Raw genomic sequence first — 44,917 nt, forward strand, 5'->3', positions numbered from 1 at the left:
GTGCACAGGACGTCGACCTCGCCGACCGCCTCGATCTTGGCGGCGTACTCCTCGTCGCCGATCTCGTAGGGCGTCCGCATCGGGGTGCGCAGGCCGCCGCCGACGAAGCCGAAGACGCGACCGCCGATCTCGATCCGCTCGCCGTCCAGGACGGTGGTGCCCGGACCCGCGTATTCGGGCCAGAGGGCCGGCATGTCGACGTTCCCGTACGTGGCGTACGTCGGTGTGGGGAAGGCGGCGAACAGCTCGGCGTACTGCTTGCGGACCGCGCGCTCGATCGCCGGGCGGTGGTCGACGCCCGCCCAGAGCCGCCTGCCCAGCTCCTTGGCCTCGTCGAAGCGGCGGGCGGTGCGCAGCTCCACGAGCCGGGAGGCGTTCTCCGCGCCGAAGAGGTCGGGGAAGATGCCGCGCGAGTGATCGGCGTAGTCGAGGAAGAGGACGAGGTCGCCGAGGCAGACCAGCGCGTCGGCGCCCTCGCCCGCGCGGGCGAGGGCCTCCGCGTTGCCGTGCACGTCACTGACCACGTTGACCCGGAAAGCTGGCATGCCGATCACCCTAAGTCCGCCGCGCCGTGGCCGATAGAGGCCCCGGTCACACGGCCGGACCTGCGGTTACTTCCGAGTCGGGAAGACGGTGGCGTACTGTGCGACGCAGACCACGACGGCGTGTGACGCACCGAACATCTGGGCCCGCCCCCCTACCGGACAAGCCATACCCATGGGTAACATCCGGGCAGTCCAGTAGTGCTCGGCCCCCCCACTTCGACTGAGCACCTGCCCGATCTTGGACCGCACCGTCGCAGCACGACGTCGTGGCGCCGGTGCCCTATGTAGGAGCAGCAGTCTTGCGCGAGTTCAGCCTTCCGGCCCTGTACGAGGTCCCTGCGGACGGCAATCTGACCGATATCGTCCGCAGAAACGCCGCGCAGCATCCGGATGTCGCCGTCATCGGCCGCAAGGTCGACGGACGCTGGCAGGACGTCGACGCCAAGACCTTCCTCGCCGAGGTGCGCGCCACCGCCAAGGGCCTCATCGCCTCCGGGGTGCGCGCGGGCGACCGCGTCGGCCTGATGTCCCGCACCCGGTACGAGTGGACCCTCCTCGACTTCGCCATCTGGAGCGCGGGCGCGGTGACCGTGCCGGTCTACGAGACCAGCTCGGCCGAGCAGATCCAGTGGATTCTCGGTGACTCGGGCGCCGTGGCCTGTGTCGTCGAGCTGGACGCGCACGCCGCCGCCGTGGAGTCCGTGCGCGAGGCGCTGCCGGCCCTCGACAGCGTCTGGCAGATCGACGCGGGCGGTGTGGAGGAGCTGCGGCGCGCGGGCGCCGACGTGACGGACGCGACCGTCGACGAGCGCTGTGCCGCCGCCGGGGCCGACGACCCGGCGACCATCGTCTACACCTCGGGCACCACCGGCCGCCCCAAGGGCTGCGTGCTGACCCACCGCAGCTTCTTCGCGGAGTGCGGCAACGTGGTGGAGCGCCTGAAGCCGCTGTTCCGCACGGGCGAGTGCTCGGTCCTGCTCTTCCTGCCGGTGGCGCACGTCTTCGGGCGCCTGGTCGAGGTCGCCGCGCTGATGGCGCCGATCAAGCTGGGCCACGCGCCCGACGTCAAGAACCTCACGGACGAGCTGGCCTCCTTCCGGCCGACCATGATCCTCGGCGTCCCGCGCGTCTTCGAGAAGGTCTACAACTCGGCGCGCGCCAAGGCGCAGGCCGACGGCAAGGGCAAGATCTTCGACAAGGCCGCGGACACGGCCATCGCGTACAGCCGGGCGCTCGACACCGCCGCGGGCCCGTCCATCGGTCTGAAGATCAAGCACCTGGTCTTCGACAAGCTGGTCTTCAGCAAGCTGCGCGCGGTCCTCGGCGGGCGCGGCGAGTACGCGATCTCCGGCGGGGCCCCGCTCGGCGAGCGGCTCGGCCATTTCTTCCGCGGCATCGGCTTCACCGTCCTGGAGGGCTACGGCCTCACCGAGTCCTGCGCGGCCACCGCCTTCAACCCGTGGGACCGGCAGAAGATCGGCACGGTCGGGCAGCCGCTGCCGGGCTCCGTCGTGCGGATCGCGGACGACGGCGAGGTCCTGCTCCACGGCGAGCACCTGTTCGCGCGGTACTGGAACAACGAGGGCGCCACGGAGGAGGCGCTCGCCGACGGCTGGTTCCACACGGGGGACATCGGCACGCTCGACGAGGACGGGTATCTGCGGATCACCGGGCGCAAGAAGGAGATCATCGTGACGGCGGGCGGCAAGAACGTCGCCCCCGCGGTGATCGAGGACCGCATCCGCGCGCACGCGCTCGTCGCCGAGTGCATGGTCTTGGGCGACGGGCGGCCCTTCGTGGGCGCGCTCGTCACCGTCGACGACGAGTTCCTCGGCCGGTGGGCCGCGGAGCACGGGAAGCCCGCGGGGTCCTCCGCGGCCTCTCTCCGTGACGACGCGGATCTCCTCGCGGCGATCCAGAGCGCGGTGGACGACGGCAACGCGGCGGTCTCCAAGGCGGAGTCCGTACGGAAGTTCCGGGTCCTCTCCTCGCAGTTCACGGAGGAGTCGGGGCATCTGACGCCGTCCCTGAAGCTGAAGCGGAACGTGGTGGCGAAGGACTACGCGGACGAGATCGAGGCGATCTACCGCGGCTAGCGTGGGCGGTCCCTGCGCCCACTCGCCCACCGGGCGTGGGGTCGTGCCTCTTCGCGACTTCCCGTCTCGTCGTGGCCGCTCGCGCAGTTCCCCGCGCCCCTGACCAGGCCCTGGGCGGCGCCCCGTCAGGGGCGCGGGGAACTGCGCGCCGAGCCCACGACGGCAGGCAGCCGCCAACAAGCTCCGGTGGCAGGCCAGTAGGCGCCTACCCGCTCAAGGCCCCCCGGCCGGCAGACGCCTACCCGCTCAGGCCCCCGGCCGGCAGACGCCTACCCGCTCAGGCCCCCGGCCGGCAGACGTTACAGAAGGTCCCGCAGCCTCTCCGCCAGGAGGTCCCAGCGCCAGCGTTCCTCCACCCAGGCGCGCCCCCGCGAGCCCATGCGGGAGCGGAGTTCGGGGTCGGCCAGGAGCGTGGAGATGCGGTCCGCCGCCTCCTCGGGGGCGCCGCCCCGGACGACCCAGCCCGTCTCCCCGTCGAGGACGGCATCGGGGGCGCCGCCGGAGTCGCCGGCGACCACCGGCAGACCCGTGGCCGAAGCCTCCAGGTAGACGATCCCCAGGCCCTCCACGTCCAGGCCCCCGCGCCGCGTCCTGCACGGCATGGCGAAGACGTCGCCCGCGCCGTAGTGCGCGGGGAGTTCCGACCACGGGACCGCCCCGGTGAAGCGGACGGAGCCGGCGACCCCCGTGTCGGCCGCGAGCTTGCGGAGGTCCGCCTCGTAGGGGCCGCCCCCGACGATCAGCAGGACGGCGTCCGGCGACCGCCTCAGGATCGAGGGCATGGCGGAGATCAGGGTGTCCTGGCCCTTGCGCGGCACCAGCCGGGAGACGCAGACGACCACGGGGCGGTCGGTCAGGCCGAGCCTGGCCCGCACCTCGTCGCCGCCCGAACCGGGGTGGAAGGTCTTCTCGTCGACGCCGGGCGGCAGTTGCACCATCCGCCCCGCCGCGGCGGGCGTCAGCGCGGCGGCGACGCGGGACCGGGTGTACTCGCCGAGATAGGTGACCGTGTCCGTCGACTCGCCGATCCGCCGCAGCAGTTGCCGCGAGGCGGGAAGCTGCGCCCAGCCCGCCTCGTGGCCGTGCGTGGTGGCGACCAGCCGCGTGGCGCCCGCCTTGCGCAGCGCAAAGCCCATGAGCCCCAGCGGCGCCGCCGCCCCGAACCACACCGACGTGCACCCGTGTTCCCGGAGCAGCGAGACCGCGCGCCGGGTGACCCGCGGGGTCGGGAGCAGCATCGTCGTGGGGTCGCGTACGACCTGGAAGGGCTGTTCGGCGTCGAAGGCGGCGGTGGCCTCCGCGCCCTCGCGGCCGCGCTTCCACGTGGAGGCGTAGACGACGATCCGCTCGGGGTCCAGGCGCAGCGCCATGTTGTGCAGGAACGCCTGGATGCCACCGGGCCTGGGCGGGAAGTCGTTCGTGACGATCAGGGTCTTGTGCATCGCGGTCGACAGTACCGAAGGGGCGCACGGCCCCGCCTCTTCGCCCTCCCCCCGGCCCACCCGGCATCATGACCCCGGCGGATAGATATGCAAAACAGTCAAAAGGGACGGGGCGCACGCATGGCGCGCATCATGGTCTTCTGGGTCCTCACCAGGGCCGTGCTGCTGCTCTGCGTCTTCCATGTGGTCACCGCCCCCGGGCCCGACGTGACCAGTGACGTCTCGGTCATCTACCAGGGCTGGTACGAGATCCTGCGCACCGGCACCTTCCCCCTCGACGACGTCACCTGGCAGTACCCGCCCGGCGCCGCCCTCGCGGTCCTCTCCCCCGCCCTGCTGCCCTTCCTCGGCTACGCCCCGGCCTTCTTCGCCCTGGCCCTCCTCGCCGACGCCGCCGTCCTCGCGCTCCTTTGGTACGCGGCGCGGCGGCCCGGCAGGTCACCGCGCGGCCTCGTGGTGTGGACGGCGGGAGTGCCGCTGCTCGGGCCGACCGCGTACGCCCGCTACGACATCCTCGTGACCGCCGTCGCGGTCGCCGCGCTGCTCGCCGGGGCCCGGCGCCCGCGCGCCCTGGGAGCGCTCGCGGGGCTCGGCGCGCTCCTGAAGGTCTGGCCCCTGCTGCTGCTCGTGGGCACCCCGCGCGGGCGGGCCACCCTGCGGTCGTGGACGGCGGCCGCGGTCACGGTCCTCGGCGTCACGCTGGTCGCCGTGGTGGCGATGCCGGGGGCGCTCGCGTTCCTGACGTTCCAGCGCGACCGGGGCACGGAGGTGGAGTCGCTCGGCGCCCTCGCCTTCCACGTGGGGCGCCACCTCGGCTGGCGGGGCGAGGTCCGGCTCAACTACGGCTCGGTGGAGTTCCTCGGCCCCTACGTCCCGCTGGTCAGCACGGCGGCGCAGGCGCTGACCCTGGCCGCGCTCGGCTGGCTCCTGCTCTGGCGCCTGCGGTCCCACGCCCGGTCGGCGGACACGCTCGCGGACGCGGCCTTCGTGGCCGTGCTGCTGTTCACCGCCACGAGCCGGGTGATCAGCCCGCAGTACATGCTCTGGCTGGTCGGCGCCGGCGCCGTCTGCCTGGCGTTCCGCACGAGCGGCATGGAGCTCCCCGTCCGGCTCGTCCTCGTCGCCACGTTCGTGACGTTCCTGGAGTTCCCCGTCTGGTTCTCGCACGTGGTGGCCGGTGATCCGCTGGGCGTGGCCCTGCTCCTCGTACGCAACGGCCTGCTGGTCGCGGCGGCCCTGCTCGCCTGCCGGAACCTGTGGCGCCGGTGCGCCGGCGAGCCGGTGCGGAACACGGTCAGCCCAGCTCGGAGCGGAGATACGTGCGCCAGCGCGCCGTGAACTCCCCGGGAGTGGTGTCCAGCACGTCCCGCAGCGCGTCCTCGACCGCCCCGGCCCGGTCGTCATGGCCGCCCACCGCCCGGTAGAACGCGCCCAGTTCCCGCTCGCCCCACTGCTCCGCGATCATCCGGCAGGCCAGCCACGCGCCCTCGTAGGCCGCGGCGAGCCGTTCGGCACGGCCGCCGAAGCCGAAGTCCGCGTCGTCGGGCAGCCGGGCGGGCAGCCGTCCGCCCCGGACCGCGCGCCGCAGTTCGGGCGCGGCCCGCTCCGCCGTGCGTCCCGTGCCGCGGTAGGCCACCCAGTCCGCGAAGCCCTCGGAGAGCCAGAGCGGGGTGGCCCGCGAGGTGCGGGAGCGGGTCGCCACGTGGACCGTCTCGTGGGTCATGACGACCTGCTTGCCGAAGTCGCCGAGGACGCCGTACGCCTCGGGGTTGACGATGACGCGGTCGGCGGGGGCCCGCCCCGAGCCGCCCGCCTCGCCGGTGGTGACCGCCGCGATCCCCCGGTACCCGGCGGCGGGCGCCCCCAGGAGGCCCGCCATGCCGTCCAGCGTGCGCGGTACGAGGACGACGACCTTGCCCGGCCACTTCCCCCGCCACGCCGCGTCCACCGCGGGCACCGCCCGCTCGGCGAGGTCGCGGTAGGCGCGCCGGTCCGCCGCGCTCTGCCCGACCCCGAGCACGAGGCTGTGCCTGCCCCGCTCGGCCCGCACCGGGCCCTGGTCCCAGAGCTGCTGGCCCGCCTTCCGCGCGGGCCGCTCCGACGTGACGTACCACCGCCCGCCGTGCCGCTCCAGGGCGAGCGTGCGCTCCGCGGTGCGCGGGGCGCGGTCGTAGCCCTTGACGCGGTAGCTGAGTTCGGCACGCGCGGTGGCCCTCGCGCCCGAGCGGTCGAGGCCGGTCAGGCGGTACTCCCACGCGTCGAGCGGCACGTCGCGGACGTGGGCGAAGAGGTCGGTGGGGGCGCGCCCGCCCGCCGTGCTCCGCTCGGTGCGCTCGTACGCCTTCGCGTCCCGTTCCAGGACGGCGTGTGCCCGGCGCTCCAGGAGCCTGCGCACCTCGCCCGCGGCGGAGTCGGGGACCGGGTCGCCGCCGCATCCGGCGAGCAGGGCGAGGCAGAGCGCGACGCACAGCGCCACCGCTCCCGACCCACGCCTGTGACCAGCCACCTTCCCGATCGTACGGGGCCGGTCCGGCGGGTGGGCGGTCAGATACGGGTCACGGAGGAGACCGGCATCATGCCGACCGGGTCGTAGCGGACGGGCGCTCCGGGGTAGGGGGCGTGCACCACCTGGCCGTCGCCGGCGTACATCCCGATGTGGCTCGCGTCGTCGCGGTAGGCGACGAGGTCACCGGGCCGCACATCGGAGAGGGAGACCTGCCGTCCGGCGTACCGCTGCGCCTGCGAGGTGCGCGGCAGTCCGACCCCGGCCTGGGCGTACGACCACTGCGTGAGGCCCGAGCAGTCGAAGCCGGAGGGCCCGTTGGCCCCCCACACGTACGGGCGGCCGACCGCGGACCTGGCGGCGGCGAGGGCCGCCGCGGCGCGCGAGGACACGGTCCCCGCGGGCTCGGGGAGGTCCCCGCGCCCGCCGCCGCGCGAGGCCCTGTCGTAGGCCCGGCGCTCCTTGCCGGTGAGCGAGTCGAGCAGCCGTCTCGCCGTGGCGAGCTTGTGCTCGACGGCGCGCTTGTGGCGGGCGACGGTGGCGCGGCTCTTCTCCAGCTCTGCCAGCTTGCGCCCGGCCTCGGCGCGCTCGCGGGCGAGGCCGCGCTGGGCCTTCTGGAGGTCGGTGAGTTCACCGGCCTGCCGGACGGTGACGCGGTCGAGGACGGCGGCCCGGTCGAGGTAGCCGTCCGGGTCGGAGGAGAGCATGAGCAGCAGTGCGGGGGCGATGCCGCCCTCGCGGTACTGCGCCTGGGCCAGCGCGCCGAGTTCGCCGCGCATGCCGTTGATCCGCTCCTGGCCGCGGGCGACGCTGTCCTTGGCCCGCTTCGCCTGGGCGCGCAGCTCGTCCGTGCGCTCGTCGGCTTCGTTGTACGCCTCGGTGGCCCGCTCGGCCTCCTCGTAGAGCCGGTCGACCGCGGCCCGGGTGTCGGCGGGCCTGTCGGGCCGGTCGGGCCTTGCCTGGGGGGCCGCGCCCGCGGGTGCGGCGGCCAGGGCGGCTGCGGCGGTGGCCGCTGCCGCCGAGAGGACGGTGACGCGCGTGCTCCGGTCGGTGCCGGGCTGTGCGGGACGACGGTGGGACCCCACTGGGCGCCGCTCTCCCTTCCGCTGGAGGACCCCCGGCTCTGGCGGGGGAATGCGCGCCGACAGTAGCCGTGCGGCCGGCGCGGGACCAACGCCCCGGATGGGTGCGCGAACGCCCGCGCCCCGCTTCAGACGCAGGTCATCAGCGGGGCGCGGGGTCAGCGGAAGGTGCCGGAATTCGCCCGTTCGGGCGGTACCGGCGGGCTCCGTGGTTCAGACGCGGACGCCGAACTGGAAGGTGCCGAGGTAGGACATCGACTCGTAGCGGACGTTGGCGCCCGGCTTCGGGGCGTGCAGGACCTGGCCGTTGCCCGCGTAGAAGCCGACGTGCGCGAGGTTGTTGAAGAAGACCAGGTCGCCGGGCTTCAGCTCGCCGCGGCCGATCCTCGTGCCGTCGTTCTGCTGGGTGTAGGTGGTCCGCGTGATGGAGACACCGGCCTGCGCGAACGCCCACTGGGTGAGCCCGGAGCAGTCGTAGGAGTTGGGGCCGGTGCCGCCGGAGACGTACGGCTTGCCGAGCTGCGTGGCGGCGGCGTTCAGGGCGGCGGCGCCGCGGCCGGACGCGGGGGCCTCGTCGCCGAGGTCGGCGCGCTGGTCGGCGGCGCGGCTCGCGCGCTTCTGCTCCTTCTCGGCCAGGTCCGCCTTCTCCTTGGCGGTCAGCGTGTTGAGGAGCTTCTGCGCCTCGCCGAGCTTGCCCTGGACTTCCTGCTTCTTCTTGCCCAGCTCCTCGCGGGTGTCCGCGAGGTCGTCGAGCTTGCCCGCGGCCTCCTTGCGCTTCTGCGCGAGGTCCCGCTGCTTCTTCTGGATCTTCTTGAGCGAGTCGACCTGCTGGCTGCTGAGCTGGTCGAGGGTGGACGCCTTGTCGAGGTAGTCGTCCGGGTCGGAGGAGAGGAAGAGCTGAAGGGAGGGGTCGATGCCACCGGAGCGGTACTGCGCGCTGGCCATCGAACCGAGGCCGTCGCGCAGCTCGTTGAGCTCCTCCTGGCCGTCGGCGACCTTGTCCTGGAGAGCGTCGATCTGCTTCTCCAGCTTCTCCTGCTTCTCCTTGGCCCCGTTGTACTTGTCGGTGGCCCGCCCCGCGTCCTCGTAGAGCTTGTCGACCTTGGACTTGACCTCGTCCTTGCTCGGCTTCGGTGCGGCCTGGGCGGCGCCCTGCGAGGTGAGGGCCACGGCAGCGGCGGCGGTCGCGGTGAGCACGGTCACGCGGGTGCGGCTCGGCTGCTTGGGACGACGGTGGGACGCCACGCGGGCGGCTCCTTCTTCCTCCAGCCGCCTACCGAGACCCGGTGGGCGGGCACCATCGCCGCCACCCCGTATGGGTGATCAACTAAGCGAGGGTTCGAGGCGAGACCCTAGTGACCTTCTTGTGATCAGTTCAAATTACCGGGGCAGAAAATCGCTTGCGGGGCGCATATTTTACCGATGCCGCACAGCCCGTGATGATCTTCTGACGCTACGTCGCGCCCACGAGCCGTCAATTCGGGCATAGGGCCCAGGAGTTGCGGGAAGCCCCTTTAGCCCCGCGAAAGCCGCTTCAGGAGCACCGCCGAAGCCACCGGCCGCGCACCGGCCTTGGCGATCCCGTCGGCCACCTCGCGGTCGGTCGAGACGACGACCACGGGCCTGCCGGGCGGCTCCGCGCGCACGAGCTGGCGGATCAGCTCGTCGGCGGTCACACCCGGCTTGGAGAAGAGCACCCTGACCCCGCGCGGCGGCGCGAGCAGCACGGGAGCGGCCAGTTCCGCCCCGTCGAAGACGCAGGTGACCTCGGCGCCCGACTGCAGGGCGAGCTGCGAGAGCGAGCCGAGGAGGCGCAGCCGCTGCTTCTCCAGCGGCATGGTCGGATAGCCGGTCTTGGTGACGTTGTAGCCGTCGACGACCAGGTGCGCCTGCGGCAGCGCGAGGAGCTGGTCGAGGATCGCCGGGTCGCTCTCGGAGAGGGCGCGGGCGGCGATGTCCTTGGGCGACATCCGGCCCGGCTCGACGGCGTCCACGGTCTCCGCGGGGCGCACGGAGACGGGCGGCAGGGCCAGTTCGCGGCGGAGCCCCTGGGCCGCGTCGAGGACCGTGTCCAGCAGCAGCCGCACCCGCATGTCCTCGACGCTGCGCCCCTCGCGCGCCGCCCTGCGGCTGGCCTCAAGGGCGGCCTCGGTCTCGCCGAGCCTCGCCTTGAGCCGCCGGGTCTCGCTCTCGGCGGCGGACACCTGGGCCTGGCCCTCGGCGCGGACGGCCTCCGTCCGAGCGGCGGCCTTGCGCAGCGCGGCCTCGCCGCGCTTGACGTCGCTGAGCGCCCCGCGCAGCTTGCGGTGCAGGGACTCGGCCTCCCTGCGCGCCGCGTCGAGCTCGGCGCGCAGCCGCTCGGTCTCGGCCTTGGTCTGGCCGCGGGCGGCGGCCAGCTCCTCGCGGAGCCGCTCAAGCTCGGCCCTGGTCTCGTCGTCCGCGCGCTCGGCGTCGGCCCGCTGGGCCTCCTCGCCCGCGGCGGTCACCAGCTTCACCCAGCCCGCGGGGCGCAGCACGTAGGCCGCCGCCGCCACGTCCAGGGGGTCGGCGGCCGGCGGCGGGGTGCCCGCGTCCAGGGCGCCCGTCAGCTCGGCCTGGGACTCCCTGAGCCGTTCGCCGATGCGCTGGCGGAACAGGGTGTCGCTCTCCAGGGCTGCCGCCATGGCGTTGCCCGCGAACTTCGCGCGCCGGGTCGGCGTGAAGCGGGCGTACTGCCTGAGCTGGGCGGGCAGCTCGGCCAGGGTCAGGCCGCCGAAGGCGTCGGAGACGAGTCGGACGACGCGTCGGCGCACGCCGTCCGGCAGCGGACGGTCGAGCACCTCAGCGGTGCCGTCGTCCGGCTCCCCGCCCGCGCTCTCCACCATCCGTCACCCCACTTGCCGTGCGGGCCCCGCTCCCTCAGGAGTCGGTGCCCGGCCTGTCCACCAGTTCCACTTGATCCACCGCGTTGCACCAGCGGCAGCGGACCGACTCGATGGTCTCACTGACCACCTCGCGTTCCTCCACGTTCGGCTCCCCCGCGAGGTCGAGATGCACATACTCGACGACCTTCGAGCTGCGGGTCACGTCGAAACGCGTGAGATTGCCGCACAGCTTGCAGCGCCATCGGGTGGCGGCGGTCGGCAGGGGAACCGTCATCGTGGCTGATCGCTTTCCTCGGTGGCGTGGCACTCGTCCGGGTTTCCGCGGTGCGTATTGCCCGCAACCTTAAGGCCTGTAAGGGGCGCCATGCGGCGGCGTCCGCCCCGGCATGGCGGTCTGTGCGGGTAGCGCCCGTTACGTCATGCTCTGTTCATGATCGACGCATGGAGTACACGGGCGAGCCGGCTGTCCGGCGGCCGGGCCGCCCCGGTGACGTACGGACTGATCGCCGTCTGCTGCCTGGTCTTCCTGATCTCCCCGGTCTCGGGGCTGAACCCCGCCTACGGCCGCGGCGACGAACTGCTCGGCGCGCAGCAGGCCTACTTCGAGCGGTGGGGAGTGGTGCCCACCGAGCTGTTCGGCGGCGTGCCGAGCGCAGCGCTCGGCCCGTTCACGGCTCTGTTCGTGCACGGGAGCTGGATTCATCTGCTCGGCAACATGCTCTTCCTCTTCGTCTTCGGGGCGATGGTGGAGGAGCGCATGGGGCATCTCACGTACGCGCTCTTCTACGTCGGCTGCGGCTATCTGGCGCTGCTGGCCTACGCGGCGGCGCACGCGGACTCCCAGCAGACGCTCGTCGGGGCCTCCGGGGCGATCTCCGCCGTCCTCGGCGCCTTCCTGCACCTCTTCCCCAGGGCCCGCGTCACCAGCATCTACCCGTTCCTCTTCTTCCTGCCGCTGCGCTTCCCCGCCTGGCTGGTGCTGCCGTTCTGGGTGGCCCTGCAGTGGCTGGCGGCGGGGCGGGACGGCCAGGGGACGGGAGTGGCGTACCTCGCGCACCTGGTGGGCTTCTCGCTGGGGTTCCTCTCCGCGTGGGTGTGGCGCGCGCGGAGGGCTAAGGTGAAAGGCACCGCACCGGCCATCGAGGGAGACAGCCAGCCGTGATCACCGCGATCGTGCTCATCAAGACCAGCGTGGACCGGATTCCGGAGATCGCCGAGTCGATCGCCGCGCTCGACTCCGTCAGCGAGGTCTTCTCCGTCACCGGGACCTACGACCTGATCGCGATGGTGCGGGTGCCGCGCCACGACGACCTCGCGGACGTCATCCCCGGCCGGATCAGCAAGATCCCGGGCGTCGAGGGGACGGACACGCACGTGGCGTTCCGCACGTACTCCCAGCACGACCTGGAGGCGGCGTTCGCGATCGGCCTCGACTCCTAGGGCTGCCGTCGGGGCCCCGGGCCCGTCCTCGGGGCCGTTCATGAAGGTTTCCTCATCCGCGGCTCATCCGGACGCGGGGGCGCGTCGTCCAGCATGGCCGGCATGGTCTTCTCCCACCGCATGGCGGCCCTGGCAGCCGTCGTGGCGATACCGCTCGGCATCGCCGCGACCAGCTACCTGCTGACGGACAGCCCCGCTCCCCCCAAGGCTCCGCCCAAGGTCGAGCTGCCGAGCGACTCCCCCACCGCCACACCCACCACCGTCCGGCCCACCCCGAGCGACGAGACGGTGTCCCCGCCGCCGGTCCGCGGGAACGCCCCGGGCGACGACAGATCTCCGGGCGATGACAACGACGACGACGCGGACGACGACGCGGGCCGAGGCGACAGGGACGACGACGGCGACGACGGACCCGGTGACGACGGCTGAGCCGCCGCGCCGCCGGATATCCGCCCGGGTCCGCATCCTGCTGTGGCTGCTCGTGGTGATGGCCGTCGCGCTGACCGCGGTGGCCGCCACCACGCGCTCGGTCCTGCTGCGCGACGTCGACCACCGCGTCGGCCGGCTCCTGGCGCAGGAGACCGGGGAGTTCACCAACTTCGTGAAGGAGGGGGTCGACCCGCACACCGGCGAGCGGTTCACCGACCCCGATCCGCTGCTGCGGCTGTTCCTGTCCCGGCAGTACGCCGACCCCGACGAGGAACTGCTCGGCCTGATCGGCCGCGAGGGCCGGGGCCCCGCCAAGAAGGAGCAGTCAAGGGAGAAGCGGATCGACCACCCGCTCGCCGACGACCCCGCCGCGCTCAAGGCCGTCTTCGACTCCCGCGACGCCACCGGCACGCTGGAGGGGCCGGGCGGCGAGGTCCGCTGGGCGAAGGCGGTGGTCGAGGCGGGGCCCGCGCACCCGGAGGCGGCCTTCGTGGTCGCCTTCCACCCGGCGGGGGAACGGGCCAAGGCCAACAGCGTCTTCACCATGCTCCTCGCCATCTCCGGGGTGGCGCTCCTGATGACGACGGGCATCGGCTGGGTGGTCGCCGGGCGCATCCTCAGACCGGTCAGGCTGGTGCGGGCCACCGCCGCGCAGCTCACCGAGCAGGACCTGACCCGGCGCATCCCGGTGCAGGGCCACGACGACGTGGCGGCCCTCGCCGAGACCTTCAACGGCATGCTGGACCGCCTGGAGCGGGCCTTCGCCGCCCAGCGGGAGTTCGTCGACGACGCGGGCCACGAGCTGCGCACCCCCATCACCATCGTCCGCGGCCACCTGGAGCTGATGGACACCGCCACCGAGAACGCCGCCGAGCGCGAGGAGACGGTCCGCATCGTCACCGAGGAGCTCGACCGGATGAGCCGCATGGTGGAGGACCTGCTGCTGCTCGCCAAGGCCGAGCGGCCCGACTTCGTCACCCCGGGGCCCGTCCAGCTCGCCGAGCTGACCGCGGACGTCTTCGTCAAGGCGAGGGCGCTCGGCGAGCGCGACTGGTACCTCGCCGAGGTCGCCGACACCGAGGCCCTGCTCGACGCCCAGCGCATCACCCAGGCCATGGTCCAGCTCGCCCAGAACGCCGTCCAGCACACCGTCCCCGGACAGCGCGTCGGCATCGGCTCGCGGCTGCGCGAAGGGAACATCGAGCTGTACGTCGCGGACAGCGGCCCCGGGGTGCAGCCGCAGGACGCGGCGGTGATCTTCGAGCGGTTCCGCCGCGGCACCGCGCGGCGCGGCTCACGCTCCACCGGGGCGGGGCTCGGCCTCGCCATCGTCAAGGCCATCGCCGAGGGCCACGGCGGGCGCGTCGAACTGCGCCCCACGGACGGCGGCGGCGCCACGTTCCTCCTCGTACGGCCACAGCAGGAAGGGGCGGCACGCCCGTGAACCGCGTACTGATCGTCGAGGACGAGGAGCGCATCGCCTCCTTCGTCGAGAAGGGGCTGCGCGCCAACGGCTTCACCACCACGGTGGTCGGCGACGGCGAGAGCGCCTACGACTACGCCCTGACCGGCGGCTTCGACCTGGTGGTCCTGGACATCGGGCTGCCGGGCAAGGACGGTTTCACGGTCCTGCGGCAGCTGCGCGAGGCCCGGGTGACCACGCCCGTCATCGTGCTGACCGCCCGCGACTCGGTACGGGACACCGTCGCGGGCCTCGAAGGCGGCGCCGACGACTGGATGACCAAGCCGTTCCGCTTCGAGGAGCTGCTCGCCCGGGTGCGGCTGCGGCTGCGTACGGCGGCGTGGGCGCCGGAGGTGACGGTGCTGCGCAGCGGCGGGCTGACCCTGGACCTGCGCACGCGCAGGGCCCGTTCGGACGAGCGGACGGTGGATCTGACGGCCCGTGAGTTCGTGCTGCTCGAACTGTTCCTGCGCCATCCGGGGCAGGTGCTCTCGCGCGAGCAGATCCTCTCCCACGTGTGGGGGTACGACTTCGACCCCGGTTCCAACATCGTGGACGTGTACGTGCGCGCCCTGCGCAAGAAGCTGGGCGCGGAGCGGGTGGAGACGGTGCGCGGGATGGGGTACCGCCTGCCGGACGCGGACTGAGAGCCTGTGGGCGGTCACGCCGCCCGGCCGGTGAAATTTCCTTCATGCACGGCTCATTGCGGGCTCACGGCGCCGCACCACGCTGGACACCGTGACCCTGACTCCCCGCCATGCCGTCACGCTGTGCGTCGCGCTCAGCGTCTGCGCGCTGCTCGTGGTCCCCGGCAACTTCCCGGGGCTCGGCATCGACGCCCGCATCACCCTCGCCGTCTTCGCCCTCGCGACCTGTGCCTGGATCGGCACGCCGATCGACGACACCTACATCGCGCTCGGCGCGGGGCTCGCCCTGACCGCGACCGGCGTGATCAGCAGCGACACCCTCTTCGGCACCCTCGGGGACGAGACGGTGTGGCTGCTGATCTGCGCCTTCGTGCTCGCCGCCGCCGTGGCGCGCAGCGGGCTCGCGGGGCGGGCGGCGGCCTTCCTGGTCAGCGGGGCGCGCAGCGTACGGCAGCTGACGCACCTGACGACCGCCGCGCTGGTCGTGACGGCCTTCGCGGTGCCCGCCACCTCGGGGCGCGCCGCGCTCGCGCTGCCCGTCTTCCTCGCCCTGGCCAAGGTCCTCGCCGACCGCAGGCGCCTGGTCGTGATGCTCGCGCTGCTCTTCCCCACCGTCATCCTGCTCTCCGCGGTCGCGACGCTGATCGGCGCGGGCGCCCACCTGATCACCGTGTCGGTGCTCTGGGAGGCCACCGGTGACCGCGTCGGCTTCACCCAGTGGCTGCTGCTCGGCCTGCCCCTCGCGGTCGCCTCGTCCCATCTGGCCGCCGAGGCCGTGCTGCTCACGACCACGCGGCGCGCGGACCGGAGGGGCCCGGTGCACATTACCGTCGAACAGCTCCAGGCCCACAGCGAGCGGCCGGTCTCCGGCCCCTGGGAGCCCGCGGAGACGCGCTGCGCCCTGCTGCTCGCCACGGTCGTCGCGCTCTGGTGCAGCGAACCCCTGCACCGGGTGCCGCCCGCCGTCGTCGCGCTGATCGGCGCCGTCGTGGCCGCCTCCCCCGCCCTCGGCACCGTACGCCTGAAGGACGCCCTGAGGACGGTGCCCTGGGCGCTGCTGCTCTTCATGGCGGCGACGATGGCGATGGGTGTCGCGCTGGCCGACTCGGGAGCGGCGAAGTGGCTGGTCGGCGGCCTCCCCCTGGATGTGCCCCCGTGGCTGTTCCTGACCGTGGTGGTCTGCCTGAGCACGGCCGCGCACCTGGTCCTGCAGTCCCGCTCGGCCCGTTCGTCCGTCCTGGTCCCGCTGGTCGTCGCGGCGGCGGCCGGCGCGGGCGTCAATCCGGTCGCCGCGGCCCTGGCCTCGACGGCGGCCGCGGGGTTCTGCCACACGCTGCCCGCCTCCGCCAAGCCGGTCACCCTCTTCGCCGACATCCCGGGCACCCCCACCTACACCCCCCGCGACCTGCTGCGCCTCTCCGCGGTCCTGGCCCCGCTGACCGCCGCGCTCGTCCTGCTCTTCGCCGTCACGCTCTGGCCGCTGCTCGGCGTCCCCGTCCGATGAACCACGCCCGCACAGGAGATCCCATGCTGAACCGTTTCGCCATCGCTCCCAGCGGCTTCAAGGAGTCCCTGTCCGCGGGCGCCGCGGCCGAGGCCATCGCCGCCGGCGTACGCCGTGTCGTCCCGCACGCCGAGACCGACCTGATCCCGCTCGTGGACGGCGGCGAGGGCACCGCCCGCGCCCTCGCCTCCGCGGACGGCGGCCGGCTCGTCGCGCTGCCCGCCACCGGCCCCGTGGGCCAGCGCATCGGCACGCACTTCGCGCTCCTCGGCGACGGCACGGCCGTCGTCGAGATGGCGGCCGTCGCGGGGCTCGCCCTGGTCCCCCGCGATCTGCGCGACCCCGGCGCCACCACCACGTACGGCGTCGGCGAGCTGATCCGCGCCGCGCTCGACGCGGGGGCCCGCCGCATCCTCGTCGGCTGCGGCGACTCGGGCACCTCCGACGGCGGCGCGGGTGCCCTCCAGGCCCTGGGCGCCCGCCTCCTCGACGCCGACGGCCGGGAACTGCCGCGCGGCGGCCGTGAGCTGGCGCGGCTGAGCCGGATCGACGCGAGCGGACTCGACCCGCGCCTCGCGGACACCGACATCCGGGTGGCGTGCAACCCCTTCAACGTGCTCTGCGGCGAGCGCGGTGTCGCCCGCGTCTTCGGCCCCCAGAAGGGCGCGACACCCGCGCAGGTCGAACAGCTCGCCGCCGCCCTCGAACACTGGGCACACGTCCTCACCCGTGACCTCCGTGTCGGGACCGACCTCTTCGAGGGCGCGGGCACCGGCGCGTCCGGCGGCCTCGGGGCGGGGCTCGCCGCCCTCGGCGCGCGGCTGCTCCCCCGCTTCGACGTGCTGCTCGGCCGGCTCGACCTGGACGCCCGCCTGGCCCGCGCCGACCTGGTCGTCACGGCGGAGGGCGCCCTCGACCACCAGACGCCGCGCGGCAAGATCCCCGCCGAGGTGGCCCGCCGCGCCAAGCGCTCGGGCCGCCCGGTCCTGGTCCTCGCGGGCACGATCGGGCGGGGCGCCCACCAGGTGCGGGCGTCGGGCGTCGACGCCTACAGCGCGATCCTGCCCGCCCCGGTCTCCCTCACCGAGGCCCTCGGCAGGGGCGGCGAGTTCCTGACCGACGCCACCGAGCGCGCCCTGCGGATGATCGTGCTCGGGTCACGCCTCAGGAGCGGCCGCACGGGTCAGGCGGCGACGCCGGTGTCCGGCACGCAGCGGCCGTCCTCGGTGCGGTAGCTCCACCGGGCGCCGTCCGCCACCAGCTCCCTGACGGCCCGTACGAAACGCTCGACGTGCTCGTCGGGGGTGCCCGCGCCGAAGCTCACGCGGATCGCGTTCAGCGACTTCTCGCCGGGCGCGGCCTCGGGGGCGCCGCACTCGCCGGGCTCGTCGGCCTCGCCGCCGAGCAGGGTGCGCACCAGCGGGTGGGCGCAGAACAGGCCGTCGCGTACGCCGATGCCGTACTCGGCGGAGAGCGCGGCGGCGAAGTGCGAGCTGTTCCAGCCGTCCACGACGAACGAGATGACGCCCACGCGCGGCGCGTCGTCGCCGAAGAGCGAGAGCACCCGGACGGCGGGCACGTCGGCGAGCCCTTCGCGCACCTTCGCGATCAGGTGCCGCTCCCGGGCCACCAGCGACTCGAAGCCCGCCTCGGTGAGCGCCTTGCAGGCGGAGGCGATGGAGTAGACGCCGATGACGTTGGGCGAGCCGGCCTCGTGGCGGGCGGCGGTGTCGTGCCACTCCACGTCCACGCCGCCGCCCGCTTCCTTGGGGCGTCGCGCCACCTTCCGCGAGGCGCCGCCGCCCGCGAGGTAGGGCTCGGCGGCGGTCAGCCAGTCGGAGCGGCCCGCGAGGACACCGGAGCCGAAGGGCGCGTACAGCTTGTGCCCGGAGAACGCGACCCAGTCGACGTCCAGATCCCGTACGGAGACCGGGTGGTGGGGGGCGAGCTGGGCGGCGTCCAGGACGATCCTGGCGCCGTGCGCGTGCGCGGCGGCGGCCAGTTCGCGCACCGGCCACAGCTCACCGGTGACGTTGGAGGCGCCGGTGACGCAGACCAGGGCGGGGCCGCTGGGGGAAGGCTCGCGGCCGGCCAGCGCGCGCTCCAGCGTCCGCACGGCCTCGTCGGGGGTGCGCGGCGCGTCGAGGTAGGTGACGCGGGCGTCGCGCCACGGCAGGAGCGAGGCGTGGTGCTCGGTCTCGAAGACGAAGACCTCGCAGCCGGCGGGCAGCGCGGCGGCGAGCAGGTTCAGCGAGTCGGTGGTGGACCGCGTGAAGACGACCTGGTCGCCCTCGCGGCAGTCGAGGAACTCGGCGACGGTCGTGCGGGAGTTCTCGAAGAGGTCGGTGGAGAGCTGGGAGAGGTATCCGGCGCCGCGGTGCACGCTGCCGTAGTAGGGCGCGTACGCGGCCACGTCGTCCCAGACCCGCTGGAGCGCGGGGGCGCTCGCCGCGTAGTCGAGGGCGGCGTACGTGACCTCGCCGCCGGTCACGAGCGGCACGGTGACGTCCCTGCCGAGCACCGGCAGCGGTGCCTCGCAGCAGGGGTCGGCGGACTCGGCGGCGGGGGCGGTCCTTGCGGCGGCGGGGCGTGCGGACATGGCGGTATCTCCCTGCGGACGTGACGAGAAGCGGTGGGGCCCGCGGGACGGCGCGAAGGGCCGGTCGACCACGGGGTGTTGCCTCGACGCGCGGCGCTCTCGGCCGGGCGGAGGGTGTCGCGGAAAGGGGCCGTACGGGCCCTATCGCATTCGCTTGCTCACGAGACTGCTCCCTTGAGGACCAGGACCCCAGGGCTGTGACATCCGACGATGTCCAGGGGTCCGCGCTTGCCATACGCCTTGCTGCGTACGGCCTGGTCTTCACCCGGGGCACCCCGCCACGGACGGAGGGTTGCCGGACAGCGGGCCGGGGCCGTAGTCGCTGTCACTCATGACCTGTGCAGCATCCTGCCACACGACCTTCGGTGCGCAAGGCGCGGTCCAGAATCCGGACCGCGCCCCGCGTCACACCACCGGTCCCGCTCAGCGGTTGCTGGCGCTCACCCAGCGCTCCAGGGCCCGCTTCGCCGCCCCGGAGTCGATCGACTCCGCCGCCCTCGCCATCGCGGCGCGGATCTGCTCCTCCAGGCTGCCCTCGCCCTGCGCGAGGGCCACCAGGGCCGCCGCCGAGTTGAGGAGCACCGCGTCGCGCACCGGGCCGCCCTCACCGTCGAGCAGCCGCCGGGCGACCTCCGCGTTGTACGAGGCGTCGGCGCCGCGCAGCGCCTCGACGGGCACCAGGCCGATGCCGACGTCACGGGGGTCGAAGGCCTCCTCGCGGACCGCTCCGTCGCGCACCACCCAGACGCGGGAGGTCGACGTCGTCGTCAGCTCGTCCAGGCCGTCGTCGCCGCGGAAGACGAGCGAGGAGTTGCCGCGCTCGGCGAAGACGCCGGCGACCACGGGTGCCATCCGCGCGTCGGCGACACCGACCGCCTGGGCGCGCACCCTGGCCGGGTTGGTGAGCGGACCGAGGAGGTTGAAGACGGTCCTGATGCCGAGCTGGCTGCGCGCGGCACCCGCGTGCCGCAGCGCCGGGTGGAACTTCACCGCGAAGCAGAAGGTGATGCCCGCCTCCTCCGCGACCTCGACGACCCGCTCGGGGGTGAGCTGGAGGTTGACGCCCAGCTTCTCCAGGACGTCGGACGCGCCGCTGGCCGAGGACGCGGCGCGGTTGCCGTGCTTGACGACCTTCGCGCCGGTGCCGGCGATCACGATCGCGGACATCGTGGAGATGTTCACCGTCTTGGCGCCGTCGCCGCCCGTGCCGACGATGTCGACCGTCTCGCCCGGCACCTCGATCACGTTGGCGTGCTCGTACATGGCGCGTACGAGACCGGAGATCTCCTCCACGGTCTCGCCCTTGGAACGCAGCGCCACCACGAAGCCCGCGATCTGCGCGTCGGTGGCCTCGCCGCGCATGATGCGGTCCATGGCCCAGGCCGTGTCGTCGGCGCTCTGGTCGCGCCCTTCGAGCAGTCCGTTCAGTACGTCGGGCCAGGAACGGTCCGCCGCGGTGGTGCCTCCTGCGGGGGTCACAGCGCTCATAGCCGCTCCTGGGGTTCAGTCCGGGGAATTCCGGGGGATTCCGGAGGAATCCGGGGGAAGTCTGTCACCCCTGCACATCGGGGTGGGACCACCCTATCCAGCCGCGGGGACGGCAAAGAGCCCCGTCCATGCAATGGACGGGGCTCTTGCCGTGGCGACCCTTGTGGTCTACAGCTCGTCGAGGTTCAGTCGATCAGTGGTGGCCGTGGCCGCTCGTGATCTCCTTGTACTCCTCGGCGGTGGGCTTGGGGATCTGGCTGTCCTCCCCGTAGTAGCCCTTGGAGAGCTTGGCCCTCAGCTTCTGCGCACCGGTCACCTTGCGCTCGACACCGTTCTCGTCGACCGTCGGGCCGATCTCGACCGGCTTGTACTGCTCGTGCGCGGTGAGCGTGTGCAGCTGGTCCTTGCCGAGCGGCTCGTGGATCTCGATGAACTCACCGTGCGGCAGGCGCTTGATGATGCCCGACTCGCGGCCGTGCAGCACCTTGTCCCTGTCGCGCCGCTGCAGACCCAGGCAGATCCGCTTGGTGACGATGAACGCGACGACCGGGGCGACGAAGAAGGCGATGCGCACGAACCAGGTGATCGCGTTGATCGACAGGTGGAAGTGCGTGGCCCAGAGGTCGTTTCCACCACCGATCAGGCAGACCAGGTACCAGGTGATCCAGGCGACGCCGAACGCGGTGCGCGTCGGGGCGTTGCGCGGGCGGTCCAGGATGTGGTGCTCGCGCTTGTCGCCGGTGACCCAGGCCTCGATGAACGGGTAGACCGCGATCACGACCAGGATGAGCGGGAAGACGATCATCAGCGGGATGAACACGCCCAGGACGAGCGTGTGGCCCCAGAGGTTGATCTCCCAGCCCGGCATGACACGGATCAGGCCCTCGGAGAAGCCCATGTACCAGTCGGGCTGCGCACCGGTGGACACCTGGTCCGGGCGGTACGGGCCGATGGCCCAGATCGGGTTGATCGAGGCGATCGCCGAGATGACCGCGATGACACCGAAGACCAGGAAGAAGAAGCCTCCGGCCTTCGCCATGTAGACGGGCAGCAGCGGCATGCCGACGACGTTCTTGTTGGTCTTGCCGGGGCCCGCGAACTGCGTGTGCTTGTGGTAGAAGACCAGGATCAGGTGCGCCACCATCAGGCCCAGCATGATGCCCGGCAGCAGCAGGATGTGCACCGAGTAGAAGCGCGCCACGAAGTCGCCGCCGGGGAACTCCCCGCCGAACAGGAACATCGACAGGTACGTGCCGACGACCGGGACGGACAGGATCGCGCCCTGCATGAAGCGGACACCGGTGCCGGAGAGCAGGTCGTCCGGGAGCGAGTAACCGGTGAAGCCGGTGAACATGCCGAGGACGAACAGCAGGAAGCCGAACAGCCAGTTGACCTCACGCGGCTTGCGGAAGGCACCCGTGAAGAACACGCGCATCATGTGCACGAACATGCCGGCGAGGAAGATCAGCGCCGCCCAGTGGTGGATCTGCCGGATCAGCAGGCCACCGCGCACATCGAAGGAGATGTGCATGGTCGAGTTGAACGCCTCGGACATCAGCTGTCCCTGCATGGGGACGTAGCTGCCGGTGTACTCCACCTCGTTCATCGACGGGTGGAAGAACAGCGTCAGGTACACACCCGTGAGGATGATGATGATGAAGCTGTACATGCAGATCTCGCCGAGCATGAAGGACCAGTGGTCCGGGAAGATCTTGCGCATGTTGGCCTTGGCCAGGGAGTAGATCCCCAGCCGGCCGTCGGCCCAGTCGGCCACCCGCTCGCCGGCGGGTGCCTTCTTGCTCGACGAGTGGTTCGCAGTGGTCGGGGGGTTGGTGCTCATCCGCGCTCCCAGAAGGCAGGACCGACGGGCTCTTCGAAGTCGCCGAGCGCCTCGAGGTAGCCCTCCTCGTTCACACCGATGCGCAGCTGCGGCAGGGCGTGACCGGCCGGGCCGAAGATGACTCGGGCACCGTCGGAGAGGTCGAAGGTGGACTGGTGGCACGGGCAGAGGACGTGGTGCGTCTGCTGCTCGTACAGGGAGATCGGGCAGCCCACGTGGGTGCAGATCTTGGAGTAGGCGACGATGCCCTCGTGCGACCACTCCAGCTCACGCTTGTCCTTGATGTTCTCCGGCTGGATACGGACGATCATCAGGGCGGCCTTGGCGATCTGGACCTGGAAGTCGTGGTCGTGCTCCGACATGCCGTCGGGCATGGCGAACGTCAGCGATCCGACCTGCACGTCCGAGGGACGCAGCGGCTCGTGCGTGTTCATGTTGACGAGCTTCTTGCCCTTGGCCCACTTGGTGTGCCGGAGCTTGTCCTCGGGCAGCGGACCGAGGTCGCGCAGGAGGACGACACCGGAGAGCGGGACCAGGGCCAGCGCGCCGAACATCGTGTTGCGGATCAGCTTGCGCCGGCCGAACTGCGACTCCTCGGCACCGGCCCTGAAGTCGGCCATGACCTTGGCCCTGACCTCGGGCTCGGCCTCGATGGGGTGCCGGTCGTCGGCGACCTCCACGTCGGACATCAGGGTGCGGGCCCAGTGGACCGCGCCCGCGCCGATGCAGAACAGCGCCACACCCAGGGTCAGGCCCAGGGCGAAGTTGAGACCGCTGATGTGCCCGATCGGCCAGACGTAGATGCTCTTGTCCGCGGGGATGGCCACGAACGAGGCGATGAAGCCGACGGTCGCCAGCATGGACAGCGTGAACATGAACGCGATCGCACGCTCGGAGCGCCTCGCGGCCCGCTCGTCGATGTCCTGGATGCGGTGCTCGTGCGGCGGAAGCCCCGGGTCGGCGAACGGGTTCTCGTCCGCGACGGCTACCGAGCCGTGCTCGGTGTCCTGCCCAGCCGGCAGGTTCTTCTCTTCTGGAATCTCTTGGCTACTCATGACTTCTTGGCCTTTGCGGTCCGAGCGGCGACCCACACGGCGACCGCGATCAGCGAACCGAGACCGAAGATCCAGCCGAAGAGGCCTTCACTGACCGGGCCCAGACCACCGAGTTCGAGACCGCCAGGGCTCTCGGTCTTCTCGCCGTTGACCGCGTCGAGGTACGCGATGATGTCCTTCTTCTCCTTCTCCGGCATGGTCGTGTCGGGGAAGGACGGCATGTTCTGCGGGCCGGTCTGCATGGCCTCGTAGATGTGCTTCGGGGAGACGTCCTCGAGCGACGGCGCGAACTTGCCGTGCGTGAGCGCGCCACCCTTGCCGGTGAAGTTGTGGCACTGGGCACAGTTCGTGCGGAACAGCTCGCCACCCTTGGCGATGTCCGCCCCGTCCGGGCTGTACTGCTTCTCGGTCGGGACCGCGGGACCGGCGCCGAGCGACGAGATGTACGCCGCGAGCTGGTCGATCTGGGCCTGGTTGTAGATGACCTTCTTCTTGGGTGCCTGGGCGCCCTGCTGCTGGAGCGGCATGCGCCCGGTGCCGACCTGGAAGTCGACCGCCGCGGCGCCCACGCCGACCAGGCTCGGACCGTCGGAGGAGCCCTGACCGCCGGTTCCGTGGCAGCTGGAGCAGCCCACGGCGTAGAGCTTCTTGCCCTCGTCGATGGCGAGGGACTGGGCGGTGTCGTCGGCCTGCGCCTTGTCCGCCGGCGCGAACGCGGCGTACAGCCCCCCGGTGGCCGCCAGCGCGAGGAGTAGGACGACGACCGCCGCCAGCGGATGGCGTCGTCGTGCGGAGAGCTTTTTCACGGATTACCCCGGTGTCAGGATCTTCTGCGTCGATGCTGGAAAGTGTCGGTACGTCGCGTGAGCGACCCCCGCCGATTACTTGATCATGTAGATCGTGGCGAAGAGGCCGATCCAGACCACATCGACGAAGTGCCAGTAATAGGACACGACGATGGCTGCGGTCGCCTGTTCATGGGTGAACCTCCTGGCCGCGTACGTGCGGCCGAGGACCAGCAGGAAGGCGATCAGGCCGCCTGTCACGTGCAGTCCGTGGAAGCCGGTGGTCAGGTAGAAGACCGAGCCGTACGGGTCGGACGAGAGCGAGAGGCCCTCGTGCTTGACCAGCTCGGTGTACTCGTACACCTGACCGCCGATGAAGATCGCACCCATGATGAAGGTGACGATGAACCACATCCTGAGCTTCTTCACATCGCCACGCTCAGCGGCGAACACGCCGAGCTGACACGTGAGGGAGGAGAGCACCAGGATGGTGGTGTTCGTCGCCGAGAACGGGAAGTTAAGGGCCGAGGCCATTTCCTTCCAGTGATCAGGACCTGTCACCGATCGCAGGGTGAAGTACATCGCGAAGAGGGCCGCGAAGAACATCAGCTCGGAACTCAGCCAGATGATGGTTCCGACGCTGGTGAGGTTCGGTCGATTGACCGGCGGGTGCGCGTGCCCGGTATCTACTGTCGTTGCTGTCGCCACGACCGACATTATGTCGGTCGCTTATCCCGCCCTCACCCCGGGGGGTGCCGTTCGGAGTGTCTGCGGGGTGTGTCCTGCCCGTATGGCCCATCACGGGGCCTTCCGAACAGGTGTTGACGGGGTGTCGGGAGGAGTAGCATCCGCGCATCGGTACCCGATCACACGACGGCACAGCTCAGCACTGCTCGATGTACTGACGTACTGGAGGAACAATGCAGCCGACCGCCACGGTGCTGGTCTACAGCGACAACGCGAGCACCCGCGAGCAGGTCCGGTTGGCCACCGGGCGCAGGCCCGCCACGGACGTCCCGGAGGTCGAGTTCATCGAGTGCGCGACCCTGCCCGCGGTCCTCAAGGAGCTGGACGCGGGCGGCGTGGACGTCTGCGTGCTCGACGGCGAGGCGAAGCCCGCGGGCGGCATGGGCGTGTGCCGCCAGATCAAGGACGAGATCTTCCGGGCGCCGCCGGTGCTGCTGCTCATCGGGCGCCCCCAGGACGCCTGGCTGGCCACCTGGAGCCGGGCGGAGGCCGCGGTGACCCTGCCGGTCGAGCCGGTGGAGTTCGCCGACGCGCTGGCCGGCCTGCTGCGCAGCCGCCTGGCCGTGCGGGCCTGACCGGCCCCGCCTCCGTACGGCCGGCAGGGCCCCGCGTTCCCGCGCGGGGCCCTGTGCGCTGTCCGCGCGGCTCTCCGCGCCGTTCTGCGGGGCCGCTGGGGCGTGTGGCGAAAGTGGCGTCGTCCGCCCGGAGGGCGGGTCCGGCGGCGTCCGGTGCGTGCGATCGCACGGCGGAGGGTCGCCCCGATACTGGTGGTATCGGGGTGATCCCGACAACGCCGCGCGTGTGCGTGCCAGGCGTCGCCGGACAGGCGGGACTTTCGCCACACGCCCTAGACCCCCGGCCGCAGCCGGGCCGCCTCGACGGCCGCGGGGCCGTCCTCGGCGCCGGGGACGAGCGCGCTGCCCTTGCGCCACTTCTTCCAGCCCATGTTCCAGTCGCCGAGGCCGTTGCCGAAGACCGGCATGTCCTCGCCGAAGCTGTTGACCGTCCGGGTGATGTCGCCCTGCCGCACGGTCTCGAAGAACCAGGCGGCGTTGCCCGTGCTCATCCCCACGCAGCCGTGGCTGACGTTGGCGGAGCCCTGCGAGCCCACGGACCAGGGCGCGGCGTGCACGTATTCACCCGTGTCGGTGAGCCGGGTGGCGTAGTACACGGGCAGGTTGTACGAGTCCGCGGTGCCCTCGGGGATGCCGATGCTGGTGCCGCGCATCCGTACGAAGTACTCCTTGCCGAGCACGACCTTGACGCCGTTGCGCGTGGAGTAGCCGGGCTTGCCGGTGGTCACCGGTATCGACTTGATCTCCTCGCCGTTGCGGTAGACCGTCATCGTGTGGGACGCGGCGTCCGTCACGGCCTCGACCCGGTCCCCCGTGGTGAACCTCAGCGGCTTGGTCTCGGCCCCCCACAGCCTGTCGCCGACCTTGATGCCCCCGAGGCCGCTGGAGACGCTGACGGTGGCGTGGGCGGGCCAGTACTCCTTGGGGCGGTAGTGCAGCGTCTCGCTGTCCACCCAGTACCAGGAGCCCTCCGCCGCGGGCGTGGACCTGACCTTCAGGGCCCGCTCCACGACCGCGCGGGCCTTCTTGTCCTTCACCGGGGCGCTGAGGGAGGCGGTGACGGGCTGTCCGACGCCGTAGGTGCCGGCGCCGGGGCCGAACTCGACCTTCAGCTGCTTCTTCCCGGGGGCCGTCCGGGTGCCGAGGGTCAGGACCTTGCGGCCGGGCGCGCCGTCCTCGTCCTCGGTGCTGACCCGCACCGTGTACTGGGCGCCGGCCGCCAGGGGCGCCGTGCTGTGCCACCGGGCGCCGTCGGCGGAGAGTTCGCCCGCCAGGTGCCGGCCCGCGGCGTCGGTCGCGGTCACGTCGGTGATGCGCGCGTCCTCGCCCCGGGCGGTGACTTCGAGGGGCTTGTCCGGGTCGGCCTTCTGGCTGCCCGCCGGGGCGTTGACGGCTATCTGGCCGGCCGCGTCGTACGGCTGCGCCGAGAGCGGATGGCCGTCGGAGCCGCCGCATGCCGTGACGCCCGCACCGAGGGCGGCGACCAGCAAGGTGCAGCTCGATATCGTACGAATGCGCGGTGACTGGCTCATAAGCACACGGTATGGACATTCACCCGGTGCGGCGCGCCGAAGTGCCCCGTACGGGGGACACGGTTGCCGCGTACGCGGAGAGGCCCGGACCCTCCAGGAGGAGGGTCCGGGCCTCTCGGGCGCGTCGGGAACTACAGACTCACTGGGTCTGGTTCTCGCCGCGGTAGTACTCGAACACCCAGCCCCACAGGCCGATCAGGATGAGCGGGGCGGAGAAGTACATCAGCCACCAGCCGATGGCGATGCTCATGAAGGCGAGCGCGCCACCGACGGCCAGGGAGAGCGGCTGCCAGCTGTGCGGGCTGAAGAAGCCCACCTCGCCGGCCTCGTCCGCGACGTCGGCCTCCTTGTCGTCCTGTGCGGAGGCGTCGACACGCCGGGCCGTGAAGGCCAGGTAGTAGCCGATCATGATGCACAGGCCGAAGGCCAGGAAGAGCGCCGTGGTACCGGCCGGCTCCTTCGACCACACGCCATAGACGATCGCCATGGCGAGGACGAAGACGCTCAGCCAGATGAACATCTTGCCCTGGATCTTCACTTCGCGGCCTCCTTGTCGCCGCCGAACAGCGCGGTGTCCTTCTGGCCGTCGTTCTCGATCTGGCCGAGGGCCGCGATGTCCGGGTGGTGCAGGTCGAAGGCCGGCGATTCACTGCGGATGCGCGGCAGGGTGACGAAGTTGTGCCGCGGCGGCGGGCAGGACGTCGCCCACTCCAGCGAACGGCCGTAGCCCCACGGGTCGTCGACCGTGATCTTCTTGCCGTACTTGGCCGTCTTCCAGATGTTGTAGAAGAACGGCAGGATCGACAGGCCGAGCAGGAACGAGCAGATCGTCGAGATCGTGTTCAGCGCGGTGAAGCCGTCCGCGGCGAGGTAGTCCGCGTAACGACGCGGCATGCCCTCGGCACCGAGCCAGTGCTGCACCAGGAACGTGCCGTGGAAGCCCACGAACAGCGTCCAGAAGGTGATCTTGCCGAGCCGCTCGTCGAGCATCTTGCCGGTGAACTTCGGCCACCAGAAGTGGAAGCCGGAGAACATCGCGAAGACGACGGTGCCGAACACCACGTAGTGGAAGTGCGCCACCACGAAGTACGAGTCGGAGACGTGGAAGTCCATCGGGGGCGAGGCGAGGATGACGCCCGTCAGGCCGCCGAAGGTGAAGGTGATCAGGAAGCCGACCGCCCACAGCATCGGGGTCTCGAAACTCAGCGACCCCTTCCACATCGTGCCGATCCAGTTGAAGAACTTCACGCCTGTCGGCACGGCGATCAGGAACGTCATGAAGGAGAAGAACGGCAGTAGGACGCCGCCGGTCACGTACATGTGGTGCGCCCACACCGTCACGGAGAGACCCGCGATGGCGATGGTCGCGCCGATCAGGCCCATGTAGCCGAACATCGGCTTGCGGGAGAAGACCGGAATGACCTCGGAAATGATGCCGAAGAACGGCAGGGCGATGATGTACACCTCTGGATGGCCGAAGAACCAGAAGAGGTGTTGCCACAGCAATGCGCCGCCATTTGCCGCGTCAAAGATGTGGGCACCGAATTTGCGGTCCGCCTCCAGGGCGAACAGCGCGGCGGCGAGGACCGGGAAGGCCAGCAGCACGAGGACGGCCGTGAGCAGCACGTTCCACACGAAGATCGGCATGCGGAACATGGTCATGCCCGGCGCGCGCATGCAGATGATCGTGGTGATGAAGTTGACCGAGCCGAGGATCGTGCCGAAGCCGGAGAAGGCCAGACCCATGATCCACATGTCGGCGCCGATGCCCGGCGAACGGACGGCGTCCGAGAGCGGGCTGTAGGCGAACCAGCCGAAGTCGGCCGCACCGTTCGGCGTGAGGAAACCGCCGACCGCGATGAGCGAGCCGAAGAGGTACAGCCAGTACGCGAACATGTTCAGCCGCGGGAAGGCGACGTCGGGCGCGCCGATCTGCAGCGGCATGATCCAGTTCGCGAAACCGGCGAACAGCGGCGTCGCGAACATCAGCAGCATGATCGTGCCGTGCATCGTGAACGCCTGGTTGAACTGCTCGTTCGACATGATCTGCGTACCCGGGCGGGCGAGTTCGGCGCGCATGAAGAGCGCCATCACTCCGCCGATGCAGAAGAACGCGAACGACGTGACCAGATAGAGCGTGCCGATCGTCTTGTGGTCAGTGGTGGTCAGCCACTTGATGACGACGTTTCCCGGCTGCTTGCGCCTGACCGGCAGCTCGTTCTCGTACGAGTCCGTTGCTGCTGCCGCGGCACCCTGGGGTTCGTTGAGGATGCTCACAGGTTGTTCGTCTCCCGGTTCTTCTCGTGGCCCGTCTGCTCGATGCCGGCCGGGATGTAACCGGTCTGGTTCTTCTTCGCGAGCTCTTCCAGATGCTTCTGGTAGCGCTCGGGAGAGACGACCTTGACGTTGAAGAGCATCCGGGAGTGGTCGACGCCGCAGAGCTCGGCGCACTTGCCCATGAAGGTGCCCTCCTTGTTCGGAGTCACCTCGAAGGCGTTGGTGTGGCCCGGGATTACGTCCTGCTTCATGAGGAACGGCACCACCCAGAAGGAGTGGATGACGTCACGCGAGGTCAGGACGAAGCGGACCTTCTCACCCTTGGGCAGCCACAGGGTGGGGCCGGGGTTGCCGTTCTGAGGGTTCCGCTCGCCGGGCGTGCCGACGTCGTAGACGCCACCGGCACCGGCCGGGAAGTCGTCGCGGAACCGCTTCGGAATGGCGTCGAGGTCCTTGGAGGTCTTCGCGTCCTCCTTGTTGGAACCCTTGACGTCCTCGACGTAGTTGAAGCCCCAGCTCCACTGGAAGCCGACCACGTTGATCGTGTGGGCCGGCTTGTCCTCAAGCTTGAGGAGCTTCGACTCGTCCCGTGCCGTGAAGTAGAACAGCACGGAGACGATGATGAGGGGGACGACCGTGTACAGCGCCTCGATGGGCATGTTGTACCGGGTCTGCAGAGGTACTTCCACCTTCGTGCGGCTGCGCCGGTGGAAGATGACGCTCCACAGGATCAGGCCCCAGACCAGCACGCCCGTGGCGAGCGCTGCCGCCCACGAGCCCTGCCAGAGGGAGAGAATCCGCGGAGCCTCCTCCGTTACCGGGGTGGGCATTCCAAGGCGGGGGAAATCCTTGTATGTGCAACCTGTGGCGGTCGCCAGGATCAGGCCCGCAGTCAGCACCTGCGGCAGCTTCCGCCGCATCGGGCGCCGCGACGAGCGGTCGGAGCCGTTGGGACTCACGTAGCGCCTTCCCGAGAGTCTCGCCCGCGTTGTCGGCTGCGGCCTTCACGCTGGTCGGTCGCCGCCCTGCGGCGGGCAGGGGTTTGGATGTTTATGCGGACCAAACCCTACTGGACGCTATTTGGGGTCGCGCGGGGAGGGTGCCTAACGCGCCGCGGGTCACTCCGAAGGGTGGGGGCTCGGCCTGTGCCCGGCTCCTGACGGGGGGTCGGGCGCGCTCCGGAGCGCCTGCCGGGCCGGTGGAATCCCGCCGTCCGCGGGTGCCGGGTTCCTCGGGGCCGCTCGCGCGGTTCCCCGCGCCCCGCCGGGGGGGCGCAACCCGGGCGGACCTGCGGGGCGCCTCCGGGCGGAGACGCTCTAGCGTGGCCCCGTGCCCTACTTCGATGCCGCTTCCTCCGCTCCCCTCCATCCCGTCGCCCGGCAGGCGCTGCACGCCTCGCTCGACGAGGGGTGGGCCGATCCCGCGCGGCTCTACCGGGAGGGGCGGCGGGCCCGGCTGCTGCTCGACGCCGCGCGCGAGGCGGCCGCCGACGCGGTGGGGTGCAGGCCCGACGAGCTGGTCTTCACCTCGTCCGGCACCCGGGCCGTGCACACCGGGATCGCGGGCGCGCTCGCCGGGCGCCGCCGCGCCGGGAAGCACCTGGTCGTGTCGGCGGTCGAACACTCGTCGGTACTCCATTCGGCGGAGGTCCACGAGGCCGGCGGCGGGACGGTGACCGAGGTCGGCGTGGACCGGGGCGGCGCGGTCTCCCCCGAGGCGTACGCCGAGGCGCTGCGCGAGGACACGGCGCTCGCCTGCCTCCAGTCGGCCAACCACGAGGTCGGCACCGAGCAGCCGGTGGCCGAGGTGTCCGAGGTCTGCCGCGCCGCGGGGGTGCCCCTCCTGGTGGACGCCGCGCAGTCGCTGGCCTGGGGCCGGGTGGAGGGGGGCTGGTCGCTGCTCACGGGCAGTGCCCACAAGTGGGGCGGGCCCGCGGGGGTCGGACTGCTCGCCGTGCGCAAGGGCGTGCGGTTCGCGCCCCTGGGCCCCGCCGACGAGCGGGAGTCCGGGCGCGCCGCCGGGTTCGAGAACATCCCCGCGATCGTCGCTGCCGTCGCCTCGCTGCGCGCGGTGCGGGCCGAGGCCGACGCGGAGGCGGTGCGCCTGCGGGAGCTGACGGAGCGGATCAGGGAGCGGGTGCCCGCCCTCGTGCCGGACGTCGAGGTGGTGGGCGATCCGGTGCGGCGGCTGCCGCACGTCGTCACCTTCTCCTGTCTCTATGTCGACGGGGAGACGCTGCTGCACGAGCTGGACCGGGCGGGCTTCTCCGTGTCGTCCGGCTCGTCGTGCACCAGCTCCACGCTGACGCCGAGCCATGTGCTGAAGGCGATGGGCGTGCTGAGCGAGGGCAACGTCCGCGTCTCGCTGCCGGCCGGCACGGAGGCGGCGGAGGTGGAGCGCTTCCTCGGCGCGCTGCCCGGCACCGTGGCCGGGGTGCGCGAGAAGCTGGGGGCCCCGGCCGGCGCGACGGCCGGCGCGGAAGGGGGTTCGCTCGTGGTGGACGCGCTCGGCAAGCGGTGCCCCCTGCCCGTCATCGAACTCGCGAAGGTCATCGGGGACGTCCCGGTCGGCGGCACGGTGACCGTGCTCGCGGACGACGAGGCGGCGCGGCTCGACATCCCGGCGTGGTGCGAGATGCGGGGGCAGGAGTACGCGGGTGAGCGGCCGGCGGACCACGGCCGTGCCTATGTGGTCCGCCGGCGCTCGTGACGGGGCGGGCCGTCAGCCGAGGTGGGTGCGGACCTCGTCGGCGGCCTCGTCGCCGTACGCCTTGGTGAAGCGGTCCATGAAGTCGGTGCGCCGCAGTTCGTACTCCTGGGTGCCGACGGTCTCGATGACCAGGGTGGCCAGCATGCAGCCCACCTGCGCGGCGCGCTCGTGGGAGACGCCCCAGGCGAGGCCGGAGAGGAAGCCCGCGCGGAACGCGTCGCCCACGCCGGTCGGCTCGACCTTCGCCTTCTCCTCGGGGACGCCGACCTCGATCGGGTCCTGGCCCACGGACTCGATGCGCACGCCGTTGGGGCCGAGGGTCGTCACGCGGTGGCCGACCCGGGAGAGGATCTCGGCGTCGGTCCAGCCGGTCTTGGACTCGATGAGTCCCTTCTCGTACTCGTTGCAGAAGAGGTACGTGGCGCCGTCGAGGAGGGTGCGGATCTCCTCGCCCTCCATGCGGGCGATCTGCTGCGAGAAGTCGGCGGCGAAGGGGATCGCCCTGGTGCGGCACTCCTCCGTGTGGCGGAGCATCGCCTCGGGGTCGTCGGCGCCGATCGAGACGAGGTCGAGGCCGCCGACGCGGTCGGCCACCGTCTTCAGCTCGATCAGGCGGGCCTCGCTCATCGCGCCCGTGTAGAAGGAGCCGATCTGGTTGTGGTCGGCGTCCGTGGTGCAGACGAAGCGTGCGGTGTGCAGGGTCTCGGAGATCCGGACCGACGCGGTGTCCACGCCGTGCCGGTCGAGCCAGGCGCGGTACTCGTCGAAGTCGGAGCCGGCGGCACCGACCAGGATCGGCCGCGTGCCGAGCTGGCCCATGCCGAAGCTGATGTTGGCGGCGACGCCTCCCCTGCGCACGTCGAGGGCGTCGACCAGGAAGGAGAGGGAGACCGTGTGCAGCTGATCGGCGACCAGCTGGTCGGCGAAGCGGCCGGGGAAGGTCATCAGGTGGTCGGTGGCGATGGAGCCGGTGACTGCGATACGCACGGCTGGACGCTCCTGAGGAGGAGAGGCGGGTTGACGGTTCACGCTATCGGGTCCACCCACCGTCTCTGAAGTGGCAAAACTACCCGATAGTAGGTCTTTTTTCCTGAGTGATGTGATGCATACGGTTCCGTTATGCCCGTTGTCACGAAGAATTCCGCCCCGAAGCGCCCCGCCCGCCCGCTCGCCGGAGAGGGGGAGCGGCCGGAGAGCATGGAGACGCTGCGCGGCGACTGCGCCCGCATGGCCCCACACTGGTCGGTGCCCGCCGCGGCCGCGAGCGTGCCCGTGCCGCCGTCGCTGATCCACGGCGTCGACGTCCCGTCGGCGTCCGCCCGGCTGATCGACGGGATGTCGGTCTACGGGGACTGAGCAAGCCTGGTCCCGAGGCCGGGCGCGCGGCCCATGGAACCGTGCGCTCCCCCTCTGCGTCCCATCGCCGTCCTCCGTGCGGGGGACCCGGGATACGACGAGGCCCGCCCGTGGGTTTCCCGGGACGGCAGTGCAGTCGAAGGAGCGATGCGGTGAGCACCGAGCCATCCGTTCATGAGACGGCCGACCGGGGACGGCGGCGGTCCCGCCTCGCCGTCGCCTCGGTCGCGGCCACCGTGCTGCTGATCGGCGGCGGTGGCGCCTACTTCGCGGCGACCGCGTCCGACGGCGGCGGCCGCGGCGACGGGGCGGCGCCCGCGGGCGACGACGGCGGTCCCCCGCCGCTCGCCCTCGACGGGTACACGGACAGCGGCGGGGAGAGCGGCGGCGGCCCCGGCATCGCGCCGGGCGAGCCCGACCCGAACGGCGCCACGTACCGGGCGACCGGCGCGCTGCCCGAGGGCCCCGACACGGCCCCCGTCCACCACGCCCGCGGCGAGGTCACCCGCGCCGAGGTGGCCGGCCTCGCGAAGGCGCTCGGCGTGGGCGGTACGCCGCAGCTGCGGGACGGCGTCTGGAAGGTGACGCGGGACAAGGACGGTTCCGGCCCCTCGTTGCAGGTGAACAGGGAGGCCCCGGGGACCTGGACGTACGTCGGGCACGGTGTGGGCGGCAGCGACAACTGCCTCAAGGGCAAGCCGTGTTCCTCCGGGTCCACCGCGCCGAACGGCGAGCTGGGCGACGCGGTGGGCGAGCGGGCCGCCAAGGAGGCCGCCGCGCCGGTGCTCAAGGCGCTCGGCCAGGACGACGCGAAGCTGGACGCCCGCCAGCTCATGGGCGCCGTACGCGTGGTGAACGCCGACCCGAAGGTGGGCGGCCTGCCGACGTACGGCTGGTCGACCGGCATCCAGGTCGGCTCGGACGGCACGGTGGTCGGCGGCAGCGGCCGGCTGAAGGCGCCGGTCAAGGGCGCCGAGTACCCGGCGATCGGGGCGAAGGAGACGCTGGACCTGCTGAACTCCAGGGGCCGCGGCGGCGGCGGGAGGATCGCGGGCTGCGCGACCCCGGTGCCGCACGCCGACGACAGCACGAAGACGGAGGGCGGCGGCACGAAGCAGGCGCCCTGCGTGCCCTCGCCGACGCCTCCGAAGCCGCAGCCGATCGAGGTCAGCGGCGCGACGTTCGGCCTCGCCACGCACTTCGTGGGCGGCAGGCAGACCCTCGTACCGTCCTGGCTGTTCGAGGTGAGGCCGCGGGGTGCCGAGGACTCCTTCACGGTGACGCATCCCGCCGTCGCCCCGAAGTACCTGGCCTCGCCCACCCGCGCCGGCACCCCCGAGCCCTCGGGGAAGCCGGAGCGCGGGAGCGGTGAGGGACCGGCGGACCTCACGTCCTACACCGCGGACGGCACCTCCCTGACCGTGCGCTTCTGGGGCGGCGCGTGCAGCGAGTACTCCGCGTCCGCGAGCGAGGACGGCGACCGGGTGCGGGTCACGCTGTCCGAGGAGCGGCAGGAGAAGGGCAAGGTCTGCGTGATGATGGCCAAGGAGCTCAAGGAGACGGTGACGCTCGACGAGCCGCTCGGCGACCGGAAGGTCGTGGACGCGGACGGCGACACGGTGCGGCGCCAGTAGCCCGGGGCACCCACGCGCGAAGGCGGCGGCCCCCTGGAAATCCAGGGGGCCGCCGCCTTCGACGTATGCGAACCCTCGGCGTCAGCTGAAGGAGTCGCCGCAGGCGCAGGAGCCCGTGGCGTTCGGGTTGTCGATCGTGAAGCCCTGCTTCTCGATGGTGTCCACGAAGTCGATGGAGGCGCCGCCCAGGTAGGGAGCGCTCATCCGGTCGGTGACGACCTTGACGCCGTCGAAGTCCTTGACGACGTCGCCGTCGAGCGAGCGCTCGTCGAAGAACAGCTGGTAGCGCAGGCCCGAGCAGCCGCCGGGCTGCACGGCGACGCGCAGCGCCAGGTCGTCGCGGCCCTCCTGCTCAAGGAGGCCCTTGACCTTGGCCGCGGCGGCGTCCGACAGGAGGATGCCGTCGCTCACGGTGGTGGTCTCGTCCGATACGGACATCTGCTTCTCTCCCGGGTTGTACGGAGACTGCTTGCCGACGGTTGCAACCGGCGGGGCCGCGGATTCATTCCGGGCCGAGCGCTTACGTCTTACTCCTTCATGCTCGCACACGGCGTCCCGTGGGACACCGGGCGCGTAGGGCCCCGGGCCCGCGATCGCCCGCGACCGGCGAATGCGTCACATCGACACTATGGCCATCGTCAAAGTGACGTGAAGCGGTTATGATAGATAGCGTCAAATAGACGAAAACTCTCGTCTGCAGAGAAGAAAGGGTGCGTGTCGTGACCACCGCCCAGTCCCCCGCGGACCGCGTGAACCTCGATGTTCAGCCCACGCCGCTCGCCCTCCTGCTGCTCGGCCGCGAGGCCGACCCCAAGAGCGAGCGCGGCGTGGACTGCCCGGGCGATCTGCCGTCCCCCTCCGACCCCGACCTGGTGGAGCGCGCCCGTGCCGCCAAGGAGAAGCTCGGGGAGAAGGTCTTCGTGCTCGGACACCACTACCAGCGCGACGAGGTCATCCAGTTCGCCGACGTGACCGGTGACTCCTTCAAGCTGGCGCGGGACGCCGCGGCGCGGCCGGACGCGGAGTACATCGTCTTCTGCGGCGTGCACTTCATGGCCGAGTCCGCGGACATCCTGACGACGGACGACCAGAAGGTCGTCCTGCCCGACCTGGCCGCGGGCTGCTCCATGGCCGACATGGCCACCGCCGAGCAGGTCGCCGAGTGCTGGGACGTGCTGACCGAGGCGGGCGTCGCCGAGCAGGTCGTCCCCGTCTCGTACATGAACTCCTCCGCGGACATCAAGGCGTTCACGGGCAAGCACGGCGGCACCATATGCACGTCGTCGAACGCCAAGGTCGCCCTTGAGTGGGCCTTCGAGCAGGGCGAGAAGGTCCTCTTCCTACCCGACCAGCACCTCGGCCGCAACACCGCCGTGCGCGACATGGGCCTCTCGCTCGACGACTGCGTGGTCTACAACCCGCACAAGCCGAACGGCGGGCTCACCCCCGAGCAGCTCCGCGACGCCAGGATGATCCTGTGGCGCGGCCACTGCTCGGTGCACGGGCGCTTCTCCCTGGAGAGCGTGGAGGACGTGCGGGCGCGCATCCCCGGCGTGAACGTCCTGGTGCACCCGGAGTGCAAGCACGAGGTCGTCGCCGCGGCGGACCACGTGGGCTCCACCGAGCACATCATCAAGACCCTGGAGGCGGCGCCGACCGGCTCCAAGTGGGCCATCGGCACCGAGCTGAACCTCGTACGGCGCCTGGCGAACCGTTTCGCCGCGGAGGACAAGGAGATCGTCTTCCTCGACAAGACGGTCTGCTTCTGCTCGACCATGAACCGGATCGACCTGCCGCACCTGGTCTGGACGCTGGAGTCCCTCGCCGAGGGCACCCTCGTCAACCAGATCCAGGTCGACCGGGAGACCGAGCAGTTCGCGAAGCTCGCGCTGGAGCGGATGCTCGCGCTGGCCTGACCGGTGCGCGTGCCCGTCAGCCCCGGCCGCGGGTCCGCTGTGACGTGTCGCGCGGTTCCCCGCGCCCCTTCCGGGGCGCGGAAATAAACGGGCGCCCCTCGCTTCGAGGGGCGCCCGTTTCCGTCAGTCCGGCGGGTCAGACCTTGGCCGGCTCCGGGTCGGCGGCGTCCGTGCTCTCGGGCGGGGTGCCCGCCTTCTTCGCCCGCTTCGCCGCGCGCTTGTCGCGCCTGCGCTCCTTGCGGAGCTCCACCATCGCGTACAGCGTCGGGACGAGGAGGAGCGTCAGGAGCGTCGACGTGATCAGGCCGCCGATCACCACGACCGCCAGCGGCTTGGCGATGAAGCCGCCCTCGCCGGTGATGCCGAGGGCCATCGGCAGCAGGGCGAAGATCGTCGCGAGGGCCGTCATGAGGATCGGGCGGAGCCGGTGCCGGCCGCCCTCGACGACCGCCTCGACGATGCCGTGGCCCTGCGCGCGGTACTGGTTGATCAGGTCGATCAGCACGATCGCGTTGGTGACCACGATGCCGATGAGCATCAGCATGCCGATCATCGCGGGCACGCCCATCGGGGTGCCGGTGGCGAGCAGCAGGCCGATCGCGCCCGTGGCCGCGAACGGGATGGAGACCAGCAGGATCAGCGGCTGGACCAGCGAGCGGAACGTGGCGACCAGCAGCATGAAGACGATCGCGATCGCCGCCAGCATCGCGAGGCCGAGGTTGGCGAACGCCTCGTCCTGGTCCTCGGAGACGCCGCCGATCGTGGCCGTGGCGCCCTCGGGGAGCTTCAGCGCGTCGAGCTTCTTGGTGAGGTCCGCGCTGACCGCGCCGGTGTTGTCGCCGGTCGGCTTCGCCGTGATCGTGGCGGCCCGCGCGCCGTCGATGCGGGTCATCGAGACGGGCCCGTCGACCAGCCGGACCTCGGCGATGTCGCCGAGCTTCACGCCGGGGCCGAGCGGCAGCCGCTTCAGCTCGGCGAGGGTCTTCGCGGGCTTCGCCGACTTGATGACGACGTCGCGCTCGGTGTCGTCGAGGGTCGCCTTGCCGCTGGTGGTGCCGCGCACCGCCTGGGCGACGGCCTGGCCGAGGGTGGTCTCGTCGAAGCCCGCGGCGGCGGCCTCGGCGTTGCCCTTGACCGAGATCCGCGGCACGCTCTGCGACAGGTCGCTCTGTACGTCGGTGACGTCGTCGAGGGTGGCGACCTCGTCGCGCACCTGGTCGGACGCCTTGCGCAGCACATCGGCGTCGGCGGCCTTGACCACGACGCTCAGGTCCTGGCTGCCGAAGCCGTCACCGGCCGAGAGGGACGTGCGGCCGATGCCGGAGAGCTTGCCGAGCTCCTCCTCGATCAGGTCCTGCGTCCTGTCGTACGACGCCTTGTCCTTGAGCGTCAGGGTGTACGAGGCCTGGTTGGTGTCGGTGCCCCCGCCGAAGGCGGCCATGAAGCCGGAGGAGCCGACCGTGACCTGGTAGTCCTTGATCTCGTCGATGCCGGCGAGCGTCTTCTCGACCTTCTTCGCCGCCGCGTCGGACGCCGCGAGGCTGGTGCCGGGCTTCAGCTCCTGCTTGATGGTCAGGACTTCCTGCTCGCCCTGGTCGAAGAAGTTCGTCTTCAGCAGCGGCGCCATGGCGAATGTGCCGATCAGCACGACGACCGCGATGACCAGGCTGGTGAAGCGGCGCCGGGTCGCGAAGCGCAGGACCGGCACGTACGTCCGCTGGAGCCTGCTGCGGCTCTCCTTCTCCTCGGCCTTGCGGCGGGCCTCCTCCGGGTCGGCCCCGCGGACCGCCTTGGGGGCGCGCAGGAACCAGTACGACAGGACCGGCACGACCGTGAGCGAGACGAGCAGGGAGGCGAGGAGCGCCGCCGTGACCGTCAGCGAGAAGGAGCCGAACAGCTCGCCGACCATGCCGCCGACCAGGCCGATCGGCAGGAACACCGCGACCGTGGTGAGCGTCGACGACGTGACGGCGCCCGCGACCTCGCGCACGGCCCTGAGGATCGCCTCCTGGCGCTCCTCGCCGTAGCCGAGGTGGCGCTTGATGTTCTCCAGGACCACGATCGAGTCGTCCACGACACGGCCGATGGCGATGGTCAGCGCGCCGAGCGTGAGCATGTTCAGGGAGAGGTCGCGGGTCCACAGGACGATCAGGGCGAGGACCACGGAGAGCGGGATGGAGACCGCGGTGACCAGCGTCGAGCGGATCGACGCCAGGAAGACCAGGATGACGATGACCGCGAAGACCAGGCCGAGGGCGCCCTCGGTGGTCAGGCCCTCGATGGACTTCGAGACGGCCGGGCCCTGGTCGCTCGCGACGGTCAGCTCGGCACCGGAGCCGAGGTCCTCGCGCAGGCCGGGCAGCTTGTCCTTGACGGCGTCCGAGATGGCGACGGCGCTGCCGTCCTGGTCCATGGTGACCGCGACGGCGAGGCTGGGCTCGCCGTTGGTGCGCGTGAGGGACGTCGCGGTGGCCGGCTCCTGCTCGACGGTGGCGACGTCGCCGAGGCGCACGGGCTTGCCGGCCCGCTCGCCGGGCGCGGCCTCGGGGGTGACGCGCAGGTCCCGGATCTGCTTCAGGGAGGTGAAGCCGCCGCCGACCTGGACGGTGCGGTTCTTGCCCGCCTCGTCGAAGGAGCCCGCGGGCAGGGTGGCGCCGCCGGCCTGGAGGGCCTTGGCGAGGGCACCCGTGGTGAGGCCCGCCCCGGCCAGCTTCTTGTCGTCGGGGGTGACGTCGACCTGGAGGTCGCGCACGCCGTCGACGGTGACCTGGCCGACGCCGTCGATGTCCTTCAGGGCCGGTACGACGGTCCGGTCGAGCTGGTCGGCGAGGGCCTGCTGGTCCTTGTCGGAGGTGACGGAGAGGACGACGGTCGGGATGTCGTCGGTGGAGCCCGCGACGACCTGCGGGTCGACGTCGTCGGGGAGCTGGGCCCTGGCCCGGTTCACGGCCTGCTGGACATCGGCGACGAGCTGCTCGGAGCCGCTGCCGTAGTCGAACTGGGCCATGATCACGGCGTTGCCCTCGCTCGCCGTGGAGGTGATGCCGGTGATGCCGTCGACCGCGTCGATGTTGTTTTCGAGCGGTTCGACGACCTGCTTCTCGACCACATCGGGGGACGCGCCCTGGTAGGGGGCGAGCACGGACACCATGGGCAGTTCGATGGAGGGCAGCAGTTGCTGCTTGAGCTGCGGTATCGCTATCGCGCCGAAGACGATGGCGATGATGGACATCAGTCCGATCAGGGCCCGTTGGGCCAGGCTGAACCTGGACAGCCAGGACATGGTGGTCTCTCTCTGTGGCATGAGCGGCGGGGGCGGGCGGGCACCGGCGGCCTGGAGCCGGCCCGGCCGGAGATCGGTGCCTCCAGCAAGCGTTTATGCGCCCCTCACACCTTCAGCCATGGGGGAGGCGTGATGCCTCACTCCCAGGACCGTTCTTTGCGGCGCGTGTACTGCGGACGCAGTACACGCGCCGCAGAAGTCACTCCACCCTTGGACGTACCAGCCCCGACTCGTAGGCGATGACGACGAGTTGGGCCCGGTCGCGGGCGCCCAGCTTGGCCATCGCGCGGTTCACGTGGGTCTTCACCGTGAGCGGGCTGACCTCCAGGCGCTCGGCGATCTCGTCGTTCGAGTGGCCGCCCGCGACCTGTACCAGGACCTCGCGCTCGCGGCTCGTGAGCGCGTCGAGCCGACCGCCGCGCGCCGGTTCGTCGCCGTCGGGGCCCTCGCCCTGCGCGAGGAACTTGGCGATGAGCCCCTTGGTGGCCACCGGGGAGAGCAGCGCCTCGCCCGCCGCCGCGATGCGGATGGCGCCGAGGAGCTCGTCGGGTTCCGCGCCCTTGCCGAGGAACCCGGAGGCACCGGCGCGCAGCGACTGCACCACGTATTCGTCGACCTCGAAGGTCGTCAGCATCACCACGCGTACGTGGGCCAGGGCGGGGTCGGCGCTGATCTCCCGGGTGGCGGCGAGGCCGTCGGTGCCCGGCATGCGGATGTCCATCAGGACCACGTCGGCCCGCTCCGACCTGGCGAGCCGCACCGCCTCCGCGCCGTCGGACGCCTCGCCGACCACCTCCATGTCGGGCTCGGAGTCGACGAGCACCTTGAACGCGCTGCGCAGCAGCGCCTGGTCGTCGGCGAGCAGTACGCGGATCGTCACGCGGTCCCTCCCTTTGCCGTGATGACCGGCAGGATCGCATGGACGCGGAAGCCGCCTCCGTACCGGGGGCCCGCGGTGCAGCTCCCGCCGAGGGCGGTGACGCGCTCGCGCATGCCGAGCAGGCCGTGGCCGCCGCCGTCGGTGTTGGGCTCGGCGCCGATCTGGCAGCCCTGGCCGCCGTCGTCGATGACGGTGACCTCCACGTTCGGGCCCACGCGGACCACGCTGACCTCGGCCTTGGCCTCGGGTCCCGCGTGTTTGCGCACGTTGGTGAGCGCCTCCTGGATGATGCGGAACGCGGCGAGGTCGACGGCCGCGGGCAGGTCGAGGCCGACCTGGCCGAGCGCGACCTCCACGGGGAGGCCCGCGTGCCGGAAGGTGTCCACGAGTTCGTCGAGCCTGCTCAGTCCCGGTGCCGGTTCCGTGGGCGCCTCGGGGTCACCGGTCTGGCGCAGCAGGCCGACGGTGGCGCGGAGTTCGTTCAGCGCCGAGCGGCTGGCGTCGCGCACGTGGGAGAGGGCTTCCTTCGCCTGGTCGGGCCGCTTGTCCATGACGTGTGCGGCGACGCCCGCCTGGACGTTGACCAGGGCGATGTGGTGGGCGACGACGTCGTGCAGGTCCCTGGCGATGCGCAGCCGCTCCTCGGCGACGCGTCGCCTCGCCTCCTCCTCGCGGGTGCGTTCCGCCCGCTCGGCCCGCTCCCTGATGGCGTCGACGAAGGCCCGGCGGCTGCGGACCGCGTCGCCCGCGGCGGCTGCCATGCCGGTCCAGGCGAAGATGCCGAGGTTCTCCTGCGCGTACCAGGGCAGGGAGCCGGACAGCATCGCGACGCCGGTGAGGCCCGTCATCGTGACCAGGCCGATCCGCCAGGTGGTGGAGCGGTCGGTGGTGGCGGCGACGGTGAAGAGGGCGATGACCGCGCACATCACGACGGGGGCCCGCGGCTCGTCGGTGAGCAGTTCCGTGATGGAGGCGGCGCAGGTGGCGCCGAGGACGGTCCAGGGGGCGCGGCGCCGGAAGCACAGGGCGAGGGCGCCGAGCGCCATCAGCAGCAGGCTGGGGAAGGCGGGGGTGCGGGTGCCCCAGGTGGGGCCGTGGTCGCCGTAGGGCTCGGCGAAGGAGCCGATGACCATGCAGACGAGGACGGCCGTGGCGAGCGTCGCGTCCACCGCGAGCGGGTGGGTCCTCGCCCAGCAACGGCCTTTTCCTAGCGTGGTCACTTCCCGCTCTTCTGTGTGTTCTTCTCCGCGGCTCCTTCGTGGCCGGCCGCGCCCGCTCGGCGGAGCCGCGGACCGGCGCGCGGTCCCGGGCCCCGCCCCCGTCCCGGCGGACGCTCAGCCGGGGATCAGGCCGTCGTCGGAGAGCATGGTCCTGACCTCGTCCAGCGTCGCGTCCGGTGCCGGGAGGATCAGCTCCGAGGGTTCGAGCGCGTCGTCGGGAAGGGGTGCGCCCAGCTCCCGGACCTTGTCCAGGAGCGCGAGCAGTGTGGCGCGGAAGCCGGGGCCGTCGCCGCTCTCCATCTCTTCGAGCAGCTCGTCGTCCAGCTTGTTCAGTTCGGCGAAGTGGCTGTCGGCCAGCTTCACCTGCCCCTCCCCCATGATCCGTACGATCATGTCGTCCTCCTCGGACGTGAGCGATGCCTGCGGGTCGTGCCGGGGCTACTGCTTGTCGAAGCGCGGGGTGTCCTGCGGCTGCTGCTGGGCGCCCGCCTGGCCCGTGCCGCCCTCGATGGCCTGCTGGCCACTGGACGAACCGCCGGCCAGCTCCGCCTTCATGCGCTGCAGCTCCAGCTCTACATCAGTACCACCGGAGAGGCGATCCAGCTCGGACTGGATGTCGTCCTTGGCGAGCCCGGAGGAGTCGTCGAGGGCACCGGAGGCGAGCAGTTCGTCGATCGCGCCGGCCCGCGCCTGGAGCTGCGCGGTCTTGTCCTCGGCGCGCTGGATCGCCATGCCGACGTCGCCCATCTCCTCGGAGATGCCGGAGAAGGCCTCGCCGATCCGGGTCTGGGCCTGGGCGGCGGTGTACGTGGCCTTGATCGTCTCCTTCTTCGTGCGGAAGGCGTCGACCTTGGCCTGGAGGCGCTGGGCCGCGAGGGTGAGCTTCTCCTCCTCGCCCTGGAGCGTCTGGTGCTGCGTCTCCAGGTCGGTGACCTGCTGCTGGAGCGCGGCCCTGCGCGAGAGCGCCTCGCGGGCCAGGTCCTCGCGGCCGAGGGCGAGGGCCTTGCGGCCCTGGTCCTCAAGGGTGGAGGACTGCTTGTTGAGCTGGGCGAGCTGCAGTTCGAGGCGCTTGCGGGAGGTCGCCACGTCGGCGACTCCGCGGCGCACCTTCTGCAGCAGCTCCAACTGCTTCTGGTAGGAGTAATCGAGGGTTTCGCGCGGGTCCTCGGCCCGGTCAAGGGCCTTGTTCGCCTTCGCGCGGAAGATCATCCCCATACGCTTCATGACACCGCTCATGGGCTTCGCGCGCCCCCTTCTGACGGACTTCCAGCTCCAGGTACTGCTCAGAACCCACAGTACGGGCCCTGCATCCATTACCGCACTGTTCGCGTGCGGATGCGCTCATCCCCAAGGACGACTGCGTGCTGCGCCGCTCCGGCGTAAGGAGTAGGTGCACCCCTGGTAACGGTCACGAGGCGGCTGGATACCGCCTGCTACGTCCCGATAGCCGCATAAATCAAGACGCCCGGCGTTGCCGGATCGTTCCCCGTCCGGCTGGGGTCCATGCCGCCGCACCCCGTACCCTTGGATTTTGTGTTCCGTAGCCGATCCAAGGAAGAGAAGGCCCCGGCCGCCCAGGCGCCGGTGACCGACTCCAAGTTGCCCCGTGACCCGCAGGCCCCCAAGGGCCGCCCCACCCCCAAGCGCGCCATGGCGCAGTCGCAGCGCCGCAGCGTGACCAATACGCCGACGACGCGCAAGGAGGCGGCGAAGCGGCAGCGCGACGAGCGCCGCGCGCAGATGGCGAAGCAGCGCGAGGCGCTGGCCAGTGGTGACGAGCGGTTCCTGCCCGCGCGTGACAAGGGCCCCGTGCGCAAGTTCGCGCGTGACTTCGTCGACTCGCGCTTCTGCGTCGCCGAGTTCTTCCTGCCGCTCGCGGTGATCATCCTCGTCCTGAGCATGGTCCGCGTGCCCCAGCTGCAGAACATCGCGCTGCTGCTCTGGCTCTTCGTGATCGTGCTGATCGTGCTCGACTCGGTCCTCACCGCGTTCCGCCTGAAGAAGCGCCTCGCCGAGCGCTTCCCGGGCGAGAGCAAGAAGGGCGCGGTCGCCTACGCGCTGATGCGCACCCTCCAGATGCGGCGTCTGCGGCTGCCGAAGCCGCAGGTCAAGCGCGGAGAGCGGCCCTGAGCGGATTCACCGGCAGTGCCGCCGCCTGGCTCCAGGGCCTGGGCGGGCCGCGCAATGCCATACGTCAGGAGCTGGTGGCCCGGCAGCTCGACGAGCAGATCGTCGCGCGCTACCCCGTGGGGCAGCGGCTGCGGGTGCTCGACGTCGGGATGGGCCAGGGCACGCAGGCCCTGCGGCTCGCCCGGGCCGGGCACAACGTCACGGGCGTCGAGCAGGACGCCGAGATGATCGCCGCCGCGCGCGAGGCGCTCGCCAGGGAGCCCGAGGGCATCCAGAGCCGGGTGCGGATCGTGCAGGGCGACGGTCACCAGACCGGCGTGCACTTCCTGCCCGGCAGCTTCGACATCGTGCTCTGCCACGGCGTCCTGATGTACGTCGAGGAGCCCGACGCGCTGCTCGCTGGGCTCGCCAGGATGCTGGCCCCCGGCGGGCTGCTCTCCCTGCTCGTGCGGAACGCGGAGGCGCTGGCCATGCGGCCGGGGCTCAGCGGGGACTGGCGGGGCGCCATCGACGCCTTCGACTCCGACACGTACCGCAACCGCATCGGCGTCGACGCGCGGGCCGACCGGCTCGACGCCCTCTCCGCGACGCTGGCGGGCATCGCCGCGCCGCTCCAGGCCTGGTACGGCGTGCGGGTCTTCACGGACACCCTGCCGGACGGCGAACCGCTGCCCGCGGAGTGGGATCTCGACACGCTGCTCACCGCCGAGGAGCGCGCGGGGCGCACCGACCCCTACCGCCGGGTCGCGGCGCTGCTGCACCTGTGCGGGGTCCGGGACTGACGTTCCCCGAAACAGCGCGAGGGGCGGCTGATCAACCGCATCCGCCTGGCCCGCCTCGTGGAAGCCTCGTAGCACTCGTAGAAGAAGGAAACGAC

40 protein-coding genes and 1 riboswitch (1 of these 41 running past the window's edge) are annotated in these 44,917 nt (G+C 71.5%); of the genes, 16 read left to right on the top strand and 24 right to left on the bottom strand.

All coding sequences use genetic code 11. From position 1 onward, the window contains the following. On the bottom strand, window positions 1-545 hold the 5' portion of the coding sequence (locus AB0I16_RS01580) for a metallophosphoesterase (RefSeq protein ID WP_363247260.1). It extends 226 nt beyond the left edge of the window; 545 of the gene's 771 nt are visible here — the first part of the coding sequence; it begins with the start codon at window positions 543-545; its stop codon lies beyond the left edge, outside the window. A gap of 299 nt (window positions 546-844) precedes the next feature. Here AB0I16_RS01580 and AB0I16_RS01585 point away from each other — a divergent pair, with 299 nt between their 5' ends. Beyond that, entirely contained in the window at window positions 845-2,641 is a 1,797-nt protein-coding gene (locus AB0I16_RS01585) for an AMP-binding protein (RefSeq protein ID WP_363247261.1), read from the top strand. 299 nt (window positions 2,642-2,940) lie between these two features. Here the strand turns inward: AB0I16_RS01585 and AB0I16_RS01590 are convergent, their stop codons facing one another. Next, a complete protein-coding gene (locus tag AB0I16_RS01590; protein WP_363247262.1) occupies window positions 2,941-4,083 on the bottom strand; it encodes a glycosyltransferase family 4 protein in 1,143 nt (380 codons plus the stop codon). A gap of 120 nt (window positions 4,084-4,203) precedes the next feature. On the opposite strand from AB0I16_RS01590, the gene AB0I16_RS01595 reads away from it, so the two are divergent. Continuing rightward, a complete protein-coding gene (locus AB0I16_RS01595) occupies window positions 4,204-5,421 on the top strand; it encodes a glycosyltransferase 87 family protein (RefSeq protein ID WP_363247263.1) in 1,218 nt (405 codons plus the stop codon). Here AB0I16_RS01595 and AB0I16_RS01600 read toward each other — a convergent pair. From AB0I16_RS01600 to AB0I16_RS01620, 5 genes are all read right to left on the bottom strand, one after another. Continuing rightward, window positions 5,378-6,589 (bottom strand): hypothetical protein, encoded by a 1,212-nt coding sequence (locus AB0I16_RS01600; RefSeq protein ID WP_363247264.1) that lies wholly within the window; start codon window positions 6,587-6,589, stop codon window positions 5,378-5,380. The two genes, AB0I16_RS01595 and AB0I16_RS01600, sit on opposite strands and share 44 nt — an antisense overlap. 38 nt (window positions 6,590-6,627) lie before the next feature. Further along, the gene (locus AB0I16_RS01605; RefSeq protein WP_363247265.1) at window positions 6,628-7,671 is read right to left on the bottom strand and encodes an NlpC/P60 family protein; all 1,044 of its coding nucleotides are present in this window, start codon (window positions 7,669-7,671) and stop codon (window positions 6,628-6,630) included. A gap of 210 nt (window positions 7,672-7,881) precedes the next feature. Next, window positions 7,882-8,913 carry an NlpC/P60 family protein gene (locus AB0I16_RS01610; RefSeq protein ID WP_363247266.1) on the bottom strand — a complete coding sequence of 344 codons (1,032 nt, stop codon included), beginning with the start codon at window positions 8,911-8,913 and terminating at the stop codon, window positions 7,882-7,884. 269 nt (window positions 8,914-9,182) lie between these two features. Further along, window positions 9,183-10,532 (bottom strand): NYN domain-containing protein, encoded by a 1,350-nt coding sequence (locus tag AB0I16_RS01615; RefSeq protein ID WP_363247267.1) that lies wholly within the window; start codon window positions 10,530-10,532, stop codon window positions 9,183-9,185. A 34-nt stretch (window positions 10,533-10,566) separates the two neighbouring features. Continuing rightward, complete coding sequence (locus AB0I16_RS01620) at window positions 10,567-10,806, bottom strand: hypothetical protein (RefSeq protein ID WP_363247268.1); 240 nt, start codon at window positions 10,804-10,806, stop codon at window positions 10,567-10,569. A gap of 156 nt (window positions 10,807-10,962) precedes the next feature. On the opposite strand from AB0I16_RS01620, the gene AB0I16_RS01625 reads away from it, so the two are divergent. From AB0I16_RS01625 to AB0I16_RS01655, 7 genes are all read left to right on the top strand, one after another. Next, entirely contained in the window at window positions 10,963-11,694 is a 732-nt protein-coding gene (locus tag AB0I16_RS01625) for a rhomboid family intramembrane serine protease (protein ID WP_363247269.1), read from the top strand. Beyond that, window positions 11,691-11,972: an Lrp/AsnC ligand binding domain-containing protein gene (locus AB0I16_RS01630; RefSeq protein WP_055566223.1), complete on the top strand. Its 282-nt coding sequence runs from the start codon at window positions 11,691-11,693 to the stop codon at window positions 11,970-11,972. Before AB0I16_RS01625 ends, AB0I16_RS01630 begins: the two co-directional genes overlap by 4 nt. A gap of 102 nt (window positions 11,973-12,074) precedes the next feature. After that, window positions 12,075-12,401, top strand: a complete 327-nt coding sequence (locus AB0I16_RS01635) for a small secreted hydrophilic protein (RefSeq protein ID WP_363247270.1) — start codon at window positions 12,075-12,077, stop codon at window positions 12,399-12,401. Further along, the gene (locus AB0I16_RS01640) at window positions 12,388-13,845 is read left to right on the top strand and encodes an ATP-binding protein (protein ID WP_363247271.1); all 1,458 of its coding nucleotides are present in this window, start codon (window positions 12,388-12,390) and stop codon (window positions 13,843-13,845) included. The genes AB0I16_RS01635 and AB0I16_RS01640 overlap by 14 nt, the downstream gene beginning before the upstream one ends. Continuing rightward, entirely contained in the window at window positions 13,842-14,510 is a 669-nt protein-coding gene (locus AB0I16_RS01645) for a response regulator transcription factor (RefSeq protein WP_363247272.1), read from the top strand. Before AB0I16_RS01640 ends, AB0I16_RS01645 begins: the two co-directional genes overlap by 4 nt. Window positions 14,511-14,601: 91 nt before the next feature. Continuing rightward, window positions 14,602-16,014 (top strand): SLC13 family permease, encoded by a 1,413-nt coding sequence (locus AB0I16_RS01650; RefSeq protein WP_363247273.1) that lies wholly within the window; start codon window positions 14,602-14,604, stop codon window positions 16,012-16,014. 23 nt (window positions 16,015-16,037) lie between these two features. Continuing rightward, on the top strand, window positions 16,038-17,249 hold the full coding sequence (locus AB0I16_RS01655) for a glycerate kinase (RefSeq protein ID WP_363247274.1): 1,212 nt from the start codon (window positions 16,038-16,040) through the stop codon (window positions 17,247-17,249). Here the strand turns inward: AB0I16_RS01655 and AB0I16_RS01660 are convergent. From AB0I16_RS01660 to AB0I16_RS01685, 6 genes are all read right to left on the bottom strand, one after another. After that, window positions 17,198-18,613, bottom strand: coding sequence for an aminotransferase class V-fold PLP-dependent enzyme (locus tag AB0I16_RS01660; RefSeq protein ID WP_363247275.1), 1,416 nt, complete (start codon window positions 18,611-18,613; stop codon window positions 17,198-17,200). The genes AB0I16_RS01655 and AB0I16_RS01660 overlap by 52 nt on opposite strands. Window positions 18,614-18,832: 219 nt before the next feature. Next, window positions 18,833-18,950, bottom strand: a riboswitch (SAM riboswitch). Between the two features lie 86 nt (window positions 18,951-19,036). Beyond that, entirely contained in the window at window positions 19,037-20,101 is a 1,065-nt protein-coding gene (gene trpD / locus AB0I16_RS01665; protein ID WP_363247276.1) for an anthranilate phosphoribosyltransferase, read from the bottom strand. Window positions 20,102-20,294: 193 nt separating this feature from the next. Further along, on the bottom strand, window positions 20,295-21,941 hold the full coding sequence (locus AB0I16_RS01670) for a ubiquinol-cytochrome c reductase cytochrome b subunit (protein ID WP_363247277.1): 1,647 nt from the start codon (window positions 21,939-21,941) through the stop codon (window positions 20,295-20,297). After that, window positions 21,938-22,996, bottom strand: a complete 1,059-nt coding sequence (locus AB0I16_RS01675) for a Rieske 2Fe-2S domain-containing protein (protein ID WP_363247279.1) — start codon at window positions 22,994-22,996, stop codon at window positions 21,938-21,940. The genes AB0I16_RS01670 and AB0I16_RS01675 overlap by 4 nt, the downstream gene beginning before the upstream one ends. Next, window positions 22,993-23,802, bottom strand: a complete 810-nt coding sequence (locus tag AB0I16_RS01680) for a cytochrome c (RefSeq protein ID WP_363247280.1) — start codon at window positions 23,800-23,802, stop codon at window positions 22,993-22,995. The genes AB0I16_RS01675 and AB0I16_RS01680 overlap by 4 nt, the downstream gene beginning before the upstream one ends. A 75-nt stretch (window positions 23,803-23,877) precedes the next feature. Next, window positions 23,878-24,498 (bottom strand): heme-copper oxidase subunit III, encoded by a 621-nt coding sequence (locus tag AB0I16_RS01685; RefSeq protein WP_055566234.1) that lies wholly within the window; start codon window positions 24,496-24,498, stop codon window positions 23,878-23,880. Window positions 24,499-24,701: 203 nt separating this feature from the next. Between AB0I16_RS01685 and AB0I16_RS01690 the strand changes: the two genes are divergently transcribed. Beyond that, a complete protein-coding gene (locus AB0I16_RS01690; protein WP_363247281.1) occupies window positions 24,702-25,103 on the top strand; it encodes a hypothetical protein in 402 nt (133 codons plus the stop codon). Window positions 25,104-25,375: 272 nt separating this feature from the next. On the opposite strand, the gene AB0I16_RS01695 is transcribed toward AB0I16_RS01690, so the two are convergent. The 4 genes from AB0I16_RS01695 to coxB all read right to left on the bottom strand — a co-directional run bounded on the left by AB0I16_RS01695 (window position 25,376) and on the right by coxB (window position 29,871). Further along, window positions 25,376-26,635 (bottom strand): Ig-like domain-containing protein, encoded by a 1,260-nt coding sequence (locus tag AB0I16_RS01695; protein ID WP_363247282.1) that lies wholly within the window; start codon window positions 26,633-26,635, stop codon window positions 25,376-25,378. Window positions 26,636-26,774: 139 nt separating this feature from the next. Beyond that, the gene (locus tag AB0I16_RS01700) at window positions 26,775-27,173 is read right to left on the bottom strand and encodes a cytochrome c oxidase subunit 4 (RefSeq protein WP_363247283.1); all 399 of its coding nucleotides are present in this window, start codon (window positions 27,171-27,173) and stop codon (window positions 26,775-26,777) included. After that, window positions 27,170-28,912, bottom strand: a complete 1,743-nt coding sequence (gene ctaD, locus AB0I16_RS01705) for a cytochrome c oxidase subunit I (RefSeq protein ID WP_062781037.1) — start codon at window positions 28,910-28,912, stop codon at window positions 27,170-27,172. Before ctaD ends, AB0I16_RS01700 begins: the two co-directional genes overlap by 4 nt. Beyond that, window positions 28,909-29,871 carry a cytochrome c oxidase subunit II gene (coxB, locus tag AB0I16_RS01710; RefSeq protein ID WP_062781035.1) on the bottom strand — a complete coding sequence of 321 codons (963 nt, stop codon included), beginning with the start codon at window positions 29,869-29,871 and terminating at the stop codon, window positions 28,909-28,911. Before coxB ends, ctaD begins: the two co-directional genes overlap by 4 nt. Before the next feature lie 370 nt (window positions 29,872-30,241). Here coxB and AB0I16_RS01715 point away from each other — a divergent pair, with 370 nt between their 5' ends. After that, window positions 30,242-31,621: an aminotransferase class V-fold PLP-dependent enzyme gene (locus AB0I16_RS01715; RefSeq protein WP_363247284.1), complete on the top strand. Its 1,380-nt coding sequence runs from the start codon at window positions 30,242-30,244 to the stop codon at window positions 31,619-31,621. 12 nt (window positions 31,622-31,633) lie between these two features. Here AB0I16_RS01715 and AB0I16_RS01720 read toward each other — a convergent pair whose 3' ends face one another. Further along, on the bottom strand, window positions 31,634-32,608 hold the full coding sequence (locus tag AB0I16_RS01720) for a carbohydrate kinase family protein (RefSeq protein WP_363247285.1): 975 nt from the start codon (window positions 32,606-32,608) through the stop codon (window positions 31,634-31,636). 132 nt (window positions 32,609-32,740) lie between these two features. Here AB0I16_RS01720 and AB0I16_RS01725 point away from each other — a divergent pair, with 132 nt between their 5' ends. Then, the gene (locus AB0I16_RS01725) at window positions 32,741-32,977 is read left to right on the top strand and encodes a hypothetical protein (protein WP_363247316.1); all 237 of its coding nucleotides are present in this window, start codon (window positions 32,741-32,743) and stop codon (window positions 32,975-32,977) included. Window positions 32,978-33,129: 152 nt separating this feature from the next. Next, on the top strand, window positions 33,130-34,611 hold the full coding sequence (locus tag AB0I16_RS01730) for a hypothetical protein (RefSeq protein ID WP_363247286.1): 1,482 nt from the start codon (window positions 33,130-33,132) through the stop codon (window positions 34,609-34,611). Window positions 34,612-34,692: 81 nt separating this feature from the next. Here AB0I16_RS01730 and AB0I16_RS01735 read toward each other — a convergent pair whose 3' ends face one another. Further along, window positions 34,693-35,049: an iron-sulfur cluster assembly accessory protein gene (locus tag AB0I16_RS01735; protein ID WP_030933606.1), complete on the bottom strand. Its 357-nt coding sequence runs from the start codon at window positions 35,047-35,049 to the stop codon at window positions 34,693-34,695. Between the two features lie 281 nt (window positions 35,050-35,330). On the opposite strand from AB0I16_RS01735, the gene nadA reads away from it, so the two are divergent. After that, a complete protein-coding gene (gene nadA, locus AB0I16_RS01740) occupies window positions 35,331-36,527 on the top strand; it encodes a quinolinate synthase NadA (protein WP_363247287.1) in 1,197 nt (398 codons plus the stop codon). Between the two features lie 136 nt (window positions 36,528-36,663). On the opposite strand, the gene AB0I16_RS01745 is transcribed toward nadA, so the two are convergent. The 5 genes from AB0I16_RS01745 to AB0I16_RS01765 all read right to left on the bottom strand — a co-directional run bounded on the left by AB0I16_RS01745 (window position 36,664) and on the right by AB0I16_RS01765 (window position 43,146). Continuing rightward, window positions 36,664-39,810, bottom strand: coding sequence for an efflux RND transporter permease subunit (locus AB0I16_RS01745; protein ID WP_363247288.1), 3,147 nt, complete (start codon window positions 39,808-39,810; stop codon window positions 36,664-36,666). A 199-nt stretch (window positions 39,811-40,009) separates the two neighbouring features. Then, window positions 40,010-40,690, bottom strand: a complete 681-nt coding sequence (locus AB0I16_RS01750; RefSeq protein WP_363247289.1) for a response regulator transcription factor — start codon at window positions 40,688-40,690, stop codon at window positions 40,010-40,012. Continuing rightward, window positions 40,687-41,910, bottom strand: a complete 1,224-nt coding sequence (locus tag AB0I16_RS01755) for a sensor histidine kinase (protein WP_363247290.1) — start codon at window positions 41,908-41,910, stop codon at window positions 40,687-40,689. The genes AB0I16_RS01750 and AB0I16_RS01755 overlap by 4 nt, the downstream gene beginning before the upstream one ends. 114 nt (window positions 41,911-42,024) lie before the next feature. After that, entirely contained in the window at window positions 42,025-42,303 is a 279-nt protein-coding gene (locus tag AB0I16_RS01760) for a hypothetical protein (protein WP_363247291.1), read from the bottom strand. Window positions 42,304-42,348: 45 nt separating this feature from the next. Continuing rightward, on the bottom strand, window positions 42,349-43,146 hold the full coding sequence (locus AB0I16_RS01765) for a PspA/IM30 family protein (protein WP_363247292.1): 798 nt from the start codon (window positions 43,144-43,146) through the stop codon (window positions 42,349-42,351). Window positions 43,147-43,413: 267 nt separating this feature from the next. On the opposite strand from AB0I16_RS01765, the gene AB0I16_RS01770 reads away from it, so the two are divergent. Together AB0I16_RS01770 and AB0I16_RS01775 are read left to right on the top strand one after the other, a co-directional pair. After that, entirely contained in the window at window positions 43,414-44,040 is a 627-nt protein-coding gene (locus AB0I16_RS01770; protein ID WP_363247293.1) for a DUF3043 domain-containing protein, read from the top strand. A 74-nt stretch (window positions 44,041-44,114) separates the two neighbouring features. Continuing rightward, window positions 44,115-44,822, top strand: coding sequence for a class I SAM-dependent methyltransferase (locus AB0I16_RS01775; RefSeq protein WP_363247294.1), 708 nt, complete (start codon window positions 44,115-44,117; stop codon window positions 44,820-44,822). Window positions 44,823-44,917: the final 95 nt, after the last annotated feature.

Origin of the sequence: Streptomyces sp. NPDC050703 (assembly GCF_040654435.1) — a bacterium.
Taxonomy (GTDB): domain Bacteria; phylum Actinomycetota; class Actinomycetes; order Streptomycetales; family Streptomycetaceae; genus Streptomyces.

Bases quoted from the DNA above. Each gene is read 5' to 3' on its own strand.
- AB0I16_RS01660 (WP_363247275.1), bottom strand. From the start codon at position 18,613: ATGTCCGCACGCCCCGCCGCCGCAAGGACCGCCCCCGCCGCCGAGTCC.
- AB0I16_RS01765 (WP_363247292.1), bottom strand. From the start codon at position 43,146: ATGAGCGGTGTCATGAAGCGTATGGGGATGATCTTCCGCGCGAAGGCG.
- AB0I16_RS01675 (WP_363247279.1), bottom strand. From the start codon at position 22,996: ATGAGTAGCCAAGAGATTCCAGAAGAGAAGAACCTGCCGGCTGGGCAG.
- AB0I16_RS01690 (WP_363247281.1), top strand. From the start codon at position 24,702: ATGCAGCCGACCGCCACGGTGCTGGTCTACAGCGACAACGCGAGCACC.
- AB0I16_RS01615 (WP_363247267.1), bottom strand. From the start codon at position 10,532: ATGGTGGAGAGCGCGGGCGGGGAGCCGGACGACGGCACCGCTGAGGTG.
- AB0I16_RS01625 (WP_363247269.1), top strand. From the start codon at position 10,963: ATGATCGACGCATGGAGTACACGGGCGAGCCGGCTGTCCGGCGGCCGG.
- AB0I16_RS01595 (WP_363247263.1), top strand. From the start codon at position 4,204: ATGGCGCGCATCATGGTCTTCTGGGTCCTCACCAGGGCCGTGCTGCTG.
- AB0I16_RS01735 (WP_030933606.1), bottom strand. From the start codon at position 35,049: ATGTCCGTATCGGACGAGACCACCACCGTGAGCGACGGCATCCTCCTG.
- AB0I16_RS01655 (WP_363247274.1), top strand. From the start codon at position 16,038: ATGCTGAACCGTTTCGCCATCGCTCCCAGCGGCTTCAAGGAGTCCCTG.
- AB0I16_RS01770 (WP_363247293.1), top strand. From the start codon at position 43,414: ATGCCGCCGCACCCCGTACCCTTGGATTTTGTGTTCCGTAGCCGATCC.
- AB0I16_RS01745 (WP_363247288.1), bottom strand. From the start codon at position 39,810: ATGTCCTGGCTGTCCAGGTTCAGCCTGGCCCAACGGGCCCTGATCGGA.
- AB0I16_RS01725 (WP_363247316.1), top strand. From the start codon at position 32,741: ATGCCCGTTGTCACGAAGAATTCCGCCCCGAAGCGCCCCGCCCGCCCG.
- AB0I16_RS01620 (WP_363247268.1), bottom strand. From the start codon at position 10,806: ATGACGGTTCCCCTGCCGACCGCCGCCACCCGATGGCGCTGCAAGCTG.
- AB0I16_RS01695 (WP_363247282.1), bottom strand. From the start codon at position 26,635: ATGAGCCAGTCACCGCGCATTCGTACGATATCGAGCTGCACCTTGCTG.
- AB0I16_RS01760 (WP_363247291.1), bottom strand. From the start codon at position 42,303: ATGATCGTACGGATCATGGGGGAGGGGCAGGTGAAGCTGGCCGACAGC.
- trpD (WP_363247276.1), bottom strand. From the start codon at position 20,101: ATGAGCGCTGTGACCCCCGCAGGAGGCACCACCGCGGCGGACCGTTCC.
- AB0I16_RS01670 (WP_363247277.1), bottom strand. From the start codon at position 21,941: ATGAGCACCAACCCCCCGACCACTGCGAACCACTCGTCGAGCAAGAAG.
- AB0I16_RS01590 (WP_363247262.1), bottom strand. From the start codon at position 4,083: ATGCACAAGACCCTGATCGTCACGAACGACTTCCCGCCCAGGCCCGGT.
- AB0I16_RS01635 (WP_363247270.1), top strand. From the start codon at position 12,075: ATGGTCTTCTCCCACCGCATGGCGGCCCTGGCAGCCGTCGTGGCGATA.
- AB0I16_RS01685 (WP_055566234.1), bottom strand. From the start codon at position 24,498: ATGTCGGTCGTGGCGACAGCAACGACAGTAGATACCGGGCACGCGCAC.